This is a genomic window from Salinicoccus sp. RF5 (assembly GCF_020786625.1).
GTDB lineage: Bacteria > Bacillota > Bacilli > Staphylococcales > Salinicoccaceae > Salinicoccus.
On the sequence record NZ_JAJGRC010000001.1, the window covers coordinates 230,687 to 288,070 of the forward strand.

Here is a 57,384-nt window from a genome sequence, read left to right on the forward strand (position 1 = left end):
CCCAAATGATATAATATTTGTTATATCAGGAGGTGCTTTATGGGATTTGAAGGAATTGTTCCAGATTGGTTCAAAAGTTTTGTGGACATAGGAAACACCCTGTTGTGGGGAGACTTCCTCATCGGGCTGCTTATTCTTGCAGGTCTTTATTTTTCCATCAGCTCGAGGTTCGTCCAGTTCAGATGGTTCAAAGAGATGTTCAAGGTAATTACGGAAAAGGCCGAGACGCTGCCTGACGGCAAGAAAGGGATCGCCCCTTTCCAGGCGTTTGCAATCAGTGCCGCTTCACGCGTCGGCACCGGCAACATCGCAGGTGTAGCGACGGCCATCGTGCTCGGCGGTCCCGGCGCGATATTCTGGATGTGGCTGATCGCGTTCTTCGGTGCAGCGACCGCATTCTTCGAATCCACGCTTGCACAGGTATATAAAGTGAAGGATGAGGAGGGCGGTTTCCGTGGGGGCCCGGCCTACTACATGGAGAAGGGCCTCAACCAGAGATGGCTCGGACTGTTCTTCGCGGTGCTGATCACAATCACATTCGCATTCGTCTTCAACGGGCTGCAGGCGAACACCATCGCCCATGCCTATCAAGAGGCATTCAACCTCGACAGGTGGGTGGTCGGACTCGTCATCGCAATCTTCACGGCCATCGTCATCTTCGGCGGGGCCCGGACCATTGCGAAAGTTACAGGCTACATCGTCCCGGTCATGGCGGTCATCTATCTGCTGGTCGTCTTCGTGATCCTCATCATCAACTACGACCAGATCATTCCGATGCTGACGGCCATCGTCACAAACGCGTTCGGCATCCGGGAAGTCTTTGGTGGTGCACTCGGTGCAGCGATACTGAACGGCTTCCAGCGGGGGCTGTTCTCGAATGAAGCGGGTATGGGTTCTGCACCCAATGCCGCCGCATCCGCTGCGGTCAGCCACCCTGTCAAGCAGGGGCTGATCCAGGCGCTCGGCGTGTTCTTCGATACGATGATCGTCTGTACGGCAACGGCCATCCTGATCCTGATGTATACGGATCTGAGCTATGGAGCAGACGCACTCCAGGGCATCCAGGTGACACAGGCGGCGATGTCGGAGCAGATCGGCTCCTTCGGGGCGACCTTCATCGCGATCGTCATCCTGCTCTTCGCCTACAGTTCCATCCTCGGGAACTACTTCTACGGTCAGAGCAACCTGAACTACATCAAGGAGAACCGGGTGGTTCTGCTTATATTCAAGGTGCTTGTCGTCGTCATGGTCTTCATCGGTGCGGTGATGGACCTTGAGACGGCCTGGGCGACAGCGGACATGTTCATGGCACTCATGGCGGTGACCAACCTTGTCGCGGTATTCGGACTGAGCCATATCGTCTGGCAGGTTGCAGCCGACTATAAGGCGCAGCTGAAAACGGGTGTGAATCCCGTCTTCCAGACGAACAACATCAAAGCCGACCTTTCGGAAGTCGATGAATGGGGCGAGAACCGCTACGCCTATCGCAATGAAGAAAGGCCATAAAAGGCACATAATAAAAAGAGCAGACCATATGGTCTGCTCTTTTCTAGTTGAAGAGTGATCTGAAGAAGGAGACGATGCTTGAGAAGAAATCGGATGCCGCCTTCTTGAATGATTCCCAGGCGCTCGATTCCTGTATATCCTGTCCAATCTCCTCAGCCTGATCGGCTGCATTCTGGAATGCTTCACTCGAAGTGATCTGATCGAGGAGGTTCTGGGCGCTGTCCTTCAGCCGTTCGGCCTCCTCGCTCTGGAAGATGCCGGAGTCCTGTATCTGGATGATGATGACGACGATCCTGTCGATCTGATCCTGTGACAGCAGGCCGTCGAGGCCGTTGGCCGCCATCTGCTCATCGACGATATCCCTGATCTCCTGCTCCGTCAGGTCGCCGCCCTGGTTGATGACTTCAATTTTGATGTCGGTGATCATCTTGTTCAGCTGCTCCTGGGAGAACCCTTCGACATTGCTGTTCTCCTCGGAGATGCCGGAGATCGTCTCAAGTTCCTCTTGGGAGTTCTGTGTACGTTCGGTATCTATAGCCTCCCCCTGTGATTCGTACGCTTTGTAGATGCCGGAGAGGGCACTTTCACCGGTGACATCCTCGGCTGCCCCGATGACCACTTCCGCATCGGTGATGCCGGAAGTCAGCAGTGCATTCTTGTATGTCTCCTCTGTAATTTCTGTGATGTCCCCCATGCTCTCATCCACGGTGATGTCAAGGCCATGGCCTTCAGATTCCTGTATGATGCGGATGCTCGATTTGAGCACGTCATTGCTGTAGTCCTTGCCGATGTACTGCTGTACATCCTCGCTGTAGACATATTCGATTTTGTCGTTCTCCTCGGTGCCGAGTATTTCACGTGTCGCATCAAGCAGCTGCTGGTCGCTCTCAAGCGCTGCGCCATAAACTGTGACCGCTTCCTCCCATTCCGAAGCCGCCTGGGCCGGAACGGGCAACAGCAGCACGAGCATCATTGCCAAAAGTAATATTTTTTTAGTCATTTCCATCCCTCATTCCTTATATATATTTTACTATATAAGCATACGGCACCACAATTTTTTATCCTCCATGGAATGATGGGGAGATATTATTTCTTTATTAATTTCTAAAAACCGGTTAAAATGATTTGATAGATTGATGACAGGAGCATGATTATGGACAATGAATACAGACGTTCCGACAGGCCGCAGCCCGAAGGGCGGAAGCGGCGCATCCGGAAGCGGGCGCTCATTCCGCTCATACTGCTCGCGGTGCTCGTCGGCACAATCCTATATGTGTATTTCTCATACCAGTCCGGTCTCGATATCGCACGCGAAAACGGGGTTGAACAGGAGGAGATGGAATTCAACGGGGCGGATGACAACGACGGCAAGAAGAACATCCTGCTGCTCGGCGCCGACCGCGAGGTGGATGGTGCCCAGCGGACGGACGTCATCATGCTGGCACAGTATGACTACATGAACAAGGAAATGAAGATGGTCTCCCTCATGCGGGATATATACGTGGAGATTCCCGGCTTCCAGAGCTACAAGATCAATTCCGTCTACTCCCTCGGGGGTGTCGAACTGCTCAGGCAGACCATCCAGCAGAACTTCGGCGTCGAAGTCGAGGAATATGCAGTCATCGACTACCAGGCCTTCGAATCGGTCGTTGATGTGATCAATAAGGACGGCATCATGATCGATGTGGAAAAGGACATGTCGGAGAAGATAGATACGGAACTGAAGCAGGGGGAACAGCGGCTTGGAGGGGAAGACCTGCTTGCCTATGCCCGGTTCCGTCAGGATGCAGAGGGTGACTTCGGCCGTGTGAGACGCCAGCAGCAGGTGATCAATGCAGTCAAGGATGAGGCGCTGACTTTGGGAAGCATACTCAAGCTTCCGAAAATTGCGGGCACCGGAATGGGTCACGTCAATACGAGCATGAGCGACGGGGAACTGTACCGGATGATGGCCTCCTTCCTGATACGGGGCGATAAGGACATTCCGACACTCACCGTGCCGGTGGAAGATACGTACCAGTTCATGGACACGCCGCACGCCGGAAATGTCATCGACCTTGACTTCGAAGCGAACAGCCAAGCGATCCATGACTTCTTTGAAGCGGATTTGGAGGATCCGGATGCCGGAGAGCCGACCCGCGAGGAACCGGCAGCGAATGAATAGAAAATAAAAAGGATGGCGGTTACGCCATCCTTTTTTCGTGCTAATATTTCGGTTTCCTGTCGAGGTCATCTTGGGTCTTCGGCCATGTACGCTTGCCGTCATTCAGTTCGAACTCCATATTCACATCCGTCACGTGCTGCTGCTTAAGGATCAGTTTTTCTATCTCATCCCTGATCCTGTTGACTTCCCTGGAAGTGAGGTCCGGATCGATTTCGGCGATGACTTCCGCGTGGAGGTTGTCGCCTTCCTTCATGACGAAGAGCTTTCTGATGTCCTTTATCTCATCGTGGCGCAGAACGATCTGTGAGATCCGTTCCTCCATGCGCGGGTCATGTTCTCCAAGTGCCCCGGCTGCATTCTCCATGAAGATCTTATAGACGATATAGAACATAGCCAGGCCGATGACGACCGAAGCGATCCCTTCACTCTGCGAGAATCCTGTGAAGCGGGCGACGAGGATTGCGATGATTGCAAATATCGCACCCCCTGTTGCAACAGCATCTTCGAGGGAGACAAGCTTTGTTGCCGGCTTGGCCCGGTCCATATTGGCGAAGCTTGTAGTCAGCGGCTTCAGGCCATCATAGGGCATGTCCGCCTGCTGGAGGAGCTCCTTTCCGGCCTTATAGAGTACGAATGCCTCGAGTATCGCTGCGATGGCGAGGACGCCGATATTGATCAGCAGCATGGTCGTATCGGTCTCTACAGGCAGGGGTTCCAGAATGTGGTGGAGACCCTCCCTTACCGTCTCGTAGGCGAGGATGCCGACGATGATGACTGCAAAGAGCAGGACGAGATTCACCAGACGGCCGAAGCCGAAGGGGAAACGCTCAGTGGGTGCCTTTTTCGACAGCCCTGAACCTATGAAGACGAAAAGCTGGTTGAGCGCATCGCCGATCGAGTGCATCATTTCGGCGAACATCGCGACGTTGGCCGTCAGGATGAAAGCTACACCTTTGAGCCCTGCGATGAAGAAGTTGACGATGGAAGCGGTGAGGGAGGCCATACTCCCTTTTTTAAGTAATGCGATGATATCCTTCAATGAGTGTTCCTCCTTTTGTCTTTAAAGTTTTATAATGTCCCATACCCAATTGATATGCATTTACTTATGAATGCAGAAGATTCGTGTCTATCCGGATGGATTCTGTGATATGATGAATATACGAAGGTGCGAACATATGTTCTGTATGGAGGGGATGACATGTACAATTATCATATCTGTCCAAAGCGCCATGTATTCTGCGTCGATCAGAAAAGTTTCTTTGCGAGTGTCTCATGCCTGTTGAAGGGGCTCGACCCCATGACGGCCAAACTTGCTGTGGTGGCGGATACGAAAAGCCTCGGCTCCGTAGTGCTTGCGGCTACACCGGAACTGAAGAAGCTCGGAATAAAGACGGGGTCCAGGCTGTTTGAAATACCGGCCCGCCGCGACATATACATCATCAATCCGTCGATGAAGACATATCTGGACTATTCGGCAAGGATTACGGAAATCGCCCTGAAATATGTGGCGCCGGAAGATTTCCATCAATACTCCGTTGATGAGTTTTTCATGGATGTGACGGAAAGCTACCGCATATTCGAGGATTCACCCTATGCTCTGGCCAAGCGGCTCAAGAAGGAAGTATATGAAGAGACGGGGATCGACTGTGCAATCGGCGTCGGGGATAACATGCTGCTCAGCAAACTTTCCCTGGATATCGAGGCGAAGCGGATGCCGGACGGCATTGCAGAGTGGCGCTATCATGATGTGCCCCGCAAGCTCTGGCCCATCAAGCCGCTCAGGAATTTCTGGGGGATCAACAGAAGGAGTGAGGTCAAGCTTAATGAACGGGGGATATTCTCCATCGGGGATCTTGCACGCTATCCGGTGGTCCATCTGAAGCGGGACTTCGGGGTCATCGGTGTGGACTGGCACCTCCATGCCAACGGAATCGACTTCAGCCTCATCCGCGAAAAGCACGCCATCCATTCCCCATCGATCGCAAAGAGCCAGATACTGATGCGGGACTACCGCTTCGATGAAATATATGTGGTGCTGCTGGAACACGTGGACGAAGTCACCCACCGTCTGAGGCTGGCGGGGAGACTGGCACGGACGATCCAGTTTGCCGTGGGGACTGCAGAAGGCAGGATATACCGCAAGCAGTTCACAGTCCGGGAAGGGACGGATGACGGGGATGTCATCATGCGGGGGATATGGAAGGCGCTTCAGGCACTTGCCGATCCCCATGCCCGGTACCGCACCTTGAGCGTCACGCTGACGAACTTCATTCCAGGATATGCGCGGCAGATTTCACTGTTTGATGACGTGGAGGCTGTCGAAAGGCGGGAAAGGCTGTTGAGGACCGTGGATAACCTCAAGGTGAAGTACGGGCAACTGAGTGTCATGCGTGCCCTCAGCTGTACGGAAGCCTCGACTCTGAAACTGAGGGATGGGTTGATTGCAGGGCATAAAAGATAGCAGGCAGTTTCGCATAGATCGAGGCAGACAGGGTATAATGGACATTGGAAGCAGGGATGGATGGCGCATCATAATAGATGGAACGGTGCCAGTCCGTCCTCCAAGTGATATAATACATAGGACTATGCTTAAATCATTCACTAATTATGGAGATGCCACAGCAAATCTGATAATATAAGCAAAGTATTAAAAATAGTTGACAGGAGTGCCAATATGCAATTTACAGAGTTGACCACTGAGGAATTCGATCATTTCACCCGGACCCACTTCAGTCATTTTACACAGACGGAGGACAACTACCGCCTGAAGGTGGAGCAGGGTGTTGAAACCTACCTTGTCGGTGTGAAGGACGGCGGAGCGGTCAGGGCTGCCTGCCTCATTACGCTGACCCCGGTGATGAAAGTATTCAAATATGCCTACAGCAACCGCGGGCCGGTGATGGATTATGCAGACAAGCAGGTGTTCGATACGTTCTTTGAGGGGCTCCAAAGGTTTTTGAAACCCAAGAAGGTCATGTATGCAAGGATCGACCCATATGAAGTGCTCAGGGAACGGGATCATGATGGCAAGATCCTCAAGGACCGGGGCAATCAGCACATCTTCGATCAATTCGAGGCACAGGGATTCAAACATGATGGATTTACGGTAGGGTTCGACCCGGTCATCCAGATCAGATGGCATTCGGTACTCGATCTCTCCGGGAAAGATCCGAAGACGCTGCTGAATGATATGGACAGCCTCCGGAAGCGGAACATCAAGAAGGCCCAGAAGCATGGCCTGCATATACGCTACCTGGAGCTCGATGAGATTGACGTGTTCAGGAAGTTCATGAAGGATACATCCGAAATGAAATCATTCGTCGACCGCGATGATGCCTACTACATCAGCAGGAAGAAGCATTTCGGCGACAACGTCATCATCCCGCTCGTATACGTCAATCTCGACGAATATACGGAATCGATTGCCAAGGACCGGGACGGTCTCGTCAAAAATATCGAAAAGGCCGAGAAGGATCTGGAGAAGGACCCATCCAACAGCAAGGCCGAGAAGAAGATCAGGAATTTCGGCGACCAGCTGAAGAACATAGAGGATAAGCTTGCCGAAGGGAAAGAGCTCCGTGAGACCCATGGTGAGGAGCTGCCGATTGCAAGTGCATACTATTTCATCACACCGCATGAAGTGGTCTATCTTGCCGGGGGCAGCGACAATGCCTTCAGGCATTTTGCAGGAAGCTATCTGATACAATGGCATATGATCAACTATGCACTCGAACATGGCATCGATCTATACAATTTCTATGGCATCAGCGGAGACTTCTCCGAAGAAGCGGAGGACTACGGTGTCATACAGTTCAAGAAAGGTTTCAATGCTGCCGTGTATGAGTATGTCGGAGATTTCATCAAGCCGATCAATGCGCCGGCCTATAAGGCCTATCAGGCGCTCACGAAAATACGGAAGCAGATTGGGAGGTAGGAATACTGATGAAATTTGTTGAATTGACTGAAAAGGAATATGCGAATTATATAGAAAAAGGTGAGGAATCCGCCTTCTTTCAAATGATAGAGAATAAGAAGAACAGGGAGATGGACAAGCAGAAGGTCCGCCTGCTCGGGGTCAAGGACGAGGAGGGTGCCGTCATAGCCGCCTGCCTCTTCACCCTGAAGAAGACCGTCATGGGCAAGTACTTCTACTATTCCAACCGCGGTCCTGTCCTGGACTATCATAATCATGAACTCGTCCGGTTCTTCCTGCAGGCCCTTACGAAATATTTGAAGAAGAACAACGGCCTGTATGTCAAACTGGATCCGAACTGGATCTACAGGAAATATGACAAGGATGTAAATCCGAAAGAGGACTATCCAGCACAAGATGCACTGATCCAGATAATGGAGGAAGAGGGCTATGTCCATCAGGGATTCACACGCGGCTACTCGAAAACATCACAGGCGCGATGGATGAGTGTCCTCGACCTGTCCGGCCATGATGAGAAGTCACTCCTGAAATCCTTCGATTCCCAAAGGAAGCGGAACATCAAGAAAGCCCAGAAGTATGGGGTGAAGGTACGTTTCCTCGAGGTGGATGAAATTGACATCTTCATGGATCTCTATCTTGATACGAGTGAAAGGCAGGGATTCTTCACCCATCCGAATCCGCGTGAATACTATTCCAACTTCAAGAAGGCATATGGGGATAAGGTACTGATCCCACTTGCCTATATAGAGCTTGATGAATACGTCAACAATCTATCAGAGCAGATTGAAGAGAATGAAAGCAAGCGGAATCAGCTGATGGAGAAGGAGAACAAGAACGACAAGACGCTCAATAAGATCGCCGAACTCGACAAGCAGCTCGACAAGATGACGGAAGACAGGATGCAGGCGAGTGAAATACAGAAAAAAGAAGGCAACATCCTCAACCTTGCTTCGGGCATCTATTTCGAGACACCATATGAAATGGTCTACAACTCCGGTGCGAGCTCCAGTGAATACGCCCATTTCGTCGGACCGTACATGATGCATTTCGAGATGATGAAGTACTGCATGGACAAGGGCATCAGCCGCTATAATTTCTATGGCGTCAGCGGAGACTTCTCCGAAGATGGGGAAGACTATGGCGTATACCGCTTCAAGCGCGGATTCAATGCAGAAATTGAAGAATTGGTTGGAGACTTTGTAAAAGTGATCAGCAAAGTGCCGTATAACCTGTACAAAGTGAAACGGAAAATTGAACAGAAAGCCGCCGCAAAATCCAATTGACGAGTAAAGGAAGGTTAGTTCCGACTATGCAGACATCACCAATCCAAGAGGAGACTTTCAAAGCGTTCATGGCGGATTATGACAGCTACAGCCATTATCTGCATGACCCCCTGTACTACGACTACATTTCAGGCGTTCAGGAGACCCATCTTCTTGGGCTTTACGAAGATGATGCACTCATCGGCGTATCCATGCTCAGTGGAAGGCCTGTCCTGAAACGCTACAGGATATTCACTTCGCATGCGGGTCCATTGATTAAGCCTTTCTCAAATGAACGGCTCCAATTTTTCCTGAAGGAAATAGATGAATATGCCAAAAAGCAGAACGGTCTCAAAATGATACATTCCCCCTATTATATATACCAGATACGCAACAGCGAAGGGGAAGTCATAGAGAGTGAATGGAACAACCATGAAATCGTAGACATCTATCGCAACCAGGGTTACAGGCATAATGGATTTACAAGACAGCTGGTGACGGACGAACTGCTGAGGCATCAGGCGGTACTCGATATCACCAAGAGTGAAGAAGAACTGCTCAAAGGTATGGACAAGACGACCCGCTATAATACACGGACGAGCGAACAGATGGGCGTCCGCCTCAGATATCTCGAAGAGAATGAATACGACAAATTCATCGATATATACAAGGATACGGAGGAGCGCATCGGCTTCGACCCCGTCAGCAGCAAAAAGATCAGAAATCTGCTCCATACACTGAAGGATCGTACCTATCTGACGTTGAGCTACATCGATCTCGAGGAGTACCTGGACAGGCTCACAGAAGAGCTTGATGCATTGGAGTCCGACCGCAGGGATATGCAGAATAAGCTCGACAGCGGCAATGGCACGAAACGCATGAAGGGCCGGCTCAATGAGCTGAAGGATTTGACCGCCAACAAAGAGAAGCGCATTGAAAAGATCAGAGGTGTACAGGCGGAGTATGGCAGCATCATCGAACTGTCAGCTGCGATGTACTACTACAACAACCACGAGATGGTATATCTTTTCAGTGGAAGCTATCCGGAGCACTCCATGTTCATGGGCACCAACTATACGACATGGCAGATGATCAAAAAGGCGAAGTCACTCGGACTCCGCCGATTCAACCTTTCCGGATTGACCGGCGACTTCACGGAAGACTCGAAGGACTATGGCGTCTACAAATTCAAGAAAGGGTATGATCCCTTCATTGAAGAGTTGCCGGGCACATTTGAAAAGATCTTCAACAGACCGGTATACAAGCTGGCTGAGAAGCTCAAGAAGGTATAGACGCAAAAGAAGTTATAGCAATGCTATAGCTTCTTTTCTTTTTGATGCATCTTGTAGAGCAGAGGGAATGTATAAATTTAAGACGAGAAGAGGTATGAAAATAGGGAGTCTATTTAACGAGGGTTTTATAAACATTAACAGTAAATAAACAAAAACACCAAAAATATTAATAAATGTTGTGTTTTTACTTGTCTTTTTTTCTCTGTAGACTTATACTATAACTATACCGTTTAAAATACATTTAAAGGAAGGTATGGAAAAATGAGTAAAATAGGATATGCAAGAGTAAGTACAAAGGGACAGAACTTGGAAAGCCAGCTGGATATGCTGCAGGAGGCGGGATGCATCAAGATCTTCTCAGAAAAGGTGAGCGGACGTAAGGCAGAACGCACAGCGCTGGAACAGTGTATGGAGTACATGCGGGAGGGCGACACGATGGTGATCACTAAACTGGATCGGCTGGGCCGGACGACAAAACAGCTGATAGAACTGGCGACAACGCTGGAAAAACGCGGAATCGACCTCGAAATCATCAATATGAACGTCACGACGAAGGATCCGATGGGAAAGATGTTCTTTACAATGATGTCGGCATTTGCGGAACTGGAAGCAAGCTTGCTGAGCGAACGAACGAAGAAAGGACTGGAATCAGCAAGGGCACGCGGCAGAAACGGCGGCAGGCCTGGCATAACGGATGACAAGAAAGCGATGATACAGTCATTGTATGATACGCAGAAATACACGGGGAAACAGATTGCAGAAATGGTTGGCGTATCAAGGGCGACTGTATATAAAGTTGTAAACGAATCAAAAGAAAACAATTGACCAGCAATGAAAACATGACAAATGATAAATGGATGTTAAATACCTGATCCGGTGATTACCGGATCAGGTATTATTTTGGCCAAATACTGGTAATTCTACAAGGTCTTATTTCTCCATATTATAAAGTTTACATAATATATATTATAGGAAGTTATCTATATATCTGAAAGGTGCACCCTTTTTATCTTTTCTCCATATTCCCCATGATTATTCGTTTACTTTACTTTGCCTCTGCCGGCCTTCTAACGGCGTCGACCCCGCAGTCAAGTGATGGTTCCACGTATATGTCTATAATCCTATAGATAACTTGTTATTGGATTCATCATATCCAATGTTCTGCAATCATTACAATCTCTTTAAACCTGTATTATATGTATATACATGTTTGTCGGCTTTTTCGTCATAAAAAAACAGCTGCGTATACAGCTGTCCCGTTTCTATCTTTTCCTTTCGTCATGTGTATAATCAGTTTGATCCACTTCCTGTGTGCCTGCATGTTCATCTGCAAGTGCCTTCTTCCTTCTGCGACCTCTGACATACAGCCATGTCAGGACACTAACAATCAATGACAGTATCCCAAGGAATACGGCATAACCCATCAGCGGTTCCCAGTTTGTATCCTCCATGAAGTTTGGCACGATGAACGCTGTCAGTGCCATGATTATGAAAACGGCAATCGGCATGAGTATATATTTACTGGTGCTCATTGCAATGAGTACGCTGATGATGATTACCAGCAATATGCTGATTATATAGAAGCTTGGACTATCGATCATTCCATTCACCTCCCGGAAGCATCTATTCCATACTTATATTCTCTTAAATCACAGCAACAAAACCTATTCATTTTGCTTTATTCATCTTCGTATAATAAAAGATTTAAATTTTTAGAATCTTCATGTATAATGGTCTTAATACTTCGGTTTCCGAAATTAAAGGAGTGTCAAAGAATGGAACAATTGAAATCCAGAAATGAAGTTGATGTGAATTATACATGGAATCTGACCGATCTATTTGAATCTGATGATGCATTCGAACAGGCAGTGGAAAAAATCCGCCCTGAAATAGAAAGCTTCAGCAAGCAGTATGCGAATAGCCTTACCGATGCTTCAGTTGCAGTTGAAGCAATCGAAGGCTTCAAGGGCCTCATGGAGTCGTTGGTGCCGATCGGTGCATATGCGAACCTCAGGCTGTCTTCCGACCAGGGGGATGCATCGGCACAGCGTCTGAGTGGCATTGCGAGCAATATAGGTACATATTTCGGCAGTGAAACGAGTTTCCTGACAAGTGAACTGCTGCAGAAGGACGAATCATTCCTCGAGGATATCAGGACCCGGGCACCGGAATTCGAAAACTTCGTGGATGAACTGCTGAAGCAAAAGCCATACCAGCTGGATGCAAAAGTCGAAAAGGCACTTGCCTCCTACTCCACCGTATTCGAAGGGCCGTACAGCCTCTACCTGAAAACGAAGCTGCTGGACATCGATTTCGGCACATTTACAGCCAATGGGCAGGAAATCCCCCTCTCCTACCTTGCTTTTGAAGGTGAACTTGAATCGCATGAAGATACTGAAGTGAGACGCAATGCATTCCGTGCATTCAGCGATAAGCTCGCAGACTATCAGCACACGACGGCAGCGACATACGACCTCCAGCTGAAGCAGGAGAAGACGACTGCCGACCTCAGGGGCTTCGATTCGGTCATCGACTACCTGCTCCATCGCCAGGATGTGGATCAGACGCTCTATAACCGTCAGATCGACATGATCATGAGTGATCTTGCACCGCATATGAGACGCTATGCTAAGCTCCTAAAGCGTGTCCATGGCCTCGATGAGATGAAATATGAAGACCTCAAGATCTCCCTCGATCCGTCCTCCGAACCTGAAATCAGTGTGGAAGAATCCAGGAAATACATTAATGATGCACTCGGCATCATGGGGGAAGACTATCTCAGCATGGTCAACCGTGCATACGATGAGCGCTGGATCGACTTCGTGAAGAATAAGGGGAAATCGACCGGTGCCTTCTGTGCAAGCCCGTACGGTTCCCATCCATTCATCCTGATATCATGGACTTCCCTGATGACCGAAGTGTTCGTCCTTGCCCATGAACTGGGTCACGCAGGCCATTTCTACAATGCCAACCGGGAACAGAATGTATTCGATGCAAGGAGCTCCATGTACTTCATAGAAGCACCGAGCACAATGAATGAAATGCTCATGGCGAACCATCTGCTCGAGAATTCGGATGATCCGAAGTTCAAGCGCTGGGTCATCAGTTCCATCATTTCAAGGACGTACTACCACAACTGTGTGACGCACCTGCTTGAAGCTGCCTATCAGCGTGAAGTGTACAAGAAGGTGGACAATAACGAAAGCGTCTCTGCACCGGAACTGAACCGCCTCAAGCGTCAGGTGATCGAAGAATTCTGGGGAGAAGATGTGACGATCACCGAGGGTGCCGAACTCACATGGATGAGGCAGCCGCACTACTATATGGGACTCTACCCGTACACATATTCCGCCGGCCTGACCATTGCGACCGCAATGAGCAAGCGGGTGCTGAACGAAGGGCAGCCTGCCGTCGATGACTGGCTGAAGGTGCTCAAGTCCGGAGGCACGAAATCGCCTGTCGAACTGGCCCAGATGGCGGGTGTCGATGTAACGACGGACCAGCCACTGCGTGATACGATCGATTATATCGGGGAACTTGTGGATCAGCTTGAAGCACTGACGGAAGAGATAGGAGAATAGAAAAAACGGTAATCGAAATTTTCGATTACCGTTTTTCTTTGAGCACCGTCTCCCTGGAAGTCTGTTCTACTTTCCCCTCCTTCATCAGGCGGCCGAGTGCGCGCTTGAATGAGCCCTTCGACATGTTGAATGCCTCTTTGATGTCTTCTGGTGAACTTTTGTCGTTCAACGGCATGCGTCCGCCATTTTTAGTGATGTAGTCCAGAAGCTTCTCGCTGTCGGCATCCATCTTCTTGTATGCCTGCTGGATGAAGGAACCATTGATTTCACCCTTGTCATTGATGCCGATCACCCTGAACTTCTTAAGCTCGCCAAGCCTCGGCTCATCCTCACGTTCGCTCTCATGGACAAACACCTTATGGCCTTCTTCGGTCAGAAGGAATGTACCGATGCGGAGCAGGCGGTACGGACGCCCTTCCATCCATTTGTTCTTCAGTTCCTCGAACTTGGATGCTTCAACCGGCGTAAAGCGTTCTGCTGCTTCATTTTCAGTGATGAGCCTGCCATACAGCTGGCTGTCGCTTTCCGCCCTCAGTTTGAGATAAAGCTTGTCGCCCTCCTTCGGCCACACGCTCTTCACTTTGGGAAGGTCGATCCACGGCACCAGTATCTCCCTCGGTATGCCGATGTCCACAAAGGCCCCCTCCCTATTCACTTCCGTCACAGTGGCATAACCATACTGTTCGACGGAAGCATCAGGGACGACGGGCGCAGCAAACAGTTCGCCACTTCTATTCGGGTAGATGAAGGCGCTGATTTCCTCGCCGATTTCATACTCCCTGTCTGAAGTCGATGCGTTCATCCGGATGTAGAGTGCATCCTCCGTCTTCAGATGATAAGTGGACCCTTCCTTTTTAATCACTTCCAAAAATTGTACTGTACCTGATATCTGGTTCATAAACTATCTCCTTCATTATTATATATCTTTTCGATCACTTCGGTCATATCCTCATTGAGCACAAGGTCTGCGTCCAAATCGAAGGGTGTTTCATCCCTGTTGATGATGACCAGGTGGCTGCCGTTGAAATAGTTGATGAGGAATGCTGCAGGGTTCACGAGCAGCGATGAGCCCATCACCACCAGTGTATCTGCCTTCGCCAGTTTGTCTATTGCAGAATTTATGACGGTCTCATCCAGCATTTCCCCATAGAGTACGATGTCCGGCCTGATCACACTGCCGCATGCACAATGGGCGATATCTTTGCCCATGACGTCCTGCTTCGGGTATTCCCTGCTGCATGAAATGCAGTAGAACCGGTTGAGCGACCCATGGAGTTCATCCACATTCCGGCTGCCTGCATCGTGATGCAACCCGTCTATGTTCTGGGTGATGACTCCGAGCGACCGCCCTGCCATTTCTTCATGGGCAATGAAATCATGGACGATGTTCGGCGCCTTGTCTGCAAGCATCAGGCGCTTCCTGTAGAAACGGATGAAACTTTCCGGATCATCCTCCAGGTGATCCCTGCTCAAAAGGTATTCCGGCGAATGGCCTGCCCTGCTGATCTCATCGAACAGGCCACCCATACTTCTGAAATCGGGGATGCCGCTTTTGACCGACACCCCTGCACCAGTGAAAAATACGGTACGACGACTCTCATCCATTATTGTGGAAAATCGGCGCAATTCGTGCTCCATTGGTATCCGCCCTCCTAGAATTATATTTCAATGGTACCATAAATGTGTTATCATCGCTTAAGAATATACTAAAGGAGAATGCCTATGCTACAGGTTATAGATGTTAGTCTGAGGTTTGGCGACCGCAAACTGTTTGAAGATGTAAATATAAAGTTCACTCCGGGCAACTGCTACGGGCTGATCGGTGCGAATGGTGCCGGAAAATCCACATTCCTCAAGATACTTTCAGGAGAAATGGAGGCGCAGACCGGCCATGTGAGCATGGGGAAGGATGAGCGTCTTGCAGTCCTGAAACAGGACCATTTCGGATACGAGGAATACCGTGTGCTGGATGTTGTAATGATGGGCCACGCAAAACTTTGGGAAGTCATGAATGAAAAGAATGAAATATATATGAAGCCGGACTTCTCCGATGAGGATGGAATACGTGCTGCAGAACTCGAAGGCGAATACGGCGAAATGGGCGGCTGGACGGCCGAATCCGATGCTGAAAGCCTGCTGCATGGCCTCGGCATAGATTCAACCCTCGTGGACAAGAACATGTCCGAGCTCGAAAACAATCAGAAAGTCAAAGTCCTGCTTGCACAAAGCCTGTTCGGCAACCCTGATGTCCTGCTCCTCGATGAGCCGACCAACGGCCTCGACATACAGGCGATCCAATGGCTTGAAGAATTCCTCATCAATTTCGACAATACTGTCATCGTGGTTTCCCACGACCGTCATTTCCTTAATAATGTGTGTACACATATTGCCGACCTCGACTTCGGAAAGATACAGCTGTATGTAGGCAACTATGATTTCTGGTACCAATCCAGCCAACTGGCGCTGCAGATGGCCCAGGATCAGAACAAGAAGAAGGAAGAGAAAATCAAGGAACTGAAGGACTTCGTTGCACGGTTCAGTGCGAATGCCTCCAAATCCAAGCAGGCGACAAGCCGTAAGAAGACGCTTGAGAAGATTGAACTCGATGACATCAAGCCATCTTCCAGAAGGTACCCGTTTGTGAAGTTCACGCCTGAACGTGAAATCGGCAACGACCTGCTCTATGTAAAAGGGCTCACGCACAGTGTCGACGGAAACAAAGTGCTGGATAACGTCAGCTTCACACTCGATCCATATGACAAGGCCGTCCTGATCGGCTCCTCTGAAATTGCACGCACCACCCTCCTCCGTATCCTGGCCGGTGAAGTCACTCCGGATGAAGGTGAAGTCAAATGGGGCGTGACGACAAGCCAGAGCTATATGCCGAAGGACAACTCGGAATATTTCGAAGGCGTTGATACGAACCTTGTCGACTGGCTGCGCCAGTATGCGCCACCCGAAGAACAGACGGAAACCTTCCTGAGAGGCTTCCTCGGAAGGATGCTCTTCAGCGGCGAAGAAGCCAAGAAGAAGGCAAGCGTATTATCCGGTGGGGAAAAAGTCCGTGCAATGCTGTCGAAGATGATGCTCTCAAAGGCGAACGTCATCCTGCTCGACGAACCGACCAACCACCTGGACCTCGAAAGCATCACTGCAGTGAATGACGGACTGAAAGACTTCAAGGGCTCCATCATCTTCACTTCCCATGACTTTGAATTCATCAACACGATCACGAACAAGGTCATTGAACTGAAGGACTCCGGTGCAATCGTCAAAGAGTCCACCTATGAGGAATACCTGAAAGACCAGGGTCTCATAAAATCATAATTTATGGACAATTCCATATATTTTGAGGAAAGTAGTTTACATGCATTGGTTATGTATGTATAATGGCATTTATAAAATTAAATATCAGTTGGATGAGGCGCATCAATCATCAGTAGCCACTTAATATATAGTCTGCGAACTTTAAGTGTGTGAAAGGGTGCGATGCCGAAATGGCCTGCCGTTGCAGCGGCAAGCCATTGGATTTGAGGGTTAAGAGCTCCAGGTCTGTCATTATTTTTACAATAATGGAGTGCATCACTTGTGTATAGATCAGAACAAGTCCGGCATTCCGCCGGGCTTGTTTTTTTAGTTTGAGTGAGTGCTTCCCTACAGGAGGACATATGGAAACGAGCGTTTTGAAATTTGGAGGAACATCTGTCGGTGATTTCGACAAGATAAAGGAAATTGCGAATGAATTGAAATCAAGGGTGTCCAGGGGCGAGAAGCTGATCGTCGTAGTCAGTGCAATGGGTGGTACTACAGATGAGCTGCTGTTGAACGCAAACAGCCTCTCCTCCACTCCCAAGGAGGATCATGTGGCACTGCTTCTGACGACAGGAGAACAGCAGACGATCTCCTACCTCTCGATCATCCTCGATGACCTGGGCATCCGGACAAAGGCGATGACAGGCTATCAGGCAGGCATAAAGACATTTGGCGGCCACATGAAAAGCAGGATCGCGGATATTGACCAGAAGCATCTGGAAGCCGCATTGGATAACCACGATGTCGTCGTAATCGCCGGATTCCAGGGCATCAACGATGAAATGGAGATCACCACACTCGGCCGCGGAGGTTCCGACACGACAGCGGTGGCCATAGCAGCCCGGTGCAACATGCCGTGTGAAATATATACGGATGTGGATGGTGTCTATGCGACCGACCCGCGTGTATATGAAGAGGCAGGAAGGATCTATGAAATCACCTACGATGAAATGATGGAAATGAGTGCCCTCGGGGCAGGCGTTCTTGAAACACGGTGCATAGAGATCGCAAAGAACCATTCGATCCCCCTCTACTTGGGCCGCACACTATCAGATGAGAAAGGAACATGGATCATGGAAGATACACAAGTTCTCGAAAGGAAGGCAGTAACCGGTGTGGCGCTCGACAGTGACATCATTCATGTCACCCTGTACGAACCGGAAAGGGAGTCGACCCTCATCTTCGATCTTTTCGAAAAGTTCGAGGCCCATGACATCAACATCGATATGATCTCCCAGGTGGTGAACAGTGAAGGGTTCCAGTTGTCCTTCACCGTCAAGGGAAATGAATCCTATCGCCTGGATGAGATATTCGAAGCGGTCGAACGCCTCCACCCGGAGATGGTGATGGATGTCAGGACAAACCACTCAAAAGTTTCAATCATCGGTTCCGGGATGCGTGATATGACCGGTGTCGCCTCACGGGCGTTCATGGCATTGCAGCAGGCCGGCATCCCCTTCTATCAGACGACGACTTCGGAAATCAGCATTTCCTATGTCGTGGATGGTGAAAAGGACAGGCAGGCAGTCGAAGTATTGGCGAAAAAATTCAATCTATAAAATCAGGAGGAATCATTATGGTCAAGGTAGCAATAGTTGGAGCGACGGGTGTCGTCGGAAGTAAAATGATAGAAATGTTCGAACAGTACGAGATAGCAGCAGATGAGCTTGTCCTCTTCTCTTCCCCACGATCTGCAGGCAAGGAGGTCGAGGTGCAGGGACAGATGTATACAGTCCGGGAATTGACTGAGGAAGCGGCAAAGGAAGGCTTCGATTATGTCATCATGAGTGCCGGCGGCGGTACAAGCAAGCACTTCGCCCCACTATTTGAAGAAGGCGGCGCGATTGTGATAGACAACTCAAGCCAATGGCGGATGCATGAGGACATCGACCTGATCGTACCGGAAATCAACAGGCCCGTCCTTGACCGCAGGATCATCGCCAACCCGAACTGCTCCACAATCCAGTCTGTTGTCGCCCTTCAGCCGCTGAAGGAGAAATTTGGCCTCAAGAGGGTGCATTACACGACATACCAGGCAGTATCCGGCTCGGGTGTCGGCGGCCTGCGCGACCTTGAAGAAGGGGCGAAGGGAGAAGCGCCGACGACCTACCCGCACCCAATCCATGATAATGTCCTTCCGCATATAGACGTCTTCCAGGAAGATGGCTATACGAAAGAGGAAAGGAAGATGATCGACGAAACACAGAAGATCCTGAGCCAGCCAGACCTCGCCGTTACAGCAACTTGCGTCCGCGTACCTGTTACAAACAGCCATGCCGTGCAGATCAACGTCACTCTGGACAAGGAAGCGACGGTCGAAGAAGTGCGTGAAGCATTCAAGGGCATTCCCCATATCAAACTGGTGGACAACCCGGAGAACAATGAGTATCCGACTCCCCTTGACAGCACTGGAAAAAGCGAAGTCTTCGTCGGGCGCATCCGCAAGGACGAGTCACTCGAAAACACATTCCATATATGGTGTACAGCAGACAACCTTCTCAAAGGCGCAGCGCAGAATACGGTACAGATCCTAAAAATGATGATGGAAACGGAGAGTGTTCAAAATGGATAGCGATATTATTTTTGAAGGTATTGGCGTAGCAATCACGACCCCTCTGACGAATGACGAAGTGGATTATGCGGCGTTCAGGAAGCATATCGAGTATCTGATCGACAACAATGTCCAGGCGATCATCGTAAATGGTACAACCGGCGAGTCCCCTACACTGTCTTCAGAGGAAGCGCGCGAACTGCTCAAGGTGGGTGTGGATACGGTCGCAGGCAGGGTTCCTGTCATCGCAGGCACCGGTACAAACTCGACCCGTGCCAGCATAGAACTGTCCAAATATGCAGCAGAGATCGGCGCAGATGCCTTGATGCTCATTACGCCCTACTACAACAAAAGCAATCAGAGCGGCCTCTATCAGCATTTCACCAAAATTGCAGACAGCACGGAGCTTCCGGTCGTCCTCTACAACGTCCCTGGCAGGACGGGCATGACCATCGAGCCGGATACGGTTGCAGAACTGAGCAGGCATCCGCACATCGTGGCATTGAAAGATGCTGTGGGCAACCTCGAATACACCAAAGAAGTGCTCGAACTGACGTCAGACCAGAATTTCATCCTTTACAGCGGTAATGACGACAATATGCACGATTTCTGCCAGCTGGGTGGAAAAGGACTGATTTCGGTCGTCGGCAACATCATTCCGGGCGAGCTTCAGGAAGTCTATGAAAGCATAAAGAATGGCAGCGGGGATTCACAAGAGAAGTTCGACGCCCTGATGCCGATGATCGAAGCCGTACAGGTGGATGTCAATCCGATTCCTGTCAAAGCGATGACGAGTGAACTTGGTTTCGGCAATTATGAACTCAGGTTGCCGCTTGTTCCCCTCGAAGAGGAGGCATTGAATGAAGTGATTCAGACAATGAGAAAATTCAAGGAGGGTTCCTTCGTATGAAGATCCTTCTCATAGGCTACGGCACAATGAACAAAATCACAGCAAGACTTGCCGAGGAAGAGGGTCATGAGATAGTCGGAATCATCGCAGGCAGCGGCAAGGATGCCCCCTACCCTGCGTTCGGGACGATTGACGCGGCAGAGGCCGATGTCGCTATCGACTTCTCGCATCCAGAGCTTCTGCTCCCACTGCTTGAGGATGAGGTGAAGACGCCCCTCGTAATCGCCACGACGGGGCAGAAGGAGGAAATCGTCTCCATACTGAAGGAAAAAAGCACTTCCCTGCCGGTATTCTTCAGTGCCAATATGAGCTACGGTGTCCATGTGATGAATACGCTGCTCAAGAAGGCGTTGACGATGCTGGATGAATTCGACCTGGAGATGGTGGAACGCCACCACAACAAAAAGGTCGATGCACCAAGCGGCACCCTCGTCAAGCTGCTGGATACGGCTCTGGAGCACCGCGATGAAAGTTATCCGGTCTATGACAGATCCAATGTCCACGAGAAGCGGAAGAAGGAAGAAATCGGCGTCAGTGCGATCCGTGGCGGTTCCATTGTAGGTACGCATGATGTTATATTTGCCAAAGATGATGAAGTCATCGAAATCACCCATCAGGCGCAATCCAAGGAAATATTTGCGAATGGCGCACTCAAGGCCGCAAATGTCCTGGTCAATCGTCCGAACGGCTTTTACGACTACAATAATTTATTCGAGGAGAGATAGGAAAATGGAAAACTTTACAGCAGAAGAAATCATCCAGTACATCAGTAATGCACACAAGGTGACGCCAGTGAAAGTCTACGTCAACGGAAACTTTGAAGGCGTGGAATTCCCGGATACACTCAAGGTGTTCGGCAGCGAAACATCAAAGACGATCTTTGCAGATCTGGCGGACTGGAAAGCATTTGAAGAGTACAACAAGGACATCATCACAGACATTGAAGTTGAAATGGACAGAAGGAACTCTGCGATTCCGCTGAAAGACCTGTCAGAAACAAATGCACGCATAGAGCCGGGCGCGTTCATCCGTGAGAATGCAGTGATTGAAGATGGTGCAGTCGTCATGATGGGTGCAACGATCAATATCGGTGCAATCGTCGGTGAAGGCACTATGGTTGATATGAATGCCTCCCTCGGCGGACGTGCTGTTACAGGGAAGAATGTCCATGTGGGTGCAGGATCGGTACTCGCCGGCGTCATAGAGCCGCCAAGTGCTTCCCCGGTAGTCATTGAAGATGATGTTCTGATCGGTGCAAATGCCGTCATCCTTGAAGGTGTAAGAGTTGGAAAAGGTGCGATTGTAGCGGCAGGCGCAATTGTTACGGATGATGTTCCAGCAGGAGCGGTTGTAGCAGGCACACCTGCAAAAGTCATCAAGCAGTCCCAGGATGTTGACAGCTCCAAGAGGGAAATCGTTTCAGCTCTGAGGAAGCTTAATGACTGATCTTGAATTTGTGACTGAACACAGACGGATGCTGCATCAGCATCCTGAAACGAGCATGCAGGAGTATAGGACGACCGAATACATCATTGAATTCCTGCAGCAGATGGAAATACCTTTTGAACGGCCTCTTGAAACAGGGGCCGTTGCTCATCTCTCAGGAAACTCCAATCGGACGATCGCCTTCAGAGCGGATATAGATGCCCTGCCGATACAGGAGGAGAATGATGTATCCTACCGCAGCACAGAAGATCATGCCATGCATGCGTGTGGGCATGACGGCCATACGGCGGCCCTGATGCTTTTTGCCAAACGCTGTAAAGCTTTGCATGATGCAGGAGAACTGAAGCATAATGTCATATTCATTTTCCAGCCTTCCGAGGAGACAGCGGCAGGCGCCAATCAGCTGATTGATGCATGGCAGCCTGAGGAAGAAATCGAAGCGGTGTTCGGTGTCCATATGATGCCGAATGAGGATGAGGGCAAAGTGGTGCTCCGGGATGGCGAAATCACTGCAAGTGCAACTGAGTTCCGTTTCTACGTGGATGGACGGTCGGCCCATGTGGCGGCGAAGCATGACGGTGTATCAGCGATAGAGACACTGCTTCACCTCACGACGCAGCTGACACAGCTCCAGCACTTCCACCTGAATGGGCTGAACCGAAACATCATCCATATCGGAAACTTGAATGCAGGTGAAGCCATCAACACTGTTGCAAGCAGAGGCTACCTCGAAGGTACGATACGGACTTATGAGATGACGGATCTTGAGGCGATAAAGGAACGGATGGAAACATTAGCCCGCACGGCCACTGAACTGTTCAGCTCCAAGGTGGAGGTCACCTTCAATGAGGGTTATCCGCCGGTGATGAATGTGGATGCGCTGAGGCCGTCTGTAGAAGCGGCCCTGACTGCCATCGATATTAACATCATCGACAGTGAAAAACCCTACCTGTTCGGGGAGGACTTCAGTTTCTACAACCGGATTGCGCCCTCCTATTTCATATTTTTCGGAAGCCGTAATGAGGAGAAGGGATTTACAAGCAGCCTGCATACATCGACATTCGATTTCGATGAAGCGGTATTGGTGAAAGTCGCAGATTATTATGAAGCACTGATGGAAGAATTATAAGAAGGAAGTGGATGGAATGGGTGGCATACTCACAATAGACAGAAAACAGTTCATACAGACAGCCGAAGCGGCAACAGTAGGCAAAGATGTCATAGCTGTTGTCAAAAACAACGCATACAATTATGGTCTGGAATTTTCAGTAAGGGCATTTCTTGAGGCTGGCATCCATTCGTTCGCTACCACTTCAATGGATGAAGCGCTTGAGATCAGGAGGATTTCAAGCGAGGCGATGGTTTTCCTGATGAATCCGACCTATGAACTTGATACCGTCAGGGAGAATGGCTTCCATATCACCCTGCCCTCCCTCGAATATTATCATGAGTATAGGGAGGCGCTCTCCGGCATCAGTGTACATCTGGAATATGCAGGGCTCTTCAACCGTTCCGGCTTCAGCACATCTGAAGAGATGGTTGAAGTCATCAATGATGCCCATGCCCTCCCCCGGCATGCAAGGGTGGATATTGCAGGCATCTGGACCCACTTCGGCTATGCCGATGAACTGGATATGGAAGAATACGAAGTGGAAAGGGAATTATGGATGACGCTCCTTTCAGATGTCCTGGCGACAGGACATGAGTTCGATTATATCCATTCCCAGAACAGTGCAAGCTTTGCGCGTGACGGCCTGTTCAATGGCCACACCCATCTGAGGCTCGGCATCGCCCTGTACGGCTCACGACCCTATGCATCACTGCCTGCCGAAAATTACATGCAGAGTCTGACTCTGAAGGCGCCGATCGTCCAGCTGAGAAGACTTTCAGCCAACCAGAAGTGCGGTTACGGCGGGAGCTACCAGCCTGAAAACGATGCAAAGATCGCAGTGGTCGATATCGGCTATGGGGACGGCATCCTGAGAAAGCGCGCCGACTTCGACTGCATGATCAATGGGAAACGCTATGCGATCAAGGCTTTGATGATGAGCCATATGATTGTGGAAGTGGATGAAGATGTGACACTTGATGACGAAGTCATCATGTACAGCAATGATCTGCGGATCGACGACTACACGGCACTGGGTGCAGGGGCAAATTCCGAGCAACTGGGTGCGCTGAACTACAACTCTCTAAAAAAGGTGATTTTAAATGACACTAGCGTATATCAATGATGAACTGCACTTGAACGGCCATTCCCTGAAAGGTTTGGCAGCACAGTATGGGACTCCCCTATTCGTCTATGACGAAGATGCACTTCGCAGCCAATGCAGAAGGTTCCACAGTGTTTTTGAAGGGGAAGCGCTGGATTATTCCATTTCGTATGCTTCAAAAGCCTTCACTTCCATACAGATGGTCAAACTTCTTGAAGAGGAGAATATGAAGCTAGACGTCGTTTCTGCGGGTGAGCTCTATACGGCACTCGAGGCAGGATTCCCGGCTGCAGACATACACTTCCATGGAAACAACAAGACGGCTGAAGAAATCGAATATGCACTTGAAATGGGTATCGGCCTGTTCGTGGTGGATGCGGTGGATGAAGTCGCGCTGATCGACAGGTTGGCTGATCACCCTGTGGACGTGCTGCTCAGAATCAATCCGGGCATCGATGTAAACACACATTCCTATATCCAGACCGGCCAGGAAGACAGCAAGTTCGGACTGTCGATCCACAATGGTACTGCTGAAGCGGCAATCGACATGATACATAAAAGCGACAAGTTGAATTTCAAGGGCGTCCATTATCATCTGGGCTCGCAGATCTCGGAAGAAGGTCCTTTCCTGAAAGCACTCGATGTCGTTTTCGAATGGCTGTCCAACGCCTCCATCGATGTTGAGATATTGAATATGGGCGGCGGCTATGGTGTCCGCTACACTGAAGCGGATGTAAGGTTTCCTATCGAGGAAGGCTTCTCAAGGATCATCAGTAAGCTGAAGACCCTTGCTGCCGAATATGACATCGCCCTCCCCTACATCATGATAGAGCCTGGACGTTCAATTGCGGCAGAAGCCGGTACGACCATTTATGAAGTTGGGGTCGTAAAGGATATTCCAGGCGTCTCAAGGTATGTATCGATTGATGGCGGAATGAGTGATCACATACGGACGCCACTGTATGATGCCGAATATGAGGTGTTGACTGTAGAGGCCGGTGACGGGGAAAGCATCGATTCACATGTCGTTGGCAAGCTGTGTGAATCTGGAGATATCATCGGCAAAAACCTTCCTCTTCCGGAGGACATCAGCCGAGGTGATCTGGTTGCGGTCGCTACCACAGGGGCCTACCACTACTCCATGGCTTCAAATTACAATCAGATGAGGAAACCGGCTGTCGTATTCGTCACTGAGGACAATGTAAGGGAAGTCATCAGGAGACAGAGTCTGAAACAGCTTGTTCAAAACGATGTGTTATAAAATAAAAAGAGCCCGTGGGCTCTTTTTTAATATAAAAAAACCTGGGACAAGCCCAGGTTTGGATGATACAAATCAATTTTTTTAAATAGATTTATATTAGAGTTTAACAACGTTTGCAGCTTGTGGGCCGCGGTCGCCTTCAACAACTTCGAATTCTACAGACTGACCTTCTTCAAGGGATTTGTATCCTTCTTGGTTGATAGCGGAGAAGTGTACGAATACGTCGTTTTCACCCTCGATTTCGATGAAGCCAAAACCTTTTTCTGCATTGAACCATTTTACTGTACCTTGTTTCATTAATTAAATCCTCCAGTGACGATATTCAATAGCATAACCCATATAGCATAGAAATGTATGGTACATACAATTTCTTATATGGAGAATACTTATTGATATCTCAATTATAAGGCATATGAGCCGGATTTGCAAATCATTCTTTATCTATTTTATAATTTTTTATGAATATTCTAATAATATTATGCAATTAATTCCCCGTCTTTAAGCATCATCGGTGTATAGAAAATCTGGAGATCTTCCCCGCAGTCTTCACAATTCTCCATCTCACAGCTATTGAAGAAGGCAAGAAGGCTGTATTTTCCTTCTTTGAATGAATGGAACTGTTCTTTCATTTTCTGTATGAGGTCCCTGTATGCGTCTTTCATCGCAGTTTCGGACTCATAGCTGAACTGCCTAATGATGTCCTCCTGCCATCCCTCAAAAAGCCACCAGCCTTCATAATCCGCCCTGAGTATGACAATCTTAAACATTTTAAAAACTCCATTCGCGTTTGATAATATATGTATTATATACGCGTATAATTCGCATTATCAAGCGAAAAATCCTATAATATAGTATAAGAGGTGTTGCAAATGGAATCAAGAATGATAATCGTATCCGGACGTGTCCAGGGGGTCGGTTTCAGATATTCGACAAAAGTCATTGCAGATCGGCTGAACATCACCGGATATGCAGCAAATGTCCGGGACTATGTGGAAATACTTGCCACAGGGTCGGAAGCGGATCTGGATGAGTTCGTACGGCAAGTCGCAGAAGGCGCCTCCCCTGCTTCGAATGTTGATGACTATTCGGTCAAGACAATCCCCCTGGAAGACGGCTATGACAGATTTGTAACCAAATAGTATTGACTGAAGGTGTAATCCAAAAATGAAGAATAATATATCACACTGGTTCGCCTCATTGATCTCCATACCGGTTGCAGTCGTGGCCGGTACGTTTTCGATGATCGCCTTCGATATTCATCTGGCTTTGGACATGATGGTTGCAGCAGGCGGCTTTTTTGCAGCCTACTTCCCTACCCAATCGATCAGCCTGAATTCCCAGCTGCAGAAGATGGGAATATCCAAAAGTGAATACCGCTATGTCAAAAGGCAGCTTGCAGAAGCGAGGGAAAAGATCAAAAGGCTGAGGCAGAGCTATAAGAATGTAAGGACCTTGAAAGATGTCAAACTCATATATGACATCAATCGGCTCGTCCGCACAATCTACCAGACAGTCGAAAATGATCCCAAGCTCTTTTTCAATGTACAGCAGTTCTTCCATTCGAACCTTGATTCTGCCGTGAATACCATCGAACAGTATCTTTTTCTGTATAAGATGCCCGGCAAGACCAGGGAGGAGAAGGTGAAGCTGCATGAAACTCGCATTTCGCTGCTGGAACTCAAAAGGACCATCCAGTCGAACCTTTCTGCGATGAACCGGGACAGCTATCAGGCTCTTGAAGTTGAGAAGGATTTCATAAAACTGAATAAGAAGCGCACGATGTCCACACTCAAACTCGACAACAAACTTGATAAGGAGAAGGTGGACCTGAATAAGAAAGAAAAAGAGCCAGTATATCAAAACAGAGGTGAAGATGATGAAAGAGGAAAATAAACTAAAAGAGAAACTGTTATCCGATCCATTCTCTTCTGTAGATGAAGACACTGACCTCATGCCCCAGCCTGAAGTGGGCATCGAGGAAAAGAATGAGCAGAGCACTCTCGCGACATATCAGGAAAGGTTTACAGAAGAAGATCTGAAGAGGATTGAAGAAATTAAGAATAAGATAGAACCATTGGATAATGATGCACTCATACAATATGGTTCAAACGCCCAGCAGGCATTGTCCAAGTTCTCACACCAGATGCTCACAGAAGTCCAGTCGAAGGACGTCGGCCCCATCGGAGAGACGCTGGAGAGTCTGATGAAGAAACTGAAGGAAATCGATCCGGATGAACTGACGAAAGAGAAGAAGAACATCTTCAACCGCATATTCCGGAGGGTGAAAAAATCAGTGAATGAACTGATTTCGAAACACCAGAGCGTGGCCTCCCAGGTCGACCGCATCGGCATACAGCTTGAACATGCCAAGGAGGTTCTGGTCAAGGATGTGCATCTCCTGGACAAACTGTATGATCAGAACAAGGATTACTTTGATGCGATCAACATCTACATTGCTGCGGCTGAAATGAAGAAGGAAGAGCTTGAAAACCAAACACTGCCTGAACTCAGAAAGAAGGCTGAGGAATCAAGCAACCAGATGCATGTACAGGAAGTCAATGATATGATGCAGTACGTCAACAGGCTTGAAAAACGGATACATGACTTGAAGCTCTCAAGACAGATCACCCTGCAGTCCGCCCCACAGATCAGAATGATACAAAACATCAACCAGACGCTGGCAGAGAAGATCCAAAGCTCCATTCTGACAAGCATACCGCTTTGGAAGAACCAGATGGCCATAGCCCTCACACTGCTCCGCCAGGAGTCCGCATCACAGGCACAGCAGGCAGTCACCAATACGACCAATGATCTGCTTACAAAGAACTCTGAAATGCTGAAGCAGAACTCCATACGGACAACCCAGGAGAATGAGCGTGGCATCGTGGATATCGAAACGTTGAAGACGACCCAGGAGAACCTGGTGACCACCATCGAAGAGACGTTGAGGATCCAGCAGGAAGGGTCACAGAAACGCCAGGCAGCAGAGCGGGAGCTCGAAACCATGGAAGAGGAACTGAAGACAAGGCTTCTTGAGCTCAAAGAAGAGCATCGTTACTGATCCAATAATAAAAAGCGCATCCGACGGATGCGCTTTTTATTATGAGTATTTCACTTTTTCATGCTTCATGCCGATCAGATATCCAACAATATATCCGATGATCATTACTGGAATCCATTCAAATGAATTCGCAAATAGAGGCATGTTCTCTATCCATCCAAGATCCATCCATCCATTCCTGTGTATGACAGAAAGGATGCTTGTGATGATTACAAGTGCAACCGGAAGCTGGAAACTGAGTCTCGGTGAAGGGACAAAGTATGTCAGGAACAGCAGCGCGACAGAAGCCATTGCGATCGGATAGATGATATAGAGGACTGGAACACTGGTCTGAATGACTTGGTTAAGCCCCTGGTTCGCCAATACGAGGGAAATCAGTGTGAATACGACGACGAACTTTTCGTATGATATCTTTGGCAGGATGCTGTTGAAGTATTCACTTACGGCAACAATCAGGCCAGTAGCCGTCGTTATACATGCAACCGCAACGATGACACCAAGGAGTATCGCGCCAAATTGGCCAAAGGAGTCGTTTGCGACGAATGTCAGCAGGAATGTTCCCAGATTCTGATCATCGACCTGCTCACCACCAAGATCTACACGGTTGCCGATCCATCCAAGTGAGACATAGATGATGCCGAGAAGCAGTGCGGCGATGGAACTTGCCTTAACCGTTTCGATAAGCAGCTCTTTTCTGCTGGTGACACCAAGATCACGGATGGAGTTCAGAACGATGACTGAGAATGCAATGGCTGCGATGGCATCCATTGTAAGGTATCCTTCTGTAAAGCCGACAGAAAATGGCGCAGTTGTATCGAAGCCTTCCGCCGAGGCACCTGAATCGTTGCTTATGTACATCATAATGGCTTTGATGATAAGCGCTACAATAGTGACCAGAAGCACTGGTGTAAGGAAGCGGCCGATGTTGTCTACCATACGGCTCGGGTTGTAGCTTAAAAGGAAGACGATAGTAAAGAAGACGATTGAGAAGATGAGCAGGCTTACCCAACCTGTTCCATCCATAAATGGCATAAGTGACATCTCATAGGCTGTCGTAGCTGTTCTTGGAATAGCGAAGAACGGCCCGATGGCAAGGTAGATGACCACCATGAAGATGACTGCAAAAGCCGGATGGACGACTTTCAATGATTCCCTGTATCCACCTTTTGAAATGGAACCGGCGATTACCCCGACGAGAGGGAGACCGACACCAGTGATGACGAATCCGATGATGGCCATCCAGAAATAGTCTCCACTCTGGAACCCGAGACCAGGTGGGAAAATCAGGTTTCCTGCCCCAAAGAACATGGCAAAAAGCATGAACCCGATGATGATGCTGTGTTTGAAATTCATGGGTTGACCTCCTAATACTTAAAAGTTATTGAAATGATAAACCTTAGTTTACAATACAAACCCCTTTAAGTCCATAAAATTCTTAATTGTCAGATATTGCAAAGTGTGAAAAGCTACACTAATATTTTGGTCAATATCCTCTTGAGCAGGTTGGGCAATGCAGCAGCAATTTCTTCTGCATCATTGACGATGATGGTATTGGTGTCATAGATATTCCTGATGGCGGCCAGTGTGTTTTCCTCATTCGATTCATCGATGAAGATATTGATGACCTGGATGCCGGATTTTCTTGCTTCCTGCACTGCCTCATGCGTATCTATGATACCGCTCTGGTTATATTGTTCGGCACTTGGCAGGCCATCGGAGAACATGATGATGAATCTGTCCTTCTCACTGCGCATCCGCAGCTTTTCGGTCTCATGTCTTATCACAAGTCCATCACGGTTATCGCCCGAAGCTTCAATGTCCATCAGTGATACCGGGTAGTAGTATTTGGATTTCCCGAAGTCCATGTGCTCATAGATGTTATTCGGATAATGATTCTTCATCACTTCAAATGTGTCCTCATGATGGGAAACGATACGGTGTGGTATATCCAGTGACTTGAGGATATTATTCAGTATGATGACACCATTCCGGCAGCCTTCAAGGGTTTCAGTCATCGAGAACGACTGGTCGATGATGACTGTAAACGCAGCATCCAGCTCCTTGGATTCGGTATTCTTCTTTACAAAAAGCTTCGGGCTGTCATCGATTATCGGTCCTATTGGATTCTTCATGAGTTTTCCTGTAGTGCGCCTCGTCTCGAAAGCGTTCATCTTGTAGTTGAGTATCTGGGTAATGTCACCGATGACCTTTTTGGCTACAGCATTATAGGACTCGAATATCCGCTGATAATCCTTATACTGGGAGAGTTTGATTTTGGGCTTTACGATGTTGAGCACTGCGTGCTGATTGATGGCGCCAGAATCCTCCATCAAGTTGTCCCCGGTATTTTTACCGAAGCCTTCATGGTAGTCGGATACATCATCCTCATGTGGATTCTGCCTTCCATGCGCACTTTTACGTGAAGTATTGTCCCCGGTCTCACCGAGCATATTGGCTTCATCAGCATCACGGTCCGTCTTGGTGTCCACCCGGCTCGTCTCCTCTTCTTCCTCCTCCGCCTTTTCATCGAGACGTTCGGCATCCTTCCTGAATGGCGTCGTCTTATTGAATTCATTGATTTCATTGAAGGGCATATCATGGATTCTGTAGGAAGTGTTCAGCGAAATTTGTGGAGATAATTTTTCTATTATCTCTTCTGTCACTGTGATGCTTTCTCCGGTGCTTTCACTGATCAGTGGAAAGGATTCTCCGAATGCCTCCATGTTTTCCCTGTCCTCCAAAATCGCAATATTGAAAGATCTCAGGAATGCTTCAGCATCATTGGAAGCATTCTTTTGGTATTCATCCGTTTTTATGCGGTCCCCAAGTTGAATGATTTTTCTGATCATCGGCCGCCATTCAATGGCTGTCCTTCTGTTACGGTAATATTCCAGGGACAGGAAGACCTGCTGTGCGAATACCTCCCTGTCCTTCATCCTGTCATATTCCGGGTAGTTGAAAATATAAGGGGAAGGATATCTGGTAAGTATATCGTACCTGAACCCTTCCCTTTCACTGATGTCCGTCCTGTGCTTCCAAAAGAAGCTCAGGTTGAACTCATTGGAAGCAGGGTTGTAGTAGCTGTACTTTCGTACAGTGACCGTCACTTCCTTCCTTTTCAGCAGAAGGCGCAACAGGTCAGTGATTTCCATCATTATTTTGGAATCCACAATTTCATCATTGAATTTTATAAATGAATAGCTCATGTTCATCACATTCCAAACTGAAGTTCTGCTGCATTCAGAATTGCTTTCTTCTCCTGTTCACTGTCGAGCTTGTCGATGATCGCCCGGTAGCATGCACGCCCGATCGGCATCTTTGTACTGAGGTCGGCGAGGTCGATCAGACTTCTCACACTGGAAGCTTCCTGCGATATCTGGCCCTGCTCCGTCATCGTAACGAGATCTTCATGGAAATCTGTGATGGATTCGATGAGGGACGCATCTTTCTGGATGCTCTGTGAATTCAGCACCTCCCTCAGCGATTCTTTCGAGACGTAGCCAATTTCTATGACGTTGAAACGGTTCAGCAGTGCTTCATTCATGGGCATGGTGCCGACATAACCGACGTTGATGGCTGCAATGACGTTGAACCCCTCATCAGCAACGATTGTATCACCGGTCAGGGGGTTTGTGATGGTCCTGCGATAGTCGAGGGCCGCATTCAAAATCGGAAGGACTTCAGGTTTAGCCATATTGATTTCGTCAATATAGAGCATCGCCCCTTCCTTCATGGCTCGGATGACCGGCCCATCTATGAAGGTGATCTCCTGCCTACCTTCGTTGTATTCGATCGTTTTGAAGCCGAGCAGGGATTCGATATCGACATCCACTGAACAGTTTATGCTGTACATGTCCTTGCCGAGCTCTCCTGTCAAGTCTTCAGCCAACCTTGTTTTACCGGAGCCCGTCGGCCCTTTCAGAAGGAGGTTCTTTCCGAGGGAAAGGATGACTTGGGCATCGCTTTTTATATTTTCATCGTTATGAAGAAATTTTATGGCCATATCTATTCAACTTCTTCAAAGTAAGTTTTGTAGTAGCCGCCGACCTTGCCTGAGTTGTCTTTGACGAATATATATTCTTCGGTTTCATTGACGACCGTATAGGTTTCTCCGGAAGTGAGCATATCAGAGACTTTGTATTTCTTCGCATCTGTATGCTTTACCCTGACGGTCCTTAAATTGTTGTCATTCCAAGTTTCGTGAAGCATATTGATCTCTCCAAACATTTTAATTTATTTTGATTCTAACATAAAAATGACAGGCATCCCACGGGAGCCTGTCATGATCTTTCAATTATCCTTCCAGCAGGAGGTCTTCTGGATTTTCAATCAGATCTTTGATCGTTTTGAGGAATCCGACCGCCTCTTTGCCATCGATGATCCTGTGGTCATAGCTGAGTGCAATGTACATCATTGGACGGTTTTCCATATTCTCGTCGTCTATTGCTACAGGCCGTTTCTGGATGGTGTGCATACCAAGGATGGCTGCCTGGGTACCATTGATGATCGGTGTGGACATCAGTGAACCGAAGACGCCACCATTTGTGATCGTGAACGATCCACCAGTCATATCATCAAGGCCGAGCTTCTTATTCTGGGCTTTCTTGGCCATATCGACGATATCGCTCTCGATTTCTGCGAAAGTCTTGCGGTCACAGTCCCTGACGACTGGAACGACGAGGCCTTCATCTGTAGAAACAGCGACACCGATATCGTAGAACTGTTTCATTACGAGGTCTTCTCCATCGATTTCAGCATTGACAGCCGGGTATTTTCTGAGAGCTGCCACTGAAGCTTTTGTAAAGAATGACATGAACCCGAGACGTGTACCGTCATGGCGTTCCTGGAACTCATCCTTTTTGCGCTTCCTGAGTTCCATGAGATTGGTCATGTCCACTTCATTGAATGTTGTGAGCATAGCCGTATTTTGGGAGACTTCAAGCAGACGTTTGGCAATCGTCTGTCTTCTGCGGGACATCTTTTCCCTCACTACAGGCTTCTCAGGTTTGCCTGATGCCTGTTTCTGTGGCTGCTCCTGCTTTTTAGGCGCTTCAGCTTTTTCAGGCTGTTTGTCATGATTGTCGACATCCTGGCTTCTGACGAGACCGCGCGGATCGGATGCATTGATGTCGCTCAGATCAATGCCCTTCTCGCGCGCCATGCGTCTTGCTGATGGCGTCGCAACAATGCGTTCACCGTCGTCTGAAGATTCTTCCTCAGCGGATTCTTTGGAGTCATCTTTGGAAGTTTCCTCTTTTTTCTCTGAACTCTTTTCGGATTCCTTGGATGCTCCTTCTTCCTCTTTGGAAGTATCCTCGGACTGCTCTTCAGATGAGCCGCCAGCTTCCCCATTATCTTCGACTATGGCGATGACCTGGCCGACTTCAACAGTGTCCCCTTCTTCAGCTTTAAGCTCGGTGATGACACCGGCTTCTTCACTGATCACTTCCACGTTCACTTTATCCGTTTCAAGTTCGAGAATGTTTTCACCCTTCTCGACACGATCGCCTTTTTGCTTCAGCCAGCTTGCGATCGTTCCTTCTGTAATTGATTCAGCCAGTTCCGGCACTTTAACTTCAGCCATTATTCTACCTCCTATGATTTTAGAGCAGTTTCAATAATATTTTGTTGTATCAGTTTGTAGGATTCCCCATCACCTTCTGCAGTAGAGGCGCGTTTGATCCTGCCTACATAGTTCAGGTCCACCTTGTCGGGTACGATTTCAAGAAGGAAAGGCAGTGCATAGTGATAAGCACCCATATTCTGCGGTTCTTCCTGGACGAATCTCACTTCATCAAGGTTTCTGAGGTCGTTCAAGACCTCTTGGATCTGTTCGGATGGGAATGGATAGATCTGTTCCAGCCTGATGAGGAGGATTTCGTCGTTCGGATTCTCCTTCTGCTCGGTCATGATATCCACAGCCATCTTACCGCTTGCAATAAGCACCTTCTTGACCTTCGTCTTCTTGTATGAAGGGACGATGATCTCCCTGAAGCCACCTTCTACAAAGGCACTTACCGGTTCGCTCACAATCTGGTTGCGGAGCAAGCTCTTCGGAGTCATGAGGACCAGAGGCCTCATCTTTTCAGTGTCCAGGTACTTTGCCTGTTTCCTCAACAGATGGAAATAGTTCGATGCACTGGACAGGTTGGCCACGGTCATATTATTCTCTGCAGCAAGCTGGAGATAGCGTTCCAGGCGTGCTGAGGAGTGCTCTGCCCCCTGGCCTTCCTGGGCATGAGGGAGAAAGAGCGTCATACCGCTGGTTTCTCCCCACTTGGCATTGCCGGCAACCATGAAGTTGTCGAACATGACTTGTGCCATATTGGAGAAGTCCCCATACTGTGCTTCCCAGATTGCGAGGACATCCTTGCGTTCCACATTGTATCCATAATCGAATCCGACAACGGCTGCTTCGGAAAGTGGTGAGTTATGGACATCGAAGGTGGCATTTGAATTGCTCACCTCATGGAGCGGCACATGCTCCTCCCCTGTTTCAGGATCATGAAGGACTGCATGCCGCTGGGCGAATGTTCCACGCTCTGAATCCTGTCCGGTCAATCTGATCGGTGTACCATCCTGGTTGATCGTTGCAAAGGCAAGCACTTCTGCATGTGCCCAGTCCACAAGGTCTTCCTCGTTGTCAAATGGCTTCTTACGGCGGTCAAGAACGTTGGACAGCTTTTTGAAGACAGTGAAGGATTCCGGATATTTGAATAGGTCATCATTGATCTCCTGGAGACGTTCACGGGAAATTTCATCGACAGGATTTTCCTGTCCCTCGAGAATTGCCTCAGGTGTCTGTAGGTCTCCATCAATGTTCGTATCCTTCTTGTCGATCTTGTCATGTGCCGCCCTCATTTCATCGAAGACGCCCTGGATGATTTCATCCTTTTCGTCCTCGGAAATGATGTTCTGCTCGACAAGCTGAGCTCCATAGATTTCGTCGATTGTATCGTGGGACTTCACTTCCTGGTAAAGGAGCGGGTTTGTTGCAGAAGGTTCGTCCATTTCATTATGTCCGTATCTTCTGTAGCCGACTACATCGATGACGATGTCCTTGTTGAACTTCTGGCGGTACTTGAGTGCGATCTCGATGGAGCGCAGTACATGTTCCGGCTTATCGGCATTGACATGCAGTATCGGCAGGTCGAATCCCAAAGCGGCATCTGATGCGTATACCGTAGATCTTGCATCCGTCTCCTCTGTCGTGAAGCCGATGCGGTTGTTGGCGATGATGTGCATTGATCCACCAGTGCTGTAGCCCTCAAGCTTGCCGAGGTTCAGAGATTCATAGACGATGCCCTGTCCAGGGAATGCGGCATCCCCATGTATGATGGCGGCGATTGCTTTATTGTAATCCTGTTCCGGCTTACCGGCATGGTCGGTGGTCTCCTGCTGTGCGCGTGCTTTACCAAGCACGACAGGGCCCACCACTTCCAGGTGGCTCGGGTTGTTGGCAAGGCTGATCCGCTGTTCAAGGCCTTTGTCATTTCTCGTCTTGGCCCCACCCAGGTGGTATTTCACATCTTTCATCCACCCCTGTGTAATCTCAAGGGAGCCATCTTCTGGGAGGAACTTCATCGGATCTGTATGCATGAATTCACTGATCATCATTTCATATGGTTTTTCCAGAATGTGGGTCAACACATTCAGACGGCCGCGGTGCGCCATACCGATCTGGAGGTTTGGTATGCCCTCCTCAGCCATGAGGCCAAGCAGATGATCGAGCATCGGCACGAGTGAATCGAGCCCTTCGATTGAAAAGCGTTTGGCACCGACGAAATTCTTGTGGAGGTATTTTTCAAAGCCTTCAACCTTCGCCAATGTTTCAAACAGATGTTTCTTTTCATCTGAAGAAAGTGAGATTTCTTCCTGTGTTTCGATGGTTTCCTTCAGCCATTGGCGCTCTTCCGTATCGTTGATATGCATATATTCATACGCAAGCGGGCCAGTGTACAGTGAATGGAGTTGGGTTACAGCTTCATAGGCATTGTCATAGTAGTCGCCAAGATGCACGCTCACGAGCGATGCAGGCATATTTTTAAGGTCGTCCTCCGTGAGGTCGTAGTCTCCATAGTCCAGGCTTGGAATGTTTTTGACATCCGGTCTGTAAAGCGGATAGATGTCTGATTCCAAGTGACCGAACAGCCTGATGTTGTCGATCAGCCGCAATAGGCTTTTCACTTTACTATGATCCATATCCGATTGGACAGTGCCTGGCTGACCAGAACTAATGTTGTCAAATAGGAAGCGCATTTCATCGCTTACACTGTCCGGATCATCTTGATACATGTCATGAAGCTCGAGAAGCAACCCCATATTGGTACCGAAACGTACCGGGGCGCTCTCAAGTTCTCTCTCTTGCATTTTGCCACCCTCTTTAGAATCTTTTTAACTTATACAGTACCATTCTAGCACTATGGTATACCGTTTTAAAGCCAATAATGCCTGTTATTATAACATTTATCTAATTTTCAAGAGGGAAACGGATGGTCACTTTTGTAAAAGTTCCTTCTTTGCTGTCAATCCATACTTTCCCCTTATAGTTATCGATAAGTTTTCTTGCTATAGAGAGCCCAAGGCCATTTCCTCCAAGCTCTCTGCTCCTCGATTTGTCCACCCTGTAGAACCGGTCGAATATGGCTTCGATTTCATCTTCCGGTATGCCGATGCCGTGGTCTGTTATGGCGATATCGAAATGTCCGTCCTTCTTCTCGGTGGTCACGATGATGTGTTTTCGTTCATGATCATATTTGAGGGCATTATCAAGGAATATCACCAGGATCTGCTCAAGGTGGTAGGGATTGATGTGGAACTTTATGGGCCGTTCGTCGAGGTCAAGTGTGAAAGTATAGTCGGGATGCAGTTTTCTGAGTGCATCGACCCTGCTCTTTATTTCTTCATTGATTTCTGCTTCCTCTGTCACTTCTGCAGTCTTCCCATCATTTTTGGTGAGCAGCAGTAGTTCTTCGACCAGCTTATTGATCCGCTGTAGCTCATCTATGGATATCTTCAATGATTCATCGAGCACTTCAGGCTTGTGCCTGCCCCACCTGCTGATCAGCTTGAGGTGACCCTGGATGATCTGGAGTGGTGTCCTCAGTTCATGGGAAGCATCTTCAACAAACTGCTTCTGCTGATTATATGAACGCTCCAGGGAATCCATCATATGGTTGAAGGAGTCGACCATGTAGTCCGTCTCTTCAGTGTTCGTCTCTATCTGGAGGCGTTCCGAAAAGCCTTCCGCCTCAATCCGCCTCAACTGATATGCTATGTTCCTGATGGGCTTCACCATCTGAGTTGAAAAGAAGTAGCTGACGATCGAGGTGAATAATATCGACAGGAATCCGATGATGATGGCAATGAATACCATCATTCTGATGACAGAATTATAGTAGTCGAGGGGGTGGACGACAGTAATGTAACCATCCCAGTATTGCGAATCGAGTTTCACACGGCCTTCAAGGAAGCTGCCATCATCATTGTTCATGGCGGAGATCTCCCTATCATGGACAGGTTCGAAGCTGCTGTCCAGATCCATTGGGATTCCCGTCGTGGCGCTGAAGACTTCTTCACCGCTCTGTGTGTAGAGTATCATCTTCTGCCTGTCATACAGACTGGAATAGATTTCATTCTGGCTGATCGTATTGATTGGCTGAGATTCATACAGACTCTCCAGCTCTTCAAGGCTTCTGTCGACCGAACGGTATTCCTGGTCCTTCAGATACATGCTGGTGAAATAGATGAGCAGTGAACTGAATATCAGGTATGTGATGGAGATGATGAGCGTCGAAAGGCGCAGCCATCTGTATTTCAGGGATTGTTTATTCATGACCGGATCACATACCCTACACCCCTGACAGTCTCTATCAGTTTGTGCTTGTCGAAAGGTTTGAGCTTGTTTCGGAGGTATCTGATATAAACATCCACCACATTCGTCTCCACTTCACTGTCATACCCCCACACATGGTCAAGAATGGTCTCCCGTTGCAGGACGACACCGGCATTCTTCATCAGGAGATGGAGGAGTTCATACTCCGTCTTGGTCAAGTCGAGCTCCCTGTCGTCCAGAGTGACGTGGTAGGCGGATGTATCCATCGTTATGCCATGGAGTTCCAGTATTTCCCGGTTGTCTTCCTTTGAACTGGAACGTCTCATGATGACGCGTATCCTAGCGAGCAGCTCCTCTATTTCGAAGGGCTTCACAATGTAATCATCGGCGCCATAGTCCAATCCGATCACCTTATCATAGGTTTCCCCCTTGGCTGTAATGATGATGATTGGTGTATCCTTCTCCTTCCTCAGCCGGCGGCATACTTCCAGTCCATTCAGTTTCGGGAGCATCAGATCAAGCAATATGCAGTCGAAATCATGGTCGAGTGCTTTCTGCAATCCCTCCTCCCCATCAGCAGAAAGTGTCACATGATAGCCTTCATGGACCAGTTCCAGTTCTATGAATCGTGCGAGGTTCAGTTCATCTTCAACTACTAGAATATGTTTCATCATTATCTTCCTATCATTTATTTTTCCCCATCATAACATCAAGGGATGGCAGGACAGCGGGAATGTATGGCTGCTCCTGCAATTCACCTGCCATGAGTATCATGGGATGGATGCACAATCTGCCTTCCAAGACATTATATTGGAAACATAAAAGAAATGGCAACGCCCCGCGGGACGCTGCCATGTGTTTATGGATATATAAACTTGTCTTGAAAATGATCTGTTAAATAAGGGGGGCTTATTCATTCTCATTGATAATCATTTTCAATTACATTTTATATAGGCGATGGTAATCTGTCAAGCTTTTTATGGAGGATGAAGCTCGTAGCGATGACGACAGCTGTACCGGCCACAATTCCAGCAATTACATCCGTGGGATAATGGACGCCAAGGTAGACTCTTGAAGAAGAAATCATCAGTATGAAGAATGCACATAATCCATACAGCATGCTTTTATTATTCAGACCGCTGTTCTTGATCAGCGTCATGAGGGAGCCGAAGAAGATCGTCGATCCCATCGCATGCCCACTTGGAAAACTGAATCCTTTGATATCGATGAGTCTCAGCATGGAAGGTCTTTCCCTGTCGAATGAATTTTTCATGACCGGAATGAGTACGCTGCTTGCGAGCATGGAGATGATCATGAAAAGGGTCTCGAACTTCAGCCTGTAGAGCATCAATATCGTAATCATTATCAATGAAAGGATGACCATCGACAGGACTTCACCGACCTGTGTGAAGCCGAGCATCAATGCTGTTGTAATGAAGCTCTCGGAAGCATAGATGAACTCATAGACTTCAGTATCGATCCAATGTCCGATACGGGACTCATGAAAATAGGCGATGACGCCAAAAATGAGGGTAAAAACCAGAAAGAGCGAAAGTTTCTTCATTCGGGTCATCGCTGCCCCTCCCCATCGAGCAGAAGATTGACAAGTGATTCCGGCCTGAAGCCACCTTCAAACTTCTTCATGCATTCCACGATGGCATCCTTGTTGCCTTGGATGCGGTCCAGGGTGGTCTGGAATGTTTCAAGATCCAGTTCTTCGTCCTGAATGACTTCAGCATAGCCCTTTTCCTTGAAGTACTCGGCGTTTTCAACCTGATCTCCCCTGCTCTGAGAGAGCGGCAGCGGGATGAGTATCATCGGCTTTTCATTCAGCAGGAACTCATAGATGGCATTCGAACCACTTCTTCCGACGGCAATATCCGAAATCCTCAGAAGGTGCGGCAGCTCCTTCTTCACGAATTCGAACTGTCTGTAGTTCGGGTTGTCGAGCCCCTCCTGGTAATTGCCCCGTCCACATAGGTGGATGATCTGCCATTCCTTCGTCAGGGCATCGAGGTTCTCCCTTACGAAGGTATTGATTGAACGGGCACCGAGGGAGCCTCCCATCACGATCATGACGGGCTTTTCTTCAGTGAATCCGGTGAGTTCATATCCGATATCCCTGTAGCCCCTTTTGAGTTCATCCCGTATCACTGGGCCCAGATACTCGGATTTTCCTTTCGGAACATACTCCAGGGTCTTCTTGAAAGTGACATAGATTTTAGTGGCGAATTTTCCAGCTATACGGTTGGCCAGGCCCGGAGTGATGTCGGACTCATGTATATATACTGGAATTCCAAGAGATTTGGCTGCCAACACAACCGGTACACTGACGAAACCGCCTTTTGAAAATACGAATTCGACCTGTTCCTTCTTCAATACTTTACGGGCATCCCCGACACCCCTCATGACTTTGAATACATCCTTGAAGTTCTCGGCAGAAATGTAGCGTCTCAGCTTTCCGCTTGAAATATTGTAGTATTTGATGGATGTTGCACCGATTATTTCCTTTTCAATTCCCTTTTTCGAACCAATATAGACAGGTTCAACACCCTTATTTATAAAGCAGGGTATAAGCAGTTTGTTAAGCATTACGTGTCCGACGGTGCCTCCACCGGTGAGGACAACTTTTCTCTTTTTCGCTTCCATACTTTCCTCCAAAACTCTTTTATGCTAATTACTTTAAACCATTTTTACTGCGGATACAATATAAAGCCGTATAAACACTGTGTTCATACGGCTTTACATTATTCTTCTGTAGATTCTTCTTCAGGAGATGCTTCGTCTACAGGTTCTTCTGTGGATTCCTCTTCCTGTTCTTCATCCTGTCCTTCGGAAGGCTCACCTTCTTCTGTTTCCTCTTCAGGCAATTCTATTTCAAGGTGCTGTGCCCTGCTTTCAGCATACTCCTCAATTTCTTCTTCAGTGTATTCCCCATTGATGTAGTCGACGAGATATTCGAGCTGGGCATCATTCTCATTGATGTACTCCCTCAGTTCACTCATGAGGATGGTGGAAGTTTCACCTGTCACATTCCCGGTCATTTCAAGACCATTGTCGGACTGGAAGTCACCGACCGCTGTCGTAAGATCAGGGCCGAAATCTTCATCGAAGTCTTCAATTTCGTAGCCGAGGGTATCGAGAGCAACTTTGATCGACGGCACCGTCTCATTGGCAATGCCCTCTGTGTACACTTCATCCGGGCTGAGCATATCGACCCTGTAATAATCGGGGTTGACGAGTTTAATGTCCGGTGTGATGCCTTCCCCATGTATCCAATGGCCGTTTGGTGTCAGCCATTTGGTGTTCGTATATTTCAGAAGGGAGTCGTCACCGAATTCCACTGTCTGCTGGACGACACCTTTGCCGAATGATTGCGTACCAGCGATGGTGGCGCCGGTGAGGTCGTCCATGGCGCCCGCAAAGACTTCTGAAGCGCTCGCCGATCCTTCATTGATCAGGATGTAGACGGTGAAGTCCTCCGTATTCGGGTTTGCTTCCCCGCTTGTCGCTATTTCATTGCGTTCGCCATTATTATCTTCAAGGGACAGCACGGTCTGGCCCTCATCGATGAACTGGTTGATCATGTTGACCGCCTCATCCAGCAGGCCGCCAGGATTGTATCTGAAGTCGATGATGACGTCCTCGACGTCGTCTTCAGCAGCTTCATTCAGTTTGCTTTCAAATTCTTCGGTCGTCCCTCTCTGGAAGCGATTGACACTGATGTGTCCGACGCCATCGACTTCTTCATACGTCACACTGTCGATATGGATCGTATCCCTTGTGATCGTTATGTCGATCGGATCGCCTTCCCCTCTTACGATGGTGAGCACGACGTCCGTCCCCTTTTCACCACGTATGAGCTGCACAGCCTCCTGGGTCGTCCATCCTTCAATGGACTCGCCGTCGACCGCAATGATCTCATCGCCAGGTTCGATGCCCGCCTCTTCTGCCGGCGAGCCGCGCATCGGTGAAGTCACGATGATGCGATTGCCTTCCTGCATCACTTCTGCTCCGATGCCTTCGAAATTTCCTGTGACCGTTTCCTGGAATGCTTCCGTCTCTTCGTTGTTCATGTATTCACTATACGGGTCATCCAATCCTTCGACCATGCCCTGGATGGAGGATTCAATCAGGGCATCCCGGTCCACATCTTCATAGTATTCGGAGTTGATCGTGTCATATACATTGTACAGTTTGGAAAATTCGCTTCTCGTATCGGTCCCCACATTGACGGCCTTTTCATTCCCGGCTTCCAGACTGAGCGCAGTAATGACCGCCGTTGCTATGACCGAAGTCAGCAGGATAATGATGAACCAGAAAAGTTTTATGTTGATCCGGCGTCCACCCGGATTCTTCGTCTCATGACGCTCATGTTCTTCGTTCAAAACTTACACCTAATTTCTACTTGAATAATTAAGTTTTAGTTTACCAGTTTAAGTATGAAAGTTAAAGAAAAAGAACAGTGCATGGCACTGTTCCTGGCTCCCTATTGATTTTCTTCGATGAATGGTAGGCTGGCATCCAATGCGACTTCAATCATCTCATTGAATGTCGTCTGGCGCTCCTCGCTCGATGTCGCTTCACCTGTCAGCACATGGTCGGATACCGTCAAGATGGAGAGCGCCCTTGCATCGAACTTCTTGCTGATGGTGAACAGCGCACTCGATTCCATCTCGAGGGCAAGCACACCATATTGGGCGAGCTGCTCGATGTTGCCATTTTCATCATAGAATGAATCCGCTGTGAAAACGTTGCCCACTTGGACGTTCAGGCCCTTCTTCTTCGCTTCATTGTAGCTTGAAAGCAGCAGTTCGAAGTCGGAAGTCGGAGCATATTCGATATTTTTGAAAAGCTTCCTGTTCTGGTAGGAGTCGCTTGAGGCACTCTGTGCAAGGATGACATCCCTTACTTTGACGTCCTTCTGGATTGCGCCGCATGTACCGACCCTGATCAGGTTTTTGACCCCATATTCATCCATGAGTTCGTGGATATATATGGAGATTGAAGGGACACCCATGCCCGTTCCCTGTACGGAAATGCGCTTCCCTTTGTAGTATCCGGTGAAACCGAGCATGTTACGTACTTCATTGTAGCAGATGACATCGTCCAGGAAGTTCTCTGCGATATACTTCGCCCTGAGCGGATCTCCCGGCAGCAGGATAGTGTCTGCAATATCACCTTTTTTTGCATTGATGTGAATACTCATGTCTAAAATTCTCCTTTGGTAGTATTGCGGCTGCAGCTAATGCTCCAGCCAGTTGCGATAGTCTTCAAAAGCTGTGTCATAATGCGAAAGCGGCATGTCCTCGTAGGGGTTCCTCTCCAGGTAGTCTGATATTTCAAGATAGTCGTCGGAATACTTCGGGAACATGGCATCACCCGCAATATGTTCGGCCAGTCGGCCGATGGGTGAAGCTTCCCCTCTTCGTGTTCTGATATATTGATAGAAGGAATAGTTCTTCATTACTTGATGGATGCGCTCGCAACGACAGTGTCCGCCCGATCCAGGTCCGTAACTTCCTTAAGGTCGAACGAGTCAAGAACATCACTGTTTGTGATGATGACCGGGGAGATTGTACTGTTCGCTTCCGATTTTACTAGATCCATGTCGAAAGTGACAAGCTTGTCACCCTTCTCGACCTTGTCCCCTTCCGATACGTGGCCTTCAAACCCTTTACCTTCCATCGCTACAGTCTCCAGGCCGATGTGTATGAGCACTTCCAGACCGTTATTGGTTTTGATGCCGACAGCATGGTTCGTAGGGAATACCTGCATGACTGTTCCAGCCACCGGTGCTACGACTTCCCCATCCGTCGGATCGACGCCGAACCCTTCACCCATCATCTTTTCTGCGAAGACCGGGTCGGGAATATCTTCCAATTTAACATACTTTCCATTCAATGGACTCGTGATTTCGATTTCTTTGTCTACATCATTCTTTTTTCCAAATAGATTTTTAAACATTTGAATTCTCTCCTGTCCAAGTAAGTTTTTGAAAGTCTACTCAAAGTACTTCAAATATTCACCATAGCCTTTTTCCTCAAGTTCATCCTTCGGAATGAACTCGAGCGCTGCTGAATTGATGCAGTAGCGCAGTCCTCCGAGTTCCTGTGGGCCGTCTTCGAATACGTGGCCAAGGTGGCTGTCCGAGGACTCACTCCTGACTTCGGTACGCCGCATGCCGAAAGAATCGTCGAAGTGCTCCGTCACATCTTCCGATATGCTTTTTGCAAAACTCGGCCATCCGCAGTCGGAGGCAAATTTGTCCCGTGAAGTGAACAGGGGTGTTCCCTTGATCTTATCCACATACAGGCCATCCTCATAATGGTTCCAGTATTCATTCTGAAAAGGAGGTTCTGTGCCGTTCTCCTTCATCACCTTGTATTCTTCTGCAGTCAGTTCGCTTTCATTTCTTTCAATAGCCATCTATTCCACTCCCCAATGCTCTTCCAAGAATGATTTTCTGCCTGAGCCCTTGAAGTATGCGTTGTAATGCGCACTGTTCGTCTTGTAGAAGTCCTGGTGCTCCTCTTCCGCCCTGTAGAAATTCTTATAGGGCAGAACCGGAGTCCTGATGGGACCATTGAATATGTTCTGGGCATCAAGAGACTCTATCGTTGCCTCGGCAACACGCTTCTGTTTGTCATCATGATAGAATATCGCAGGCATATACTGCGGGCCCCTGTCGCCAAACTGGCCGCCTGTGTCTGTAGGATCGAAGGTTTTGAAGAATATATCCAGCAGTTTTTCATAGGACATCACATCTTCATCAAAATCAATCTGTACTGCTTCGACATGACCCGTGGTGCCACTCGTCACCTCTTGATATGTCGGGTTCTCCACATGTCCGTTCGAATACCCGGAAACGACGGAGTTGACGCCTTCAAACTGATCGAATGGCTTTACGAGACACCAAAAACATCCGCCTGCCAATGTTGCTATTGCCAAATTGCTCACCTCTTAATTATCTTATTATAGAAAAATACCACTCATCATTCTCATAATCAATCGAATCGACTCTGACATCCCATTCAAGCTGCTCTGTGAACACTTCCGAATCGATTACAAGGGCACGTTCGTCATCCCTGAAACTGATGCCTTCGGGCAGGTCGCTCTGATCTTTGATCAGGCCATACATCATGTTCTGTGAGAGTGGCAGATCAGAAATGTTGATGTCCACCAGCTCAAACACCACTTCTTCACCAGTGGAGACCGGTTCAAGTTCGACCGAAGTTTCAATCGATAATCCGATTACCTGCCTGACCACATCCAGGGCGATCTGCTCCTCGTCTACGGTGATCGCGAGGCTCTCATCATCGATGGCATCATTGATGATGGATTCCATTGCATCGTTGTTCATCTTTACCTCTATACCCGATTCTTCTGGAGTATAATTATCATTTTCTGCCGAAGGGGCCTGATAATCGCCGCTTAGCGCTGTAGACAGCCATATGACGATAGCTGCGTTCACCAGCAGCAGTCCCATGAAAAGCCATTTCCAAATATTCAAAAGGTCACTCCCCGCTAATGTGTCCTGCGCCTGAAATGAAGGAATTCATGGGGATATCTGTTCTTGTCGTCTATGATGCCTTCTTCACTGGACACAAGTTCCCATTCCGACTCATCATATTCCGGAAAGAAAGTATCCCCGCCAAAAGTTTCGTGGATCCTTGTGATGTGCATTTCATCGACAAGGCCCATCGTCTGACCATAGACGCCGCTGCCGCCGAAGATGAATACCTCCCCTTCCAGCTCTTTGATGTCCGCCACTTCATGGATGACATCAATACCTTCCGCATCAAAATCCCTGTTTCGCGTCAGCACGACATTGCGGCGGTTCGGCAGGGGCCGCCCGAGTGAATCGAAGGTTTTCCGCCCCATGACGATTGTATTGCCCTGAGTCAGCTTTTTGACATGCTTAAGGTCATTCGGCAGGTGCCACGGCATCTTGTTCTTGAAGCCGATGACATTCTGTTCCGCGTGACATACGATTAAAGATACCATTTTCTTCCTCCTATACAGCGATTGGTGCCTTGATATAAGGATGTGATTCATAGTCCACGACTTCGAAGTCCTCATAATCCAGTTCAAACATGGAGCGCTCACCATGTATCCTTATTCCAGGGGCTTCGAAGCCATCCCGCTCGAGCTGCGTTTCAACCGCATCGAAATGGTTGGTGTAGATGTGTGCATCCCCGAGCGTATGGACGAATTCATGTGGACGGAGGCCGCACTCCCTGGCAACAAGATGCAGAAGAAGTGCATAACTTGCGATGTTGAAAGGCACACCCAGGAATACATCCCCACTCCTCTGGTAGAGCTGGAGGCTCAGCCTGCCGTCATTTACATAGAACTGGAAGAAGGCATGGCATGGCGGCAGGGCCATCGTGCCGATTTCAGCCGGGTTCCAGGCGGTGACGATATGGCGGCGGGAATCCGGGTTATGGCGGATGTTCTCCACCACATCCTTGAGCTGGTCCGTAAAACTGCCGTCGGGACCTTCCCATGCACGCCACTGGCGGCCATATACATTGCCCAGGTTTCCATACTTTTCGGCAAATTCATCATCCTCAAGGACCCTTTTCTTGAAGGCATCCATCTCCTTCTGATAGATCGCCTTGAATCCTTCATCCTTCTGGGCACGATTTCCGAAGTCGGTCATATCCGGTCCTTTGTACTCCTCAGACTCGACCCAGTTCTTGAAGGCCCATTCGTTCCAGATGTTGTTGTTGTACTGGAGCAGGAAACGTATGTTCGTATCCCCGCGTATGAACCATATAAGTTCGGTCGCAAGCATCTTGAACAGCACCTTCTTCGTGGTGAGCAGTGGAAATCCGTCCTCCATGTTGAACCTCATCTGGTGGCCGAAGATGGAATGTGTACCCGTGCCGGTACGGTCACCCTTGTACTTTCCCTCTTCCATGATCTTTTTCAGGAGATCATGGTATGTCTGATCGAAACGATTCATCATATCCTCCCCTTTTCTTTTTACGCTTATTTATATATAATAATACATGAATTCGAATAAATAAATTTCTTTTGGAGTGTGGCTTATGGAAATTATGATGACAATCGGTCTGACGCTGCTCGCTTTATATATGATCTCGATGAGCATCTACGACTAGGGCGCATAATGTCAATAAAAACAGGAAAGGCTGAGCCTTTCCTGTTTTTTTATGAGCAATGGTCGTCGAAAGCCTCTTTGATATCCATCATGATATCGTTGACGTCCCTGCCCTCGATATGTTCACGCGGCATGAAATGCACCAGCTCCCTGCCTTTGAACAATGCCATGGAAGGGCTGGAAGGTGCCTGTCCGACATACTCGCGCATACGTTCAGTCGCTTCCTTGTCCTGGCCTGCAAAGACGGTCGCCTTCCTGTCCGGTCGAATCGGGTTCTGTTCAGCGACGGTTACAGCGGCAGGTCTTGCGAGTCCTGCCGCACATCCGCAGACACTGTTGATGACGACAAACGCGGTTTCTTCAGGTGCCAGGCTGTCCATGAACTGATCGACTCCTTCAGGAGTCGTCAAATCCTCAAACGACCTTCCGGTCAACTCTTCACGCATCGGCTGGGCAATTTCCTTCATGTATGCTTCATATGGATTCATACTACCGCTCCCTTTCTTGAATTTGTTTCCAGACACTGCCTAAGGCTGCTTCCCCCTGTTCGATTCTGGCGATGGCCATTTCGATCTGGAGGCGTACATCATACTGGGGTTCATCAGTATGCGCCTTGAGGTGCGGCAGGCTTTCTTCGTTCCCCACCTCATAGATGAACATCGCTGCACGCCACCTTACGATGGGGCTCCTGTCATCAAGAAGAGGATAGATGTCCTCCAACCCTTCTACATAGCCTAGATCGCTGTAGGCGTCCCCCGCAGTCCTTCTGACGGGTACTGAACGGTCCTCGAGTGCACGCTTCAGATATGGCAGTGTCGTCTTTTCTTCAATCATGGCAAGCAGGCTCACAGCTTCCCGCCGCACCTGCATCTTTTCATCTTCAAGCGCAATTGAAAGCACTTCGTAATCCGCTTCCGTCGGCGTCTCCATATGATTGAGGAGCCATAGGCGGTCCTTCCAGTCCTCTTTTGAACGGAAGTCGTCGACGGATACTTTGAAGTACCGCTTCGGTTCCGGAGTGCTCTTCGTCTGCGCCTCCAGGACGAGCTCGGCCAGCCTCTTTTCATCATAGAGTGCATCCAGCTCCTCCGAGAGTTCCCCGAATATCTCTTCAGGTTCACCATAGCGCGTACTATAGTCCTCCCATTTCCTGAGGAGGATGATGTTATCTTCCGGCAATGTCGCTTCCTCCACCGCCTTCAGGAAATGGTCAGGCAGCTGTTTCCGGTGCTCTTCCCCGTCATTCAGCTTGATCTGATACGGTATATTCTTGAATGTCAGGACCTGTGTGGAGACGGCCCCGAAATCACTCTCTAATTTTGGTTTTTTTTTACATCCTGTTCTCCGGATGTGAACGTCTGTTCAATTTCCGGGATAAGAGTCTCCCAATCTGCTTTCGGGGACTTGTCCACAGAGATGAAATCGAGTGCGTGGAAGACACTCGTCACATCATCGAGTTCAAGGATCCTGTTGATGAAGGCAGGCGCTTCATCCGTCACCTGTCGGTATGTGGATGATTTCATTTCCGCTTTCTCTTCACTTACTGTAATCTTCATTGTGTTCGGACTTGGTGTCGGTTCAATCTTTACTATTTCCATTATAATCCTCCTATTGCAACTTATTCCCGTGTGACCGTATGGCGATGCCTACAGAACACTCGTGGATGCAGAAATTATGTGCAGCCGTCCGGGTGCCTTCGGAACGGTTCAGTTCCTTAAGAAGACAGCCTTGGCAATACTTTTCTTCAAGGGCGTTGATCTTATCCAATACTTCGAGATTCACTTTTCAACCTCCTTTTTCAATTATACCGAAATGTCCTGTATAAAAAAAGGCTGATCTCCTGGATCAGCCTTTTCTGTTCCTGTACAAAGTTCCCTTCGCCAGTTCGTCTGCCCGCCGGTTACTGCCCCTCGGCGTCCAGCTGATGATGAACAAGTCGAATTTATCAAGGTGCTGTGAAATCTGATCGAAGTATTTTTTGAATACTGGATTTTTTACATGATTCCTGTCGAAACTGTCTGCGATCACTTTTGAATCCGTATGGACGATCAGCGAATTGAAGGAATGCTCCAGTGCCTTATCCACTGCAAACGCCAATGCAGACCATTCCGCTTCGTGGTTGTCCATCTCTCCAAGGAAGGTGGTGAACTCGAGGATGCTCCCTTCATCCTTGAAGACAACCGCGCCGGCGGCCATATCAGGATTCTTCGATGCTGCCGCATCTATATATGCTCTTGCCACTGCCCCACCTCCTATAGATCCAGGGTCTGCACATATTTGCTGCTGATCTTGAGGTCATGTGCATCCAGAATGGTCTGGATTTCAGGTTTTGAAATGTTCAGGGTGCTGCGTGATTCGACAAGGCCCAGGTCTATCGGTACATCGGTGATGATTCTGGCAAGCCTGTGGGAGATCTTCAGGGAGTCGATATCCGTCTCGATCTTCGTACGCACAGCAGGTGTCAGCTGTTCGAGGTTCGTAAGGAGGTTCTCCACGCTCTGGAATTCACGGATGAGCTTGAAGGCCGTCTTCTCCCCTATACCCTTGACGCCCTTGTATCCGTCACTGGCATCCCCCATCAGCGCCTTGACGTCGATGAACTGGTCGGGTGTGATGCCGTGCTCCGCTTCAAACCGGGCCTTCGTGTACTGGTCATACACCGTATACCCCTTCTTAGTGAGCCATAATGCATTGTCTTCATCCAGAAGCTGGAGCAGGTCACGGTCGCCGCTCACGATGACGATATCCTTATATGTCTTTGAAAGGGTGCCGATGATGTCATCCGCTTCATAGCCCTTGAGGCCGATCTGGAACACGTTCAGATCATCAAGCACTTCCTTCACATAGTCGAACTGGGGAATGAGTTCATCGGGCGGTGCCACCCTGTCCTTCTTATAGTCTGCAAACCATTCGTTCCTGACGGTATGCGATCCCATATCCCACGTGATGATGAGCTGCTCCGGCCTCAGGGTCTCGACCAGCTTCAGGACATGGCGGACGACCCCCTGGACACCGTTGGTCGGCCTGTCATAGGCATTGTACATGAACTGCTGGCGGAAGCTTGTTGCATAGAAGTGGCGGAACAGCAATGCCATGCCGTCCACTACCAGTATATTGTTATTCATTTTGGGAAACGATCCTTTCATTGAGGGGGGAATCCCCTGTTTCGATGCTGTTGGCTTCAACCGTGATCCATTCCGAGAAACTGCCGCCATAGAGCCTTGCAAGCAGTCCCATTTCCCGGAGTACGAGGAACGGCGGCGTCGCGCTCATCCCCGAGCCGCAATAGACGATGATTTCCCTGAAGCTGCCGAGGAAGCTCCGCATATCTTCAAGTGCATCGAAATCCATCCTTCCCGAACGGAAAATGTCTCCGTAGGGAATGTTCACAGCCCCTGGTATATGCCCCATCTTCCGGTCGATGGGCTCCTCTTCACCGAGGTATCGCGCACGTGCCCGGACGTCAATCAGCAGGACATCTCTATCATTCACAGCCGCCTTGACTTCATCCATGCCTGCAAGCAGGTTTTTGTCGGCATCATCAAATGTGCCACTACGCTCCAGGTCTTCAGAAGGCAGAGTTGCGGCAGACTCCCTGAACTTTCCTGACAGGGAGCTGAGGCGCTCAATCGAATCATTCCACAAAAGGGCATCGAAGCCGTAGAGCCAAAACAGGTAGTAGAGCCGTGTATGGAAGAACTGCTTCTCGTCATCTAAGAGCAGCAGTGTCCCGCCCTCCTGCTTCAATGTCTGATGCAGGGCGGCGACCACACTCCTGCAGGGTATCGGATGCCTGCCTCGGTTCAGTCCGGGTGAATCGAACATCCACGGGCTCTGGGGGATATGGACAGCCCTTTTGAGAGGATGGGCGGCCACTTTCCTGCTTGATGCCTCCAGATCGTCCATCACATTCCTGCAGTCGACCAGTATAAGATCATCAGGCAGGTCACCTGCGTGGGTACTTCCGTCTATGATCGTCATGCTTCAATCCCCTCCAAATTTTCGATTGCCTGATCCAGTTTCCTGTCTTCGGCATATTCAGCATCGCTTATTTCCGGCAATGGCTCCTTCAGGGACTGCCGGATGCTCTCGAGTGGTTCCTGCATCTTCCGGTCCACCTCTCCAAGATAACCATCGATCATTGCACTCATATCGGCCTGCATCTTCTCCGCGTCCATGGACTGCACAAAGGCTTTTGCCAAATCGAGCTGCAGGGTGCGGAAGTCCCTCGGCTGGTTCCTTGCCTGGTGGAGCGGCTTCTGGAAATCGAACAGACGGTCCGGGTCGGCTCCCGCTTCCGGCTGCGGCCGGTCGACCTGCACCGTTTCGATGTGATGGGCGGTCTGTGCCTCCCTGAGCGACGCGTTCAATTTCCTGATGTCCTGCTCAAGCTCCCTGTCCGCCTTATGATAGATTGCATTGAAGCTGGTCGCAATCTCCAGGCTCAACTGCTGGTTGATGCTGTTGATGATGAAGGTCCTGTTCTCTGCAATGAACTTCCTGTTCCTCATATCAGACGCGGAGACGAGTCCCTTCAGGTGATCATACAGCTTCAGCGTCAGCTGCTTTTCCACATGGGAGAGGATGATGTCGAGCTCCTGATGCAGCGTCGGCGCCGCGCTGTGTGCGGTGAACTGTTCGAGATCCGAAATCAGTTGATTCCTGACGGCTTCGATGTGCGCCTTTTCCTCATGCTGGTTATGGTATCGCTTCATGTTGCCCGCTACGGCATGCTTCAGCTGACCCGCCGTCTCTTCGAGTGACTGGTACTGTATCATCGAGGCATTGCGGTGCGCCAGGGAAACGATCTCCTCCTTCGCATGATCGAACCGTCCGTCCCCGCCTTCAAGTGCCTGCTTCGCAGAGAGCGGGAAGACCCTGTTCTTTATATTCAGCTGACCGAGGGCGGAGCGGATGTAGTTGAGCACTTTGTCGAGATCCGCTTCCGATTTCATCAGGTCGACGGCATTGACGATGAATATGACCGGGAAGTTGTCCCCCTTGATGGACTTGATGTACTGGAGGAACTGTTCATCGGAACGGCTGAAGACATGGTTGTAGTAGGATACGTAGATGATCATGTCACTCGCTGAGATGATGTTGTGCGTCTCTTTCGTATGCCGTTCATTGATCGAGTTGATTCCAGGGGAATCGATGATTGAAAAGTTGTTCGTGAATTCATTGTCGAGGGAGAGGAAGGCCTTATGGATGAAGATCGCCTCTTCATCCGCACTGATCTTTGCGATCAGTTCATCGGTCGGCATCACAACATCGGTGCCGAGGTGCTCCCGGTGGCGGGCATAGTGGGTTTCGATGCCGTTCAGGAACGGGATATAGGCCTCTTTGACCGCCTTTTTATTCTTTCTGATCCACGGCAGGAAGTCGTCGACCGATTCGCCCTCCCTGTTCGTGATGACAGCAAGCGACTGGACGAGGTCTTCTTCAGTCTTATAGAGGGCATGGCTCTCGCCGCCACCCGCAATTTCCGTAATCGTCGCCGTCGTCGGGTTCGGGCTCGTCGTCAGGCGGGCCTCCCCCATCAGGGCGTTGATGAAGGTCGTCTTGCCGGCACTGAATCCACCAAAGACGCTGATGTTGACCTGACCGTTCCTGATGCGCTCGAGCTTGTCTTCGATGATCGTTCGGAAATCTTCATACCTTGGATGGCCCTCGAGCATCCCGGCCAATCTGGTGAAGTATGGCGTGTCCATCTCTTCCACTTCCGCCGGTCCATCGCTGTCGCTGGAGTATACCCTCTCGGGCTCCGCTTCGCCGAAGTCGTGGCTGATCGGCTCCGTCAGCTTGAGCCGTTCCATCTCATCATCCAGATGGATGTAGAAATGCCTGTAGTTATCGGTCTCTAGCGATTCCTTCAGGGCAAGTACATCTCCGAGGGATGTGTACAGCCGGATCTCTTCCGTCAGGTGGTCGTCGCTGTCCTTCTGATCCCACGCCCCTGCTTCAAGCCTCTCCAGGTGTTCCATCGCTTTTGATGAGATGTCGGATTCGATCCCACGCTTCAGCTTGTCCAAGTAGTTCATGATGTAGTTTGATGAGAGGGAGGTGATCTCCTCCTCGATCAGGACATCCGGATTCCATTCATACTTGAAGGGGGCCCCCTCAAGACCTAGGGAATCGAACATGCCGTTGACCGGAGCGTTGATCTCGGTCTGAAGCACAGGTACAATCTCCTGCCCGATCTTCTCCTTGTGCTCTTCATAGAGCATCTTCGCCTTTTTCCTCTTGCCGAACAGGCCGCCCGGCTGTATTTCACCGGCAAGGACCTTCAGGAAATCGGTGATGGCCGACTTCACCTGATGTGGATATATGTAGCTGTTTGCCGTGATATCCTTGAGTGCCTTCTGGACATGTGTGCGCAGCGCCTCCGGGTCCTCATGAAGGCGGGCGATGCCGCTCTTCTCCACTTCCTTCCCAAGATAGGCAAGGTGCGATTCCACCGCTTCACGCGTCGGCTCCCCGGCTATGTCGAGCTGCCCGCAGAGGTCCGCTTCTGCATCCTCGAGGTACTGGAGCTGCCTGTCCTCGATGTTACTGATGATCCGTTCGTGGTATGCCGCTTCATAGGCGGCCCGCGCCGCCTCGATTTCCGATATGTGCTTCGTCACCTGGTTGATTTCGTTATATGGCGAGTCATAGATCGAAGTCGTGAATACATGTTCAGGCACGATGCTCCACTGGTCCAGTGTCCGCCTGATGCGGGAGAGGAAGGTGTCCATGGAGAGCTCCCGGTCATCGTGCTTGTCGATCTGGTTGATGATGAGTGAAAACGGGATATCGAGGTCGGCGATCTCCTTGAGCAGCTTCATGTTGTGCTCGCTCTCCACATGGTTGTATTCGACTGTGAAGAAGATGTAGTCGCTGTTGAGGAGGAAGCGGTTGGTGCTCTCCCCGTGGCTGCTCGTGTTGGAATCCACACCAGGGGTGTCCTGGAAGACGGTCCGTTCCCGGAAAAGTGCATGCGGCACATTCATCGAGATGGAGGTGATGTCGAGGTCCCGCGTATTCAGTTTCCTTAAGGACTCGTAGTTTTCAAGCGGGATATACCGGTACTGGTCGACGAAAGCCTGTATCTCCTCGCTGTCCCCGATTTCAACCGAAACGGTGTTGCTGGTGGTCGGCACCGGGGAGGACGGCAGTATCTCCTGATTCAGCATATGGTTGATCAGGCTCGACTTCCCGGCGGAATAATGCCCGATGAAGGAGAAGACCAGCTGATCCTTGTAGGTCTTCATGATCGCATGGTCGATCTGGGAAACAAGATCTTCATTTTCGGACTTGAGTATTTCCTTCTTCAGTTTGTATAGGATTTCCAGTGTCTCTGTCGCAGCCAATGTTTCATTCCCCCCGCTTTCCCCAATATTGGAAGTATGTCGTTTCGATGTAGCCATTGAACAGCTTGCGGCGCTTCGTCGCCTTCTTGCCGACGATATGCTCGAACATCTTGTTCGATGTCATGAGGTAGACGCTCAGTGTCGGATCCTTCTCCATCATTTCCCCGATTTTGCGGTACATCTCCTCCACTGCCTTGGCCTCCCCGATACGTTCCCCGTATGGCGGATTGGTGACGATCTGCACATGATGCTCCTCGAGTTCCAGATCATGGATATCCCGTGTTTCGAAGTGGATATTGTCGAGCAGTCCCACTTCCATGGCATTGTCCTTGGCGATCTGAATCATTTCCGGGTCGATGTCGGATGCCAGGATACGCACTTCCCTGTCATAGTGGGCGGCCTCCTCAAGCGCCATCCGCTCGCGCTTCCAGTCCTCTTCCGGTATGATGTCCCACTTCTCAGCGTCGAATGTCCGGTTTGAGCCCGGTGCGATGTTCAGGGCCATCATGGCCGCTTCGATCGGGATGGTGCCGGATCCTGCGAATGGATCGAGCAGGGTGTTCGACCCGTCATAGTTGGCGAGCTTGAGCATGGTGGCGGCAAGGGTCTCCTTGATCGGCGCCTCACCCTGACCAGTCCTGTATCCCCGCTTGTGGAGGGCATCCCCGCTCGTATCGATGGTGAGTACGGCACGGTCCTTGAGTATGGAGATGTCGACCTTATAGCGCGGTCCGGTCTCCGGCAGCTTCGTCTTGATGCTGAAGGCGTCCTTCAGATGCTCGACGATGGCCTTCTTTACGATCCTCTGGACATCCGGCACGCTGTAGAGCGTCGACTTGTGGGAGCGTCCCGTGACGGGAAATGCCGCGGCGGGTCCGAGTATATCCGACCATGGCAGCGCCTTCGTCTTCTCGAACAGCTCGTCGAATGTCTCCACGCTGAAGTCGCCGATGATGATGCGTATGCGGTCGGCGGTCCGCATCATCAGATTGGTCCGGATGATGGCCGTCTCATCCCCCTCGAAATAGACCCTTCCGTTCTCGAGTCTTGTTTCATAGCCGAGCGCTTCGATCTCATCCGCCACTACTCTCTCTATCCCCATTGGTGTATTTGCCAGCAATTTGAACTGCATCCAAAAATCCTCTCTTTTATATGTATTATTTGTTTGATTATATAATAAAAGCTCTCCATTACAAATGGAGAGCGTATCTAGTCCGGTATCTCTGTAAGCCATGTTCTGTACCGCTGTGCTGAGGCGTGCACTAGTTACACTCGCACATTGGTGATAATCATCTGTCTATACTACAGTGTAGTATCTTTCCTCAGGTTGAATTCCCATTGGAAAGTGCTCCTACCTAATTTGGATTGCTCACTCGAGGGGTTTACCGCGTTCCACCTCCTGCATTTCTGCAGGAGCTACGTCACTGTGGCACTTTTATAGCTACTGGGGCCGTATGCATCGCACTTAGGCCGGTTCGCAGCCGTCAGCCTTGGAGGCTGCCCTGACTTATTGTTTCGTCAGGCACGAACACTACGATCGTCTCAGAATCGTGTGAGCATGGACTTTCCTCTATGCACTTGCATGCATAGCGATTATCCGAGATACCGTTTTGAACTAATTGACTTTGGACTGTCCAAACACTTTCTTCTCCAGATTGCTCAGCCGTTTCAGGATGTCTATCTGATGGGTCTGCGCCTGGTTGTCCACCGACCTCGAATGCGTCGCAACACGAATCCGGAGTTCTTCAACTTCCTTCTTCAGTCGTGCGTTCTCTTCTTCGAGTCTTTTGAGATTGCTGTTCATGTCGGCCATTTTTTGATAGTCGCTGATGACATCATCTAGGAAACTATCTACTTCAATGGGCTTGAAACCTCTAAGAGACTTCTCGAACTCTTTTTCGAATATATCCTTTGCCGAAAGCTTCAGCGTATATTCGTTCATTGTATCACCTCTCATAAGCGGAATCTATGAAAGCATTGATTTCGTCAAATTGTATTCTTTCAATATTATACGGATTATTCTCCTGGAATTCAAGCATTTGCTCGTATATGAAACGTGTTTTCGACTCGACCTCCTCATCGAATACGATGAGGGCCTGGTCGGAATGCTCGATCAGGAACTGGTTGATCATCCTGAACATCTTCGGTGACTCGTATGGACGATTGAAGACGAAGTTGTGGAAATCGCTGGCTTCCAGTATCCGGTTCAGCTTCAGCTGGTCGTCCTCCTTGTACCGGTCGTCGAACTTATGGAAAGGCTTCAGCACGCAGAGCTTGAAGCCGTACTCCTCCCGGAGGTCCATGATGGCCTCTGCGGCATAGAATTCGATGCCCGTATACCCTTGGATGATGAACCACTCGGTCCCCGTTTCAGCATACGCCCGCACCTTCTCCCGCATGAACTGCTTCAGCACTTCGGCTTCCGGCTGCGTGTCCTTGAAGATGCCGAGCTCGTATGGACGGTATCCCGCTATCAGCGTCTTCATCGGAACAGCCCCTCCCTCTCTGCATGAGCCAGCCACATGTTGATGAACTTGTACTTCTCACGGTACAGCTTCAGGCTGAACCGCCCTGCGT

The 57,384-nt window shown here is 49.2% G+C and carries 58 protein-coding genes, 1 other RNA gene and 1 riboswitch (1 of these 60 running past the window's edge); of the genes, 20 read left to right on the forward strand and 39 right to left on the reverse strand.

Features of this window, described 5'->3' with window-relative positions; genetic code table 11:
* Positions 1–39 precede the first annotated feature (39 nt).
* A complete protein-coding gene (locus tag LLU09_RS01290) occupies positions 40–1,506 on the forward strand; it encodes an alanine/glycine:cation symporter family protein (protein WP_228310143.1) in 1,467 nt (488 codons plus the stop codon).
* Between the two features lie 43 nt (positions 1,507–1,549).
* Here LLU09_RS01290 and LLU09_RS01295 read toward each other — a convergent pair whose 3' ends face one another.
* A complete protein-coding gene (locus LLU09_RS01295) occupies positions 1,550–2,506 on the reverse strand; it encodes a DUF1002 domain-containing protein (protein ID WP_228310144.1) in 957 nt (318 codons plus the stop codon).
* 153 nt (positions 2,507–2,659) lie between these two features.
* Here LLU09_RS01295 and LLU09_RS01300 point away from each other — a divergent pair, with 153 nt between their 5' ends.
* Positions 2,660–3,670: an LCP family protein gene (locus LLU09_RS01300; protein WP_228310145.1), complete on the forward strand. Its 1,011-nt coding sequence runs from the start codon at positions 2,660–2,662 to the stop codon at positions 3,668–3,670.
* A 40-nt stretch (positions 3,671–3,710) separates the two neighbouring features.
* Here the strand turns inward: LLU09_RS01300 and LLU09_RS01305 are convergent, their stop codons facing one another.
* Positions 3,711–4,709 (reverse strand): cation diffusion facilitator family transporter, encoded by a 999-nt coding sequence (locus tag LLU09_RS01305; protein ID WP_228310146.1) that lies wholly within the window; start codon positions 4,707–4,709, stop codon positions 3,711–3,713.
* A 159-nt stretch (positions 4,710–4,868) separates the two neighbouring features.
* On the opposite strand from LLU09_RS01305, the gene LLU09_RS01310 reads away from it, so the two are divergent.
* From LLU09_RS01310 to LLU09_RS01330, 5 genes are all read left to right on the forward strand, one after another.
* The gene (locus tag LLU09_RS01310) at positions 4,869–6,131 is read left to right on the forward strand and encodes a Y-family DNA polymerase (protein WP_228310147.1); all 1,263 of its coding nucleotides are present in this window, start codon (positions 4,869–4,871) and stop codon (positions 6,129–6,131) included.
* A gap of 213 nt (positions 6,132–6,344) precedes the next feature.
* Positions 6,345–7,604 carry an aminoacyltransferase gene (locus LLU09_RS01315; RefSeq protein ID WP_228310148.1) on the forward strand — a complete coding sequence of 420 codons (1,260 nt, stop codon included), beginning with the start codon at positions 6,345–6,347 and terminating at the stop codon, positions 7,602–7,604.
* A gap of 8 nt (positions 7,605–7,612) precedes the next feature.
* Positions 7,613–8,887 carry an aminoacyltransferase gene (locus tag LLU09_RS01320; RefSeq protein WP_228310149.1) on the forward strand — a complete coding sequence of 425 codons (1,275 nt, stop codon included), beginning with the start codon at positions 7,613–7,615 and terminating at the stop codon, positions 8,885–8,887.
* Positions 8,888–8,913: 26 nt separating this feature from the next.
* On the forward strand, positions 8,914–10,158 hold the full coding sequence (locus LLU09_RS01325) for a peptidoglycan bridge formation glycyltransferase FemA/FemB family protein (protein ID WP_228310150.1): 1,245 nt from the start codon (positions 8,914–8,916) through the stop codon (positions 10,156–10,158).
* 261 nt (positions 10,159–10,419) lie between these two features.
* The gene (locus LLU09_RS01330; RefSeq protein WP_228310151.1) at positions 10,420–10,983 is read left to right on the forward strand and encodes a recombinase family protein; all 564 of its coding nucleotides are present in this window, start codon (positions 10,420–10,422) and stop codon (positions 10,981–10,983) included.
* Between the two features lie 437 nt (positions 10,984–11,420).
* On the opposite strand, the gene LLU09_RS01335 is transcribed toward LLU09_RS01330, so the two are convergent.
* Complete coding sequence (locus tag LLU09_RS01335) at positions 11,421–11,759, reverse strand: hypothetical protein (protein ID WP_228310152.1); 339 nt, start codon at positions 11,757–11,759, stop codon at positions 11,421–11,423.
* 174 nt (positions 11,760–11,933) lie between these two features.
* Here LLU09_RS01335 and pepF point away from each other — a divergent pair, with 174 nt between their 5' ends.
* The gene (gene pepF / locus LLU09_RS01340) at positions 11,934–13,739 is read left to right on the forward strand and encodes an oligoendopeptidase F (protein WP_228310153.1); all 1,806 of its coding nucleotides are present in this window, start codon (positions 11,934–11,936) and stop codon (positions 13,737–13,739) included.
* 25 nt (positions 13,740–13,764) lie between these two features.
* Here the strand turns inward: pepF and LLU09_RS01345 are convergent, their stop codons facing one another.
* Together LLU09_RS01345 and LLU09_RS01350 are read right to left on the reverse strand one after the other, a co-directional pair.
* A complete protein-coding gene (locus LLU09_RS01345) occupies positions 13,765–14,637 on the reverse strand; it encodes a CvfB family protein (protein WP_228310154.1) in 873 nt (290 codons plus the stop codon).
* The gene (locus LLU09_RS01350; protein WP_228310155.1) at positions 14,634–15,377 is read right to left on the reverse strand and encodes an NAD-dependent protein deacylase; all 744 of its coding nucleotides are present in this window, start codon (positions 15,375–15,377) and stop codon (positions 14,634–14,636) included. The genes LLU09_RS01345 and LLU09_RS01350 overlap by 4 nt, the downstream gene beginning before the upstream one ends.
* 84 nt (positions 15,378–15,461) lie before the next feature.
* On the opposite strand from LLU09_RS01350, the gene LLU09_RS01355 reads away from it, so the two are divergent.
* The 9 genes from LLU09_RS01355 to lysA all read left to right on the forward strand — a co-directional run bounded on the left by LLU09_RS01355 (position 15,462) and on the right by lysA (position 25,432).
* Positions 15,462–17,066, forward strand: coding sequence for an ABC-F family ATP-binding cassette domain-containing protein (locus tag LLU09_RS01355; RefSeq protein WP_228310156.1), 1,605 nt, complete (start codon positions 15,462–15,464; stop codon positions 17,064–17,066).
* Between the two features lie 84 nt (positions 17,067–17,150).
* A riboswitch (Lysine riboswitch) is annotated at positions 17,151–17,330 on the forward strand.
* A gap of 77 nt (positions 17,331–17,407) precedes the next feature.
* Entirely contained in the window at positions 17,408–18,610 is a 1,203-nt protein-coding gene (locus tag LLU09_RS01360; protein ID WP_040104781.1) for an aspartate kinase, read from the forward strand.
* A gap of 17 nt (positions 18,611–18,627) precedes the next feature.
* Positions 18,628–19,623 (forward strand): aspartate-semialdehyde dehydrogenase, encoded by a 996-nt coding sequence (locus tag LLU09_RS01365; protein WP_040104780.1) that lies wholly within the window; start codon positions 18,628–18,630, stop codon positions 19,621–19,623.
* Entirely contained in the window at positions 19,616–20,512 is an 897-nt protein-coding gene (gene dapA, locus LLU09_RS01370; protein ID WP_228310157.1) for a 4-hydroxy-tetrahydrodipicolinate synthase, read from the forward strand. Before LLU09_RS01365 ends, dapA begins: the two co-directional genes overlap by 8 nt.
* Complete coding sequence (gene dapB / locus LLU09_RS01375) at positions 20,509–21,237, forward strand: 4-hydroxy-tetrahydrodipicolinate reductase (RefSeq protein WP_228310158.1); 729 nt, start codon at positions 20,509–20,511, stop codon at positions 21,235–21,237. Before dapA ends, dapB begins: the two co-directional genes overlap by 4 nt.
* Before the next feature lie 4 nt (positions 21,238–21,241).
* Complete coding sequence (gene dapD, locus LLU09_RS01380) at positions 21,242–21,958, forward strand: 2,3,4,5-tetrahydropyridine-2,6-dicarboxylate N-acetyltransferase (protein WP_228310159.1); 717 nt, start codon at positions 21,242–21,244, stop codon at positions 21,956–21,958.
* The gene (locus LLU09_RS01385; protein ID WP_228310160.1) at positions 21,951–23,087 is read left to right on the forward strand and encodes a M20 metallopeptidase family protein; all 1,137 of its coding nucleotides are present in this window, start codon (positions 21,951–21,953) and stop codon (positions 23,085–23,087) included. The genes dapD and LLU09_RS01385 overlap by 8 nt, the downstream gene beginning before the upstream one ends.
* 16 nt (positions 23,088–23,103) lie before the next feature.
* Entirely contained in the window at positions 23,104–24,192 is a 1,089-nt protein-coding gene (locus tag LLU09_RS01390) for an alanine racemase (protein ID WP_228310161.1), read from the forward strand.
* A complete protein-coding gene (gene lysA / locus LLU09_RS01395) occupies positions 24,170–25,432 on the forward strand; it encodes a diaminopimelate decarboxylase (protein ID WP_228310162.1) in 1,263 nt (420 codons plus the stop codon). The genes LLU09_RS01390 and lysA overlap by 23 nt, the downstream gene beginning before the upstream one ends.
* Positions 25,433–25,528: 96 nt before the next feature.
* Here the strand turns inward: lysA and cspA are convergent, their stop codons facing one another.
* Positions 25,529–25,729, reverse strand: a complete 201-nt coding sequence (gene cspA, locus LLU09_RS01400) for a cold shock protein CspA (RefSeq protein ID WP_017548994.1) — start codon at positions 25,727–25,729, stop codon at positions 25,529–25,531.
* Positions 25,730–25,908: 179 nt separating this feature from the next.
* Positions 25,909–26,199, reverse strand: coding sequence for a DUF1033 family protein (locus LLU09_RS01405; RefSeq protein WP_228310163.1), 291 nt, complete (start codon positions 26,197–26,199; stop codon positions 25,909–25,911).
* Between the two features lie 102 nt (positions 26,200–26,301).
* Here LLU09_RS01405 and LLU09_RS01410 point away from each other — a divergent pair, with 102 nt between their 5' ends.
* From LLU09_RS01410 to LLU09_RS01420, 3 genes are read left to right on the forward strand one after another with little or no spacing between them, the layout of a single operon-like run.
* Positions 26,302–26,571 carry an acylphosphatase gene (locus LLU09_RS01410; protein WP_228310164.1) on the forward strand — a complete coding sequence of 90 codons (270 nt, stop codon included), beginning with the start codon at positions 26,302–26,304 and terminating at the stop codon, positions 26,569–26,571.
* 25 nt (positions 26,572–26,596) lie between these two features.
* A complete protein-coding gene (locus LLU09_RS01415) occupies positions 26,597–27,325 on the forward strand; it encodes a 5-bromo-4-chloroindolyl phosphate hydrolysis family protein (protein WP_228310165.1) in 729 nt (242 codons plus the stop codon).
* The gene (locus LLU09_RS01420; protein ID WP_228310166.1) at positions 27,309–28,493 is read left to right on the forward strand and encodes a toxic anion resistance protein; all 1,185 of its coding nucleotides are present in this window, start codon (positions 27,309–27,311) and stop codon (positions 28,491–28,493) included. Before LLU09_RS01415 ends, LLU09_RS01420 begins: the two co-directional genes overlap by 17 nt.
* A 39-nt stretch (positions 28,494–28,532) precedes the next feature.
* Here LLU09_RS01420 and brnQ read toward each other — a convergent pair whose 3' ends face one another.
* The 32 genes from brnQ to LLU09_RS01580 all read right to left on the reverse strand — a co-directional run.
* Positions 28,533–29,846, reverse strand: a complete 1,314-nt coding sequence (brnQ, locus tag LLU09_RS01425; RefSeq protein ID WP_228310167.1) for a branched-chain amino acid transport system II carrier protein — start codon at positions 29,844–29,846, stop codon at positions 28,533–28,535.
* A 113-nt stretch (positions 29,847–29,959) separates the two neighbouring features.
* Positions 29,960–31,699: a VWA domain-containing protein gene (locus tag LLU09_RS01430; RefSeq protein ID WP_228310168.1), complete on the reverse strand. Its 1,740-nt coding sequence runs from the start codon at positions 31,697–31,699 to the stop codon at positions 29,960–29,962.
* A gap of 5 nt (positions 31,700–31,704) precedes the next feature.
* Positions 31,705–32,496: an ATP-binding protein gene (locus LLU09_RS01435; RefSeq protein WP_228310169.1), complete on the reverse strand. Its 792-nt coding sequence runs from the start codon at positions 32,494–32,496 to the stop codon at positions 31,705–31,707.
* A 2-nt stretch (positions 32,497–32,498) separates the two neighbouring features.
* The gene (locus tag LLU09_RS01440) at positions 32,499–32,702 is read right to left on the reverse strand and encodes a DUF6501 family protein (protein ID WP_228310170.1); all 204 of its coding nucleotides are present in this window, start codon (positions 32,700–32,702) and stop codon (positions 32,499–32,501) included.
* 85 nt (positions 32,703–32,787) lie between these two features.
* Complete coding sequence (odhB, locus tag LLU09_RS01445; protein WP_228310171.1) at positions 32,788–34,077, reverse strand: 2-oxoglutarate dehydrogenase complex dihydrolipoyllysine-residue succinyltransferase; 1,290 nt, start codon at positions 34,075–34,077, stop codon at positions 32,788–32,790.
* A gap of 11 nt (positions 34,078–34,088) precedes the next feature.
* Positions 34,089–36,863 (reverse strand): 2-oxoglutarate dehydrogenase E1 component, encoded by a 2,775-nt coding sequence (locus tag LLU09_RS01450; protein WP_228310172.1) that lies wholly within the window; start codon positions 36,861–36,863, stop codon positions 34,089–34,091.
* Positions 36,864–36,963: 100 nt separating this feature from the next.
* Positions 36,964–38,328, reverse strand: a complete 1,365-nt coding sequence (locus LLU09_RS01455) for a HAMP domain-containing sensor histidine kinase (protein WP_228310173.1) — start codon at positions 38,326–38,328, stop codon at positions 36,964–36,966.
* Positions 38,325–38,999, reverse strand: coding sequence for a response regulator transcription factor (locus LLU09_RS01460; protein WP_228310174.1), 675 nt, complete (start codon positions 38,997–38,999; stop codon positions 38,325–38,327). The genes LLU09_RS01455 and LLU09_RS01460 overlap by 4 nt, the downstream gene beginning before the upstream one ends.
* A gap of 275 nt (positions 39,000–39,274) precedes the next feature.
* Positions 39,275–39,901, reverse strand: a complete 627-nt coding sequence (locus LLU09_RS01465; RefSeq protein WP_228310175.1) for a phosphatase PAP2 family protein — start codon at positions 39,899–39,901, stop codon at positions 39,275–39,277.
* A complete protein-coding gene (locus tag LLU09_RS01470) occupies positions 39,898–40,977 on the reverse strand; it encodes an undecaprenyldiphospho-muramoylpentapeptide beta-N-acetylglucosaminyltransferase (protein WP_228310176.1) in 1,080 nt (359 codons plus the stop codon). Before LLU09_RS01470 ends, LLU09_RS01465 begins: the two co-directional genes overlap by 4 nt.
* A 98-nt stretch (positions 40,978–41,075) precedes the next feature.
* Positions 41,076–42,716, reverse strand: coding sequence for a S41 family peptidase (locus LLU09_RS01475; protein WP_094905508.1), 1,641 nt, complete (start codon positions 42,714–42,716; stop codon positions 41,076–41,078).
* A 101-nt stretch (positions 42,717–42,817) separates the two neighbouring features.
* Positions 42,818–43,537, reverse strand: a complete 720-nt coding sequence (gene deoD, locus LLU09_RS01480) for a purine-nucleoside phosphorylase (RefSeq protein ID WP_228310177.1) — start codon at positions 43,535–43,537, stop codon at positions 42,818–42,820.
* A 36-nt stretch (positions 43,538–43,573) separates the two neighbouring features.
* The gene (locus tag LLU09_RS01485) at positions 43,574–43,795 is read right to left on the reverse strand and encodes a YozE family protein (RefSeq protein WP_094905510.1); all 222 of its coding nucleotides are present in this window, start codon (positions 43,793–43,795) and stop codon (positions 43,574–43,576) included.
* A complete protein-coding gene (locus LLU09_RS01490; protein ID WP_094905511.1) occupies positions 43,795–44,295 on the reverse strand; it encodes a PTS sugar transporter subunit IIA in 501 nt (166 codons plus the stop codon). Before LLU09_RS01490 ends, LLU09_RS01485 begins: the two co-directional genes overlap by 1 nt.
* Before the next feature lie 36 nt (positions 44,296–44,331).
* Entirely contained in the window at positions 44,332–44,757 is a 426-nt protein-coding gene (gene msrB / locus LLU09_RS01495; RefSeq protein ID WP_094905512.1) for a peptide-methionine (R)-S-oxide reductase MsrB, read from the reverse strand.
* Positions 44,758–45,279: a peptide-methionine (S)-S-oxide reductase MsrA gene (msrA, locus tag LLU09_RS01500; RefSeq protein WP_094905513.1), complete on the reverse strand. Its 522-nt coding sequence runs from the start codon at positions 45,277–45,279 to the stop codon at positions 44,758–44,760.
* A 16-nt stretch (positions 45,280–45,295) separates the two neighbouring features.
* Complete coding sequence (locus tag LLU09_RS01505) at positions 45,296–45,841, reverse strand: DUF2140 family protein (RefSeq protein WP_228310178.1); 546 nt, start codon at positions 45,839–45,841, stop codon at positions 45,296–45,298.
* A gap of 14 nt (positions 45,842–45,855) precedes the next feature.
* A complete protein-coding gene (locus LLU09_RS01510; protein ID WP_228310179.1) occupies positions 45,856–46,335 on the reverse strand; it encodes a dihydrofolate reductase in 480 nt (159 codons plus the stop codon).
* A 10-nt stretch (positions 46,336–46,345) separates the two neighbouring features.
* Complete coding sequence (locus LLU09_RS01515) at positions 46,346–47,302, reverse strand: thymidylate synthase (RefSeq protein ID WP_228310180.1); 957 nt, start codon at positions 47,300–47,302, stop codon at positions 46,346–46,348.
* A gap of 203 nt (positions 47,303–47,505) precedes the next feature.
* On the reverse strand, positions 47,506–47,943 hold the full coding sequence (locus LLU09_RS01520; protein WP_228310181.1) for a BrxA/BrxB family bacilliredoxin: 438 nt from the start codon (positions 47,941–47,943) through the stop codon (positions 47,506–47,508).
* 1 nt (position 47,944) lies between these two features.
* On the reverse strand, positions 47,945–48,805 hold the full coding sequence (locus LLU09_RS01525) for a virulence factor (RefSeq protein ID WP_370632468.1): 861 nt from the start codon (positions 48,803–48,805) through the stop codon (positions 47,945–47,947).
* Positions 48,769–49,053, reverse strand: coding sequence for a NifU N-terminal domain-containing protein (locus LLU09_RS01530; protein ID WP_228310182.1), 285 nt, complete (start codon positions 49,051–49,053; stop codon positions 48,769–48,771). Before LLU09_RS01530 ends, LLU09_RS01525 begins: the two co-directional genes overlap by 37 nt.
* A 10-nt stretch (positions 49,054–49,063) precedes the next feature.
* Positions 49,064–49,237: a zinc-finger domain-containing protein gene (locus tag LLU09_RS01535; protein ID WP_084184823.1), complete on the reverse strand. Its 174-nt coding sequence runs from the start codon at positions 49,235–49,237 to the stop codon at positions 49,064–49,066.
* A 63-nt stretch (positions 49,238–49,300) separates the two neighbouring features.
* Positions 49,301–49,696: a ribonuclease HI family protein gene (locus LLU09_RS01540; RefSeq protein ID WP_228310183.1), complete on the reverse strand. Its 396-nt coding sequence runs from the start codon at positions 49,694–49,696 to the stop codon at positions 49,301–49,303.
* A gap of 11 nt (positions 49,697–49,707) precedes the next feature.
* Positions 49,708–50,580, reverse strand: a complete 873-nt coding sequence (locus tag LLU09_RS01545) for a 5'-3' exonuclease (protein WP_228310184.1) — start codon at positions 50,578–50,580, stop codon at positions 49,708–49,710.
* A complete protein-coding gene (locus tag LLU09_RS01550; RefSeq protein ID WP_228310186.1) occupies positions 50,573–51,436 on the reverse strand; it encodes a sulfurtransferase in 864 nt (287 codons plus the stop codon). Before LLU09_RS01550 ends, LLU09_RS01545 begins: the two co-directional genes overlap by 8 nt.
* Positions 51,433–54,864 carry a dynamin family protein gene (locus LLU09_RS01555; protein ID WP_228310187.1) on the reverse strand — a complete coding sequence of 1,144 codons (3,432 nt, stop codon included), beginning with the start codon at positions 54,862–54,864 and terminating at the stop codon, positions 51,433–51,435. The genes LLU09_RS01550 and LLU09_RS01555 overlap by 4 nt, the downstream gene beginning before the upstream one ends.
* The gene (locus LLU09_RS01560) at positions 54,812–55,939 is read right to left on the reverse strand and encodes a THUMP domain-containing class I SAM-dependent RNA methyltransferase (RefSeq protein WP_228310191.1); all 1,128 of its coding nucleotides are present in this window, start codon (positions 55,937–55,939) and stop codon (positions 54,812–54,814) included. Before LLU09_RS01560 ends, LLU09_RS01555 begins: the two co-directional genes overlap by 53 nt.
* Positions 55,940–56,028: 89 nt before the next feature.
* An RNA gene (gene rnpB, locus LLU09_RS01565) (RNase P RNA component class B) lies at positions 56,029–56,412 on the reverse strand.
* 10 nt (positions 56,413–56,422) lie between these two features.
* Complete coding sequence (gene gpsB / locus LLU09_RS01570; RefSeq protein WP_228311102.1) at positions 56,423–56,749, reverse strand: cell division regulator GpsB; 327 nt, start codon at positions 56,747–56,749, stop codon at positions 56,423–56,425.
* Positions 56,750–56,753: 4 nt separating this feature from the next.
* Positions 56,754–57,293, reverse strand: coding sequence for an SLOG family protein (locus LLU09_RS01575; protein ID WP_228310192.1), 540 nt, complete (start codon positions 57,291–57,293; stop codon positions 56,754–56,756).
* Positions 57,290–57,384: the final stretch of a hypothetical protein gene (locus LLU09_RS01580; RefSeq protein WP_228310193.1), read on the reverse strand. It continues 235 nt past the right edge of the window; only the last 95 of its 330 coding nucleotides appear in the window; its start codon lies off the right edge, out of view — the gene reads right to left on this strand; the stop codon is at positions 57,290–57,292. Before LLU09_RS01580 ends, LLU09_RS01575 begins: the two co-directional genes overlap by 4 nt.

Bases quoted from the DNA above. Each gene is read 5' to 3' on its own strand.
- msrB (WP_094905512.1), bottom strand. From the start codon at position 44,757: ATGGCTATTGAAAGAAATGAAAGCGAACTGACTGCAGAAGAATACAAG.
- LLU09_RS01420 (WP_228310166.1), top strand. From the start codon at position 27,309: ATGAAAGAGGAAAATAAACTAAAAGAGAAACTGTTATCCGATCCATTC.
- LLU09_RS01360 (WP_040104781.1), top strand. From the start codon at position 17,408: ATGGAAACGAGCGTTTTGAAATTTGGAGGAACATCTGTCGGTGATTTC.
- LLU09_RS01315 (WP_228310148.1), top strand. From the start codon at position 6,345: ATGCAATTTACAGAGTTGACCACTGAGGAATTCGATCATTTCACCCGG.
- dapA (WP_228310157.1), top strand. From the start codon at position 19,616: ATGGATAGCGATATTATTTTTGAAGGTATTGGCGTAGCAATCACGACC.
- LLU09_RS01545 (WP_228310184.1), bottom strand. From the start codon at position 50,580: ATGAATAACAATATACTGGTAGTGGACGGCATGGCATTGCTGTTCCGC.
- LLU09_RS01485 (WP_094905510.1), bottom strand. From the start codon at position 43,795: ATGAAGAACTATTCCTTCTATCAATATATCAGAACACGAAGAGGGGAA.
- LLU09_RS01310 (WP_228310147.1), top strand. From the start codon at position 4,869: ATGTACAATTATCATATCTGTCCAAAGCGCCATGTATTCTGCGTCGAT.
- LLU09_RS01415 (WP_228310165.1), top strand. From the start codon at position 26,597: ATGAAGAATAATATATCACACTGGTTCGCCTCATTGATCTCCATACCG.
- LLU09_RS01330 (WP_228310151.1), top strand. From the start codon at position 10,420: ATGAGTAAAATAGGATATGCAAGAGTAAGTACAAAGGGACAGAACTTG.
- LLU09_RS01455 (WP_228310173.1), bottom strand. From the start codon at position 38,328: ATGAATAAACAATCCCTGAAATACAGATGGCTGCGCCTTTCGACGCTC.
- LLU09_RS01355 (WP_228310156.1), top strand. From the start codon at position 15,462: ATGCTACAGGTTATAGATGTTAGTCTGAGGTTTGGCGACCGCAAACTG.
- LLU09_RS01435 (WP_228310169.1), bottom strand. From the start codon at position 32,496: ATGGCCATAAAATTTCTTCATAACGATGAAAATATAAAAAGCGATGCC.
- LLU09_RS01520 (WP_228310181.1), bottom strand. From the start codon at position 47,943: ATGAATCCATATGAAGCATACATGAAGGAAATTGCCCAGCCGATGCGT.
- LLU09_RS01345 (WP_228310154.1), bottom strand. From the start codon at position 14,637: ATGAACCAGATATCAGGTACAGTACAATTTTTGGAAGTGATTAAAAAG.
- LLU09_RS01460 (WP_228310174.1), bottom strand. From the start codon at position 38,999: ATGAAACATATTCTAGTAGTTGAAGATGAACTGAACCTCGCACGATTC.
- LLU09_RS01450 (WP_228310172.1), bottom strand. From the start codon at position 36,863: ATGCAAGAGAGAGAACTTGAGAGCGCCCCGGTACGTTTCGGTACCAAT.
- LLU09_RS01575 (WP_228310192.1), bottom strand. From the start codon at position 57,293: ATGAAGACGCTGATAGCGGGATACCGTCCATACGAGCTCGGCATCTTC.
- odhB (WP_228310171.1), bottom strand. From the start codon at position 34,077: ATGGCTGAAGTTAAAGTGCCGGAACTGGCTGAATCAATTACAGAAGGA.
- LLU09_RS01465 (WP_228310175.1), bottom strand. From the start codon at position 39,901: ATGACCCGAATGAAGAAACTTTCGCTCTTTCTGGTTTTTACCCTCATT.
- LLU09_RS01440 (WP_228310170.1), bottom strand. From the start codon at position 32,702: ATGCTTCACGAAACTTGGAATGACAACAATTTAAGGACCGTCAGGGTA.
- LLU09_RS01560 (WP_228310191.1), bottom strand. From the start codon at position 55,939: ATGCAGTTCAAATTGCTGGCAAATACACCAATGGGGATAGAGAGAGTA.
- LLU09_RS01405 (WP_228310163.1), bottom strand. From the start codon at position 26,199: ATGTTTAAGATTGTCATACTCAGGGCGGATTATGAAGGCTGGTGGCTT.
- pepF (WP_228310153.1), top strand. From the start codon at position 11,934: ATGGAACAATTGAAATCCAGAAATGAAGTTGATGTGAATTATACATGG.
- LLU09_RS01350 (WP_228310155.1), bottom strand. From the start codon at position 15,377: ATGGAGCACGAATTGCGCCGATTTTCCACAATAATGGATGAGAGTCGT.
- LLU09_RS01490 (WP_094905511.1), bottom strand. From the start codon at position 44,295: ATGTTTAAAAATCTATTTGGAAAAAAGAATGATGTAGACAAAGAAATC.
- dapB (WP_228310158.1), top strand. From the start codon at position 20,509: ATGAAGATCCTTCTCATAGGCTACGGCACAATGAACAAAATCACAGCA.
- LLU09_RS01530 (WP_228310182.1), bottom strand. From the start codon at position 49,053: ATGGAAATAGTAAAGATTGAACCGACACCAAGTCCGAACACAATGAAG.
- LLU09_RS01430 (WP_228310168.1), bottom strand. From the start codon at position 31,699: ATGAGCTATTCATTTATAAAATTCAATGATGAAATTGTGGATTCCAAA.
- LLU09_RS01295 (WP_228310144.1), bottom strand. From the start codon at position 2,506: ATGACTAAAAAAATATTACTTTTGGCAATGATGCTCGTGCTGCTGTTG.
- LLU09_RS01510 (WP_228310179.1), bottom strand. From the start codon at position 46,335: ATGGTATCTTTAATCGTATGTCACGCGGAACAGAATGTCATCGGCTTC.
- LLU09_RS01325 (WP_228310150.1), top strand. From the start codon at position 8,914: ATGCAGACATCACCAATCCAAGAGGAGACTTTCAAAGCGTTCATGGCG.
- lysA (WP_228310162.1), top strand. From the start codon at position 24,170: ATGACACTAGCGTATATCAATGATGAACTGCACTTGAACGGCCATTCC.
- deoD (WP_228310177.1), bottom strand. From the start codon at position 43,537: ATGAGTATTCACATCAATGCAAAAAAAGGTGATATTGCAGACACTATC.
- cspA (WP_017548994.1), bottom strand. From the start codon at position 25,729: ATGAAACAAGGTACAGTAAAATGGTTCAATGCAGAAAAAGGTTTTGGC.
- LLU09_RS01290 (WP_228310143.1), top strand. From the start codon at position 40: ATGGGATTTGAAGGAATTGTTCCAGATTGGTTCAAAAGTTTTGTGGAC.
- LLU09_RS01335 (WP_228310152.1), bottom strand. From the start codon at position 11,759: ATGATCGATAGTCCAAGCTTCTATATAATCAGCATATTGCTGGTAATC.
- gpsB (WP_228311102.1), bottom strand. From the start codon at position 56,749: ATGAACGAATATACGCTGAAGCTTTCGGCAAAGGATATATTCGAAAAA.
- LLU09_RS01320 (WP_228310149.1), top strand. From the start codon at position 7,613: ATGAAATTTGTTGAATTGACTGAAAAGGAATATGCGAATTATATAGAA.
- LLU09_RS01390 (WP_228310161.1), top strand. From the start codon at position 23,104: ATGGGTGGCATACTCACAATAGACAGAAAACAGTTCATACAGACAGCC.
- brnQ (WP_228310167.1), bottom strand. From the start codon at position 29,846: ATGAATTTCAAACACAGCATCATCATCGGGTTCATGCTTTTTGCCATG.
- LLU09_RS01365 (WP_040104780.1), top strand. From the start codon at position 18,628: ATGGTCAAGGTAGCAATAGTTGGAGCGACGGGTGTCGTCGGAAGTAAA.
- LLU09_RS01385 (WP_228310160.1), top strand. From the start codon at position 21,951: ATGACTGATCTTGAATTTGTGACTGAACACAGACGGATGCTGCATCAG.
- LLU09_RS01410 (WP_228310164.1), top strand. From the start codon at position 26,302: ATGGAATCAAGAATGATAATCGTATCCGGACGTGTCCAGGGGGTCGGT.
- LLU09_RS01515 (WP_228310180.1), bottom strand. From the start codon at position 47,302: ATGATGAATCGTTTCGATCAGACATACCATGATCTCCTGAAAAAGATC.
- dapD (WP_228310159.1), top strand. From the start codon at position 21,242: ATGGAAAACTTTACAGCAGAAGAAATCATCCAGTACATCAGTAATGCA.
- LLU09_RS01550 (WP_228310186.1), bottom strand. From the start codon at position 51,436: ATGACGATCATAGACGGAAGTACCCACGCAGGTGACCTGCCTGATGAT.
- LLU09_RS01470 (WP_228310176.1), bottom strand. From the start codon at position 40,977: ATGGAAGCGAAAAAGAGAAAAGTTGTCCTCACCGGTGGAGGCACCGTC.
- LLU09_RS01555 (WP_228310187.1), bottom strand. From the start codon at position 54,864: ATGGCTACATCGAAACGACATACTTCCAATATTGGGGAAAGCGGGGGG.
- LLU09_RS01300 (WP_228310145.1), top strand. From the start codon at position 2,660: ATGGACAATGAATACAGACGTTCCGACAGGCCGCAGCCCGAAGGGCGG.